49 protein-coding genes and 1 pseudogene (1 of these 50 running past the window's edge) are annotated in these 57,671 nt (G+C 65.8%); 36 read left to right on the top strand and 14 right to left on the bottom strand.

All coding sequences use genetic code 11. The annotated features are described in order from the left end of the window. From ASF60_RS19845 to gor, 10 genes are all read left to right on the top strand, one after another. Window positions 1–330 carry the end of a DUF898 family protein gene (locus ASF60_RS19845; protein ID WP_156634323.1) on the top strand. 951 nt of this gene lie to the left of the window's left edge, so 330 of the gene's 1,281 nt are visible here — the last part of the coding sequence; its start codon lies off the left edge, out of view; the stop codon is at window positions 328–330. Continuing rightward, entirely contained in the window at window positions 330–1,466 is a 1,137-nt protein-coding gene (locus tag ASF60_RS19840) for a M48 family metallopeptidase (protein WP_056189164.1), read from the top strand. The genes ASF60_RS19845 and ASF60_RS19840 overlap by 1 nt, the downstream gene beginning before the upstream one ends. A gap of 172 nt (window positions 1,467–1,638) precedes the next feature. Continuing rightward, entirely contained in the window at window positions 1,639–4,863 is a 3,225-nt protein-coding gene (locus tag ASF60_RS19835; protein ID WP_056189162.1) for an efflux RND transporter permease subunit, read from the top strand. 61 nt (window positions 4,864–4,924) lie between these two features. Beyond that, window positions 4,925–6,202: an efflux RND transporter periplasmic adaptor subunit gene (locus ASF60_RS19830; RefSeq protein WP_056189160.1), complete on the top strand. Its 1,278-nt coding sequence runs from the start codon at window positions 4,925–4,927 to the stop codon at window positions 6,200–6,202. A 369-nt stretch (window positions 6,203–6,571) separates the two neighbouring features. Continuing rightward, a complete protein-coding gene (locus ASF60_RS19825) occupies window positions 6,572–7,177 on the top strand; it encodes a DUF2975 domain-containing protein (protein ID WP_056189157.1) in 606 nt (201 codons plus the stop codon). Further along, window positions 7,177–7,410 (top strand): helix-turn-helix domain-containing protein, encoded by a 234-nt coding sequence (locus tag ASF60_RS19820; protein WP_056189154.1) that lies wholly within the window; start codon window positions 7,177–7,179, stop codon window positions 7,408–7,410. Before ASF60_RS19825 ends, ASF60_RS19820 begins: the two co-directional genes overlap by 1 nt. A 338-nt stretch (window positions 7,411–7,748) precedes the next feature. Next, complete coding sequence (locus tag ASF60_RS19815; RefSeq protein WP_156634321.1) at window positions 7,749–8,741, top strand: peptide-binding protein; 993 nt, start codon at window positions 7,749–7,751, stop codon at window positions 8,739–8,741. Between the two features lie 267 nt (window positions 8,742–9,008). Continuing rightward, window positions 9,009–10,190 (top strand): MFS transporter, encoded by a 1,182-nt coding sequence (locus tag ASF60_RS19810; RefSeq protein WP_056189148.1) that lies wholly within the window; start codon window positions 9,009–9,011, stop codon window positions 10,188–10,190. A gap of 107 nt (window positions 10,191–10,297) precedes the next feature. Continuing rightward, window positions 10,298–10,465, top strand: coding sequence for a 50S ribosomal protein L33 (rpmG, locus tag ASF60_RS19805; protein WP_018044575.1), 168 nt, complete (start codon window positions 10,298–10,300; stop codon window positions 10,463–10,465). Between the two features lie 165 nt (window positions 10,466–10,630). Further along, the gene (gene gor / locus ASF60_RS19800; protein ID WP_056189145.1) at window positions 10,631–12,028 is read left to right on the top strand and encodes a glutathione-disulfide reductase; all 1,398 of its coding nucleotides are present in this window, start codon (window positions 10,631–10,633) and stop codon (window positions 12,026–12,028) included. A gap of 9 nt (window positions 12,029–12,037) precedes the next feature. Here the strand turns inward: gor and ASF60_RS19795 are convergent, their stop codons facing one another. The 3 genes from ASF60_RS19795 to galE all read right to left on the bottom strand — a co-directional run bounded on the left by ASF60_RS19795 (window position 12,038) and on the right by galE (window position 15,717). After that, window positions 12,038–13,444, bottom strand: coding sequence for an SGNH/GDSL hydrolase family protein (locus ASF60_RS19795; protein WP_056189141.1), 1,407 nt, complete (start codon window positions 13,442–13,444; stop codon window positions 12,038–12,040). 69 nt (window positions 13,445–13,513) lie between these two features. Further along, window positions 13,514–14,659: a lytic murein transglycosylase gene (locus ASF60_RS19790; protein ID WP_244478516.1), complete on the bottom strand. Its 1,146-nt coding sequence runs from the start codon at window positions 14,657–14,659 to the stop codon at window positions 13,514–13,516. A 68-nt stretch (window positions 14,660–14,727) separates the two neighbouring features. Further along, window positions 14,728–15,717 (bottom strand): UDP-glucose 4-epimerase GalE, encoded by a 990-nt coding sequence (galE, locus tag ASF60_RS19785; protein ID WP_056189138.1) that lies wholly within the window; start codon window positions 15,715–15,717, stop codon window positions 14,728–14,730. A gap of 167 nt (window positions 15,718–15,884) precedes the next feature. Between galE and galU the strand changes: the two genes are divergently transcribed. Continuing rightward, window positions 15,885–16,751 carry a UTP--glucose-1-phosphate uridylyltransferase GalU gene (galU, locus tag ASF60_RS19780; RefSeq protein WP_056189657.1) on the top strand — a complete coding sequence of 289 codons (867 nt, stop codon included), beginning with the start codon at window positions 15,885–15,887 and terminating at the stop codon, window positions 16,749–16,751. Between the two features lie 240 nt (window positions 16,752–16,991). Then, window positions 16,992–17,930: a DUF817 domain-containing protein gene (locus tag ASF60_RS19775; protein ID WP_056189136.1), complete on the top strand. Its 939-nt coding sequence runs from the start codon at window positions 16,992–16,994 to the stop codon at window positions 17,928–17,930. On the opposite strand, the gene ASF60_RS19770 is transcribed toward ASF60_RS19775, so the two are convergent. Next, on the bottom strand, window positions 17,918–18,133 hold the full coding sequence (locus ASF60_RS19770; RefSeq protein WP_055953370.1) for a hypothetical protein: 216 nt from the start codon (window positions 18,131–18,133) through the stop codon (window positions 17,918–17,920). The genes ASF60_RS19775 and ASF60_RS19770 overlap by 13 nt on opposite strands. A 436-nt stretch (window positions 18,134–18,569) precedes the next feature. Between ASF60_RS19770 and ASF60_RS19765 the strand changes: the two genes are divergently transcribed. The 3 genes from ASF60_RS19765 to ASF60_RS19755 all read left to right on the top strand — a co-directional run bounded on the left by ASF60_RS19765 (window position 18,570) and on the right by ASF60_RS19755 (window position 20,726). Continuing rightward, window positions 18,570–19,730 carry a S1C family serine protease gene (locus tag ASF60_RS19765; protein ID WP_056189133.1) on the top strand — a complete coding sequence of 387 codons (1,161 nt, stop codon included), beginning with the start codon at window positions 18,570–18,572 and terminating at the stop codon, window positions 19,728–19,730. A gap of 85 nt (window positions 19,731–19,815) precedes the next feature. Continuing rightward, window positions 19,816–20,052: a hypothetical protein gene (locus ASF60_RS19760; protein WP_056479321.1), complete on the top strand. Its 237-nt coding sequence runs from the start codon at window positions 19,816–19,818 to the stop codon at window positions 20,050–20,052. Continuing rightward, window positions 20,049–20,726, top strand: coding sequence for a J domain-containing protein (locus ASF60_RS19755; protein WP_056189125.1), 678 nt, complete (start codon window positions 20,049–20,051; stop codon window positions 20,724–20,726). The genes ASF60_RS19760 and ASF60_RS19755 overlap by 4 nt, the downstream gene beginning before the upstream one ends. 130 nt (window positions 20,727–20,856) lie before the next feature. Here the strand turns inward: ASF60_RS19755 and ASF60_RS19750 are convergent, their stop codons facing one another. Then, window positions 20,857–22,347 carry a D-alanyl-D-alanine carboxypeptidase gene (locus ASF60_RS19750; protein WP_056189120.1) on the bottom strand — a complete coding sequence of 497 codons (1,491 nt, stop codon included), beginning with the start codon at window positions 22,345–22,347 and terminating at the stop codon, window positions 20,857–20,859. Window positions 22,348–22,649: 302 nt separating this feature from the next. Between ASF60_RS19750 and ASF60_RS19745 the strand changes: the two genes are divergently transcribed. The 4 genes from ASF60_RS19745 (at window position 22,650) to ASF60_RS19730 (ending at window position 26,805) form a co-directional block, all read left to right on the top strand. Next, a complete protein-coding gene (locus tag ASF60_RS19745) occupies window positions 22,650–23,105 on the top strand; it encodes a phasin family protein (protein WP_082508093.1) in 456 nt (151 codons plus the stop codon). A gap of 311 nt (window positions 23,106–23,416) precedes the next feature. After that, entirely contained in the window at window positions 23,417–23,845 is a 429-nt protein-coding gene (clpS, locus tag ASF60_RS19740; protein WP_244476771.1) for an ATP-dependent Clp protease adapter ClpS, read from the top strand. A gap of 23 nt (window positions 23,846–23,868) precedes the next feature. After that, a complete protein-coding gene (gene clpA / locus ASF60_RS19735) occupies window positions 23,869–26,343 on the top strand; it encodes an ATP-dependent Clp protease ATP-binding subunit ClpA (RefSeq protein WP_056189116.1) in 2,475 nt (824 codons plus the stop codon). Between the two features lie 198 nt (window positions 26,344–26,541). Beyond that, window positions 26,542–26,805, top strand: coding sequence for a hypothetical protein (locus ASF60_RS19730; RefSeq protein WP_056189114.1), 264 nt, complete (start codon window positions 26,542–26,544; stop codon window positions 26,803–26,805). 3 nt (window positions 26,806–26,808) lie between these two features. Here the strand turns inward: ASF60_RS19730 and egtD are convergent, their stop codons facing one another. Together egtD and egtB are read right to left on the bottom strand one after the other, a co-directional pair. After that, the gene (egtD, locus tag ASF60_RS19725; RefSeq protein ID WP_056189111.1) at window positions 26,809–27,783 is read right to left on the bottom strand and encodes an L-histidine N(alpha)-methyltransferase; all 975 of its coding nucleotides are present in this window, start codon (window positions 27,781–27,783) and stop codon (window positions 26,809–26,811) included. Between the two features lie 38 nt (window positions 27,784–27,821). Continuing rightward, complete coding sequence (gene egtB / locus ASF60_RS19720; protein ID WP_056189652.1) at window positions 27,822–29,123, bottom strand: ergothioneine biosynthesis protein EgtB; 1,302 nt, start codon at window positions 29,121–29,123, stop codon at window positions 27,822–27,824. 203 nt (window positions 29,124–29,326) lie between these two features. Here egtB and murI point away from each other — a divergent pair, with 203 nt between their 5' ends. The 3 genes from murI to rpsD all read left to right on the top strand — a co-directional run bounded on the left by murI (window position 29,327) and on the right by rpsD (window position 31,589). Then, entirely contained in the window at window positions 29,327–30,202 is an 876-nt protein-coding gene (gene murI / locus ASF60_RS19715) for a glutamate racemase (RefSeq protein ID WP_056189108.1), read from the top strand. A gap of 96 nt (window positions 30,203–30,298) precedes the next feature. After that, window positions 30,299–30,775, top strand: a complete 477-nt coding sequence (locus ASF60_RS19710) for a DUF3291 domain-containing protein (protein ID WP_056189648.1) — start codon at window positions 30,299–30,301, stop codon at window positions 30,773–30,775. Between the two features lie 196 nt (window positions 30,776–30,971). Next, window positions 30,972–31,589, top strand: a complete 618-nt coding sequence (gene rpsD / locus ASF60_RS19705; protein WP_056189104.1) for a 30S ribosomal protein S4 — start codon at window positions 30,972–30,974, stop codon at window positions 31,587–31,589. Window positions 31,590–31,689: 100 nt separating this feature from the next. On the opposite strand, the gene ASF60_RS19700 is transcribed toward rpsD, so the two are convergent. Both ASF60_RS19700 and ASF60_RS26050 read right to left on the bottom strand, forming a co-directional pair. Then, window positions 31,690–31,956 carry a hypothetical protein gene (locus tag ASF60_RS19700; protein ID WP_338011514.1) on the bottom strand — a complete coding sequence of 89 codons (267 nt, stop codon included), beginning with the start codon at window positions 31,954–31,956 and terminating at the stop codon, window positions 31,690–31,692. A gap of 122 nt (window positions 31,957–32,078) precedes the next feature. Beyond that, the gene (locus ASF60_RS26050; protein WP_056189096.1) at window positions 32,079–32,843 is read right to left on the bottom strand and encodes a cold-shock protein; all 765 of its coding nucleotides are present in this window, start codon (window positions 32,841–32,843) and stop codon (window positions 32,079–32,081) included. Window positions 32,844–33,223: 380 nt separating this feature from the next. Between ASF60_RS26050 and ASF60_RS19690 the strand changes: the two genes are divergently transcribed. From ASF60_RS19690 to ASF60_RS19675, 4 genes are all read left to right on the top strand, one after another. Further along, window positions 33,224–33,694, top strand: a complete 471-nt coding sequence (locus tag ASF60_RS19690; protein WP_056189093.1) for a response regulator — start codon at window positions 33,224–33,226, stop codon at window positions 33,692–33,694. A 157-nt stretch (window positions 33,695–33,851) separates the two neighbouring features. Further along, entirely contained in the window at window positions 33,852–34,982 is a 1,131-nt protein-coding gene (locus tag ASF60_RS19685) for a Ppx/GppA phosphatase family protein (RefSeq protein WP_056189090.1), read from the top strand. Then, window positions 34,979–35,695, top strand: a complete 717-nt coding sequence (locus ASF60_RS19680; RefSeq protein ID WP_056189087.1) for an RlmE family RNA methyltransferase — start codon at window positions 34,979–34,981, stop codon at window positions 35,693–35,695. Before ASF60_RS19685 ends, ASF60_RS19680 begins: the two co-directional genes overlap by 4 nt. Before the next feature lie 341 nt (window positions 35,696–36,036). After that, entirely contained in the window at window positions 36,037–37,257 is a 1,221-nt protein-coding gene (locus ASF60_RS19675; RefSeq protein ID WP_244478515.1) for an alpha-hydroxy acid oxidase, read from the top strand. A gap of 55 nt (window positions 37,258–37,312) precedes the next feature. Here ASF60_RS19675 and ASF60_RS19670 read toward each other — a convergent pair whose 3' ends face one another. From ASF60_RS19670 to ASF60_RS19660, 3 genes are all read right to left on the bottom strand, one after another. Further along, on the bottom strand, window positions 37,313–37,738 hold the full coding sequence (locus tag ASF60_RS19670) for a DUF779 domain-containing protein (protein ID WP_056189080.1): 426 nt from the start codon (window positions 37,736–37,738) through the stop codon (window positions 37,313–37,315). Window positions 37,739–37,862: 124 nt separating this feature from the next. After that, entirely contained in the window at window positions 37,863–39,383 is a 1,521-nt protein-coding gene (gene adh, locus ASF60_RS19665; protein ID WP_056189077.1) for an aldehyde dehydrogenase, read from the bottom strand. Window positions 39,384–39,582: 199 nt separating this feature from the next. Then, on the bottom strand, window positions 39,583–40,986 hold the full coding sequence (locus ASF60_RS19660; protein WP_082508092.1) for a serine hydrolase domain-containing protein: 1,404 nt from the start codon (window positions 40,984–40,986) through the stop codon (window positions 39,583–39,585). A 390-nt stretch (window positions 40,987–41,376) separates the two neighbouring features. Between ASF60_RS19660 and ASF60_RS19655 the strand changes: the two genes are divergently transcribed. Both ASF60_RS19655 and ASF60_RS19650 read left to right on the top strand, forming a co-directional pair. After that, a complete protein-coding gene (locus tag ASF60_RS19655) occupies window positions 41,377–42,546 on the top strand; it encodes a multidrug effflux MFS transporter (protein WP_156375942.1) in 1,170 nt (389 codons plus the stop codon). A 78-nt stretch (window positions 42,547–42,624) separates the two neighbouring features. Further along, window positions 42,625–43,152 (top strand): DoxX family protein, encoded by a 528-nt coding sequence (locus ASF60_RS19650; protein ID WP_056189071.1) that lies wholly within the window; start codon window positions 42,625–42,627, stop codon window positions 43,150–43,152. Between the two features lie 3 nt (window positions 43,153–43,155). Here the strand turns inward: ASF60_RS19650 and ASF60_RS19645 are convergent, their stop codons facing one another. Further along, complete coding sequence (locus ASF60_RS19645; RefSeq protein ID WP_056189068.1) at window positions 43,156–44,571, bottom strand: MFS transporter; 1,416 nt, start codon at window positions 44,569–44,571, stop codon at window positions 43,156–43,158. A gap of 305 nt (window positions 44,572–44,876) precedes the next feature. Here ASF60_RS19645 and ASF60_RS19640 point away from each other — a divergent pair, with 305 nt between their 5' ends. From ASF60_RS19640 to ASF60_RS19605, 8 genes are all read left to right on the top strand, one after another. After that, window positions 44,877–45,779, top strand: a complete 903-nt coding sequence (locus tag ASF60_RS19640; protein WP_056189065.1) for a DUF3313 domain-containing protein — start codon at window positions 44,877–44,879, stop codon at window positions 45,777–45,779. Between the two features lie 164 nt (window positions 45,780–45,943). Further along, the gene (gene guaB, locus ASF60_RS19635; RefSeq protein WP_056189062.1) at window positions 45,944–47,437 is read left to right on the top strand and encodes an IMP dehydrogenase; all 1,494 of its coding nucleotides are present in this window, start codon (window positions 45,944–45,946) and stop codon (window positions 47,435–47,437) included. A gap of 145 nt (window positions 47,438–47,582) precedes the next feature. After that, a complete protein-coding gene (locus ASF60_RS19630) occupies window positions 47,583–48,014 on the top strand; it encodes an MAPEG family protein (protein WP_056189059.1) in 432 nt (143 codons plus the stop codon). A 76-nt stretch (window positions 48,015–48,090) separates the two neighbouring features. Then, a complete protein-coding gene (gene panE / locus ASF60_RS19625) occupies window positions 48,091–49,041 on the top strand; it encodes a 2-dehydropantoate 2-reductase (protein ID WP_056189056.1) in 951 nt (316 codons plus the stop codon). Between the two features lie 317 nt (window positions 49,042–49,358). Beyond that, window positions 49,359–50,660, top strand: coding sequence for an RsmB/NOP family class I SAM-dependent RNA methyltransferase (locus tag ASF60_RS19620; protein WP_056189053.1), 1,302 nt, complete (start codon window positions 49,359–49,361; stop codon window positions 50,658–50,660). A gap of 444 nt (window positions 50,661–51,104) precedes the next feature. Further along, complete coding sequence (gene guaA, locus ASF60_RS19615; protein ID WP_056189050.1) at window positions 51,105–52,661, top strand: glutamine-hydrolyzing GMP synthase; 1,557 nt, start codon at window positions 51,105–51,107, stop codon at window positions 52,659–52,661. A 432-nt stretch (window positions 52,662–53,093) separates the two neighbouring features. After that, window positions 53,094–54,368 carry an efflux RND transporter periplasmic adaptor subunit gene (locus ASF60_RS19610; RefSeq protein WP_244476773.1) on the top strand — a complete coding sequence of 425 codons (1,275 nt, stop codon included), beginning with the start codon at window positions 53,094–53,096 and terminating at the stop codon, window positions 54,366–54,368. A 33-nt stretch (window positions 54,369–54,401) separates the two neighbouring features. Next, on the top strand, window positions 54,402–57,569 hold the full coding sequence (locus ASF60_RS19605; protein WP_056189047.1) for an efflux RND transporter permease subunit: 3,168 nt from the start codon (window positions 54,402–54,404) through the stop codon (window positions 57,567–57,569). A 13-nt stretch (window positions 57,570–57,582) separates the two neighbouring features. Here ASF60_RS19605 and ASF60_RS24795 read toward each other — a convergent pair. Beyond that, a pseudogene (locus tag ASF60_RS24795) lies at window positions 57,583–57,671 on the bottom strand (IS5/IS1182 family transposase); the annotation flags it as partial.

The raw sequence follows: 57,671 nt of genomic DNA, 5'->3' as shown, positions 1-57,671 counted from the left end.
CTGTCGATCGTCGGCTTCATCACCGTGGTCGGCGTCGTGATCGGAGCCGGCGCCGTCTCGATCCAGACCGGCGGAGCCCTCAATGGCGCCCAGTGGGTGATCATGCTCGGGCTGGTCCTGGCCTATCTCGGCGGTGCCCTGTTCTTCGCCGTGCTCTACGTCCGGGTCATCACCGCGCGCCTCTGGGCCGCCGTCGCCACGACCACCCGGGTGGAGAACGCGGACGGTCTCGACGCGATCCTGGCATCCGGTCGACGGGTCGGCAGCGGGCTCAACGAGGGCCTCGCCGACGCCCTCGATGTCGGCGTCGCCCTCGAGATCGGGTTCTAGTGCAGCCGCACGGTTCGGACCGAACGGGCGCCGGGCAGGGAGCGACGCTCCACGCCGAAGGGCGCTATTTCGACGGGCTCAGCGCCCGAATCCATCCCGTGACGCTGAGGCTCGATCAGCGCCTGTGGATCGCGGGGCCGAAGATCGCCGTCGACTGGGATCTGTTCGACCTCGTGGCCGGCGACACGGTGGCACCGTTGATGCGGATCGGCCCGCGCGGCCAACCGGCTCGCGTGGAGGTCAGCGACAGCGCCTTCGCCGACGCCCTCACGGCCCGATGCCCCGATCTGCATCGGTCGGATGACAAGGGGTCCGGCGGCAATCTGCGGCTCGTCGTCTGGTCGATCGCCGCCGGGCTCTCGGTGATCCTGCTGGCGATCTACGGAGTGCCTGCCATCGCCACGCGGCTCGCCCCCGTGATCCCGATATCGGTCGAAGCACGCCTCGGCAGCGCCGTCGCGGATCAGGTCGACCGGATGCTCGGGCATCCCCCCGTCTGCGACGACGGTCCGGCCCGCGCCGTTCTCGACCGGCTGGTGGCACGGATGGCGGGGGAGCGCGGCCTGCCGGGCGAGCCCCGGATCGCCGTGCACCGCCACGCCGTCGCCAACGCGCTGACCCTGCCGGGCGGCCGCGTCATCGTCCTGTCCAGCCTGATCGACCGATCCGCGACCGCGGACGAGTTCGCCGGCATTCTCGCGCATGAGTTCGGCCACATCGCCGCCCGCGATCCGATGCGCGCCCTGCTGGCGGCCAGTGGCAGTTCGTTCCTCCTCAGCCTCGTCCTCGGCGATCTCACGGGCTCGACGCTCATCGTCGCCACCGGGCAGATGGCCCTCTCGGCCGGCTATTCACGGGATGCCGAGACCGCGGCGGATGCCTACGCGGTCGAAACCCTACGGCGCTCCGGCGGCGATGCCGGCGCACTCGCCACCATCCTCGAGCGCATCGCCCGGGATGAAGAACCGGACGGGGTCGCGAGCCTTCTGCGTAGCCATCCCTTCACACGGGAGCGCGCGCATCGCATCCGCGCCTTAGCCGGCAACGATACAGTCGGGCGCCACATCCTGACCGACGCGGACTGGCTCACGCTGAAGCGTATCTGCCGCAGCGTCGCGACGGCAGCACCCCGATAGGTCCGGCGTCGGTTCCGCACGCTTTCGTACAGTCTTGATCCGCGGATTTACACCCGGAAACAAAAATTCCGGCCTGGAACCACAATTGCGTCGCGGCGTCACGGCTACACATGGCCCCGTGGCATGCGACGAGCGTGGTACACCAGCCTGAACGCGACCACCTGGAAACCCGATGGGCCTCGTCCAGTATGCTCTGAAGTTCCGCATCACGATCTACGTGCTGGCCGTGCTGATGATGCTCGGCGGCGCGGCGGCGGTCGTGGTGGCGCCCAAGGACGTGCTTCCCACCGTCGACATTCCGGTGGTGGTGGTGGTGTGGACCTATAACGGCCTGTCGACCTCCGAGATGGAGCGTCGCATCACCACCTACGCGGAGTTTTCACTCTCCAACAACGTCAACAACATCGCCCGGATGGAATCGACCACCCTCCAGGGCACGGCGATCCAGAAGATCTACTTCGACGGCGCCGTGAGCATCAATCTGGCCATCGCGCAGGTCGTCTCGGCCATGAACTCGATCCGCGCGACGATGCCGCCGGGCGTGCAGCCGCCCATCGTCCTGCGCTTCTCGGCCTCCTCCGTGCCGGTGATCCAGCTCGCTCTCTCCTCCGACCGGGAGAGCCTGACCAAGGTCTTCGACTACGCCCAGTACCGCATCCGCCAGCGCCTGACCCAGGTCCCCGGCTCGACCCTGCCGTCGCCCTTCGGCGGCACCCCGCGCCAGATCATGGTCGACCTCGACCTGCACGCGCTCCAGGCCCTCGGGCTCACCGCCCTCGACGTCACCAACGCGGTGACGGCGCAGAACCTCACCATCCCGTCCGGCCTCGCCAAGATCGGCGAGCAGCAATACCCGGTGCAGCTCAACGCCTCGCCGGAGGCGATCGACGCCCTGAATCAGATCCCCATCAAGGTCGTGGGGGGACAGCCGATCCTGGTGCGCGACGTCGCCCATGTCCGCGACGGCGGTCCGCCGCAGGTCAATATCGTGCGGGCTGACGGTCTGCACTCGGTGCTGATGCGGATCTTCAAGAACGGCACCGCCTCGACCCTCGACGTGGTCAACAACGTCAAGAAGGCCCTGCCGGACATTCAGGCCGCCGCTCCCGAGGGCATGAGCCTCAAGCCCCTGTTCGACCAGTCGGTCTTCGTCTCGGCGGCGATCGAGGGCGTCATCCACGAGGCGATCATCGCGGCGGCCCTCACGGGCCTCACCATCCTGCTGTTCCTCGGCTCATGGCGCTCCACCATCGTGGTGCTGGTCTCGATCCCGCTCTCGATCCTGACCTCGCTGGCGATCCTGACGGCGCTCGGCGAGACCATCAACGTGATGACGTTGGGCGGGCTGGCCCTGGCGGTCGGCATCCTGGTCGACGACGCCACGGTGGCGATCGAGAACACCTATCGGCTGTTCGAGGAGGGCGAGCCCTTCCGCAAGTCGGTGGTGGAGGGCGCCGCCGGCATCGCCAAGCCGGCGCTGATCTCGACCCTGTCAATCTGCGCCGCCTTCGTGTCGGTCTTCGCCCTGACCGACACCCCGAAATACCTGTTCACCCCACAGGCGCTCGCGGTCGTGTTCGCGATGCTGACCTCGTACGTCCTGTCGCGCACCCTGGTGCCGGTCCTGATCGACGTGCTGGTGGCGCGAGAATACGACGCCAAGCACGGGGAGGACGCCGCGCCGCAGCAGGGCCGTATCGCTCGGGCGCTCAGCGGGATCGTCGGCCCGGTGTTCCGCCTCGCCGGCTGGTTCCGGCACGGCTTCGAAGCGCGGTTCGCGCGCTTCCATCGCGGCTATCTCGGTCTGCTCCACGTCGTCATCGCCCGCCGGATCGCGACGCTGACCGTGGTCGCAATCGTCTTCGCCGCCACGGCGGGGCTCTTCGTCTTCGTGGGCCAAGACTACTTCCCGCAGGTCGCTTCGAGCCAGATGACCCTGCACCTGCGTACCCGCCCCGGCATGCGGATCGAGACGGCCGAGCAGGTTTTCGCCCAGGTCGAGACCGTGGTCCGCGAAGTCATTCCCGAAGGGGAGATCGACCAGATCCTCGACAATATCGGCCTGCCGGCGAACAACTACAACTTCGCCTTCTCGGATGGTTCGTTCGTCGCCTACAACGACGGTCAGATGCTGATCAACTTGAAGGAAGGCCATGGCTCGGCGGCCGACTATACCAAACAACTGCGCGAGGTTCTGCGCGAGCGCTTTCCCGATGTGGTCTTTTACTTCCAGCCCTCGGACATCATCACCCAGATTCTCAACTTCGGCACCCTGGCGCAGATCGACATCCAGGTTTCAGGCCGCAACACCGCCAAGGATCTGGAGGTGGCGCAGACCATCGTCCGACGCCTCAAGGCCACGCGCGGCGCCGTCGACGTCCACCTGCACCAGATCGTCGGCACGCCGCAGTTCTTCGTCGATGTCGACCGGCGACTCGCCTCGGAACTCGGGCTGACGCAACAGCAGATCGCGCAAGGGCTGAACGTCTCGCTCTCGGGCTCCTTCCAGGTGACGCCGAACTTCTGGACCGATCCGAAGACCGGCATCCCCTATCAGCTCTGGGTGCAGACGCCGGAATACCGCAACGCGTCCCTCACCGACCTGCAGAACACGCCGCTTCTGGTCAACGGCAACGCGGATGCGCCGGGCGTCCTGACGCTCCTGTCCAGCGTCTCGACCATGCGGCGCGAGGGTTCGCAAACGGTGATCAACCACGTCAACACGCAGCCGACCTTCAACATCTACGCTGCCGTACAGGACAGCGACCTCGGTTCGGTCGCCAAGGAGATCCGCCGCATCGTCGCCGAGGAGCAGAAAACCCTGCCGGCCCCCGACAAGATCACCGTCCGGGGCCAGATCGAGAACATGGAATCGGCCTTCTTCCGGCTTCAGGTCGGCCTCGCGATCGCCCTGGTGGCGGTCTACCTGCTGATGGCGGTGAACTTCCAGAGCTGGGGCGACCCGTTCGTGGTGCTGGCGGCCCTGCCGCTGGCCTTCTGCGGCATCGTCGCGAGCCTGTTCATCACCGGGACCACGTTCTCGATTCCCTCGCTCTTCGGCGCGATCATGTCGGTGGGCATCGCCTCCGCAAACTCGATCCTGCTGGTGACCTTTGCCAAGGAGCATCGCGAGGCCACCGGCTGCGGAGCCGTCGAGGCGGCGCTGCTCGCTGGCGAGACCCGTCTGCGACCGGTGCTGATGACCGCGAGCGCGATGTTCCTCGGGCTGATCCCGATGGCGCTCGGCACGGGGGAGGGCGGCGAGCAGAACGCCGCCCTAGCCCGTGCCGTGATGGGCGGCATCGCGGTCGGTACGCCCGCGACCCTGCTGTTCGTGCCGTTCCTTTACGCCTGCCTCCGTCGGGGCGAGGTCAAGCCGCTGGAGGACTACGCGTGAGCCGGTGGCAGGTCGAAATACGGGATGGCAGGATGATGTCCGGTTCGGGGATGGGACAGTCGTGAAGCATCCGGAGCACGGTCCGTCCGAAATCCCGCCGCCTCCCGGGAAGGTGCCCTTCGTGCTCGTGGCGCTCGGCGCCATCGGGCTGCTCGCCTGGGGCGGCTACGGCCAGATGGAGCGCCGCGCGGCGGCGGCCGAGACGCAGCGCAAGGTCAACAGCTTCGTGCCGAAGCTACGCACGGCCACGGCCGAGCGCGCCGACAAGCCGATCGAGATCACCCTGCCGGGCCAGACCGACGCCTTCGCCAAGGCCGCGCTGTATGCCCGCGCCACCGGCTACATCGCCGAGCGCCGGGTCGATATCGGCAGCCGCGTGCGCCAGGGTGACATCCTGATGCGGATCGCGGCGCCCGACCTCGATCAGCAACTGGCCCAGGCCGAGGCGCAGACGGGCCAGCTCGAAGCCGCCCTGCTGCAGGCGCGATCCATGGTCGATCAGGCCAAGGCCAACGTGAACCTCGCCAACGTCACCAACACCCGCACCTCGACCCTGGCGGGGCAGGGCTGGGCCTCGAAGCAGAACGCCGACAATTCGCAGGCCAGCGTCCTCAGCCAGGCCGCGACCCTCGCCTCGGCCGAGGCAGGCGTGAAGGTGGCTCAGGCCAACATCAAGGCGCAGGCCGCGACGGTCGAGCGCCTGAGGGCGCTGACCGGATTCAAGGACATCATCGCGCCCTTCGACGGCGTGGTCATCCAGCGCGGCGTCGATGTCGGGGACCTCGTCCAGGCCGACGGAACCGGAACCGCCCTCCTGTCCGTCGATCGCGATGACATCCTGCGCGTCTCGGTCAACGTGCCCCAGAACCTCGCGGTCGGGGTGACGCCGGGAGTCGAAGCGGCGATCAAGGTGCCGCAGATCCCGAACCGGATGTTTTCCGGGAAGGTGGAGCGCAGCTCGGTGGCGCTGCTGACCGCGTCACGCACCCTGACGACGCAGGTCGACGTGCCGAACCAGGACGGTGCCCTGCGCGCCGGCCTCTACGTCTACGTCACCTTGAAGGTGCCTCGCATCGAAGCGAACGTGGTGATCCCGGCCGAAAGCCTCGTCTTCAATCAGCGCGGCACACAGGTCGCCCTGGCCCGCGAGGATGGCACGGCGCAGTGGCGTACGGTCCGAATCCGGCGCGATCTCGGCACCACGATCGAGGTCGACCAGGGCCTGGAGGGCGGCGAAGAGATCGTCCTCAGCCCCCCCGCCGACCTCCGCGACGGCCAGACGATCGAGCGCCAGCCGCCCTCCACCGACAGCAAGCCGCTGAAATCGGCCGCGCGCTGACAAGAGGGATCAGGCTGCGTCCGTTGCCTCCTGGTGGGGAGAGGTCAGGGGTGGGAATGGGTCCGCCAGCCTCCGCACCATGACGTTTCTCCGAACACCACCTTGAACACACAGGCTCGGCGACTTTCGCGCTGGCTGGAGATCCGCTGAGCAGGCAAGCGGCGCATCCCGTTATACGCTGTGAAGCCGGGACTCTTTCCGAAAACGTCTGGTCCGACACTCTGCCGATCCTGTGGCTGGCGCGCAGACCTGTCCGACGCACGCACGCGTCCTGGCATCGCTCCACCTGCCAAAGACGATACCCCCAGCAAAAGATTATTGTTTTGCAGAAATTATTTTCCGTGATATCTCATCCGTCAAGGAGCGGGAATGTCGAACGTATCGGTCATGCCGAAGCGGAATCAGGTGCCGCAGCTTCAGACTGAGGAGCATCTCACGCTTCGGCGCTGTGCCCGTTTTGCCGCACGGCTTGTCGCCACGGTCCTGGCGGCAACCCTGGTCTTCACCGTGGCCGTGCTCACGCTCGGCCTGGTTTTCAAAGGCTCGTGGCTCTGGCTTGCTCCGGGTGCGGCCTTCATCGGCGCCCGTCCCGCGGACGTTGTGGGCGTTGTGCCGTTCGAGGCTCTCCCTTGGCCGACCCGGTGGGCCTACGGAGCGAATTTCACTTTGACCCAGATGCCCGTCGCGGCCGTGCTCTTCGATCTCCACGCGCTGCTGCGCCAGTTGGCGGTCGGGACGGTCTTTGCGGCCGGACAGGTTCTACGCCTGCGTCGCATGGCGATCTGCCTCCTGGCTTATGCCGTCGCTCCGATCGGCGGACAGGCTCTGATCCGGCTCGCCGGGGGTGGAGTCGATCTCGCGTGGTTCCGCACCTCCTCGATGCACGCTCTGCTGCTCGCCGTCCTTCTGATCGTTCTGGCCGAACTCATACGGGCCGGTCAGGCGATCCAGGACGACCGGGACGGGTTCGTCTGATGCCGATCGTGATGCGCCTCGATGTGATGCTCGCGCGACGCAAGCGGAAGTCGAAGGATCTCGCCCGCGCCGTCGGAATCACGGAGGCGAACCTGTCGCTTCTGAAATCCGGCAAGGTTCAGGGTGTGCGCTTCGCGACCCTGGAAGCGATCTGCCGTGAACTCGGCTGTCAGCCGGGCGATCTGCTCGAATATGTGAACGACAGCGAAAACGCCCAGAGCCGCACCGGCTGACGATCCGATCCTCGATCTCGAACCGACCTGCCTTCACGGTGCAGGAGCGGAGACCTGTGACCATGTGCAAATTCTCAGGTGTTCGGCGCGCGCTCGTGATCGGTCTCGCCGCGGGGCTGCTCACTGCCTGTCTCCCGCCGCCGTCGCAGGTCAGTCGGGTTGCGGTGGTCTGGCCGGACGGCGGCGGGACCTCGGTCACGCTGCAGATGGAGCGGGCGTCCGGACGCTGGCTCGTACCGGTCGCCTTTCGGAGACCGGATGGGAGCGAACGGCGCTTGCTCGCTTGGCTCAACATGGGTGCGGCCGCTCCGATCCTGTCGAAGGATCTCTATCGCGCGTTGGGCCTCGCCGAGGGCCACGATCTTCTGATAGACATCGGTGGCGTCAGCGTCACGGTCGAGGCAGGGTCGGTGAAAGATGGCCCGGGCAGCGTCGACGGACAGGATCTCTTCGGTCTCCTGTTCGCACCTCGCACCGTCGAGGCCGTTCTGCCGGCTGGAGTGCTTCAGCACTTTGCCGTCACCATCGATCCAAAGACCGCATCCCTGACGCTGGCGCCATCCGGTGCATCGCGGAGCCGCGGCGTACCGGTTCCAGTCCGGACCAATCCCACGACGGGGATCACCGTGGTGGATGCGCAGGTCGGCGACCAACGCATTCCGCTCGTTCTCGATGTCGGCGCGCCCTATACATGGCTGCGTGGACGGACCGTTGCCGGGTGGCTTCTCCAGCATCCGGAGTGGCGCCGTGCCGACGGCGCGGTCGGGCGCGCCAACCTGGCGATGGCGGATCTGGCTCTCGAACGCGCTGGCACAATCATTCGCCTGCCGGGCATCGACGTCGGGGGATTGATGTTCCGGGATGTCGGGGCTTTGGGCACGGGCCCGCTCGGTGGCGCCATCGGCGACGCTGCCCTCGGCGAAATCTTCTGGGACACTTGGCAAGTGGATGCGGGCGAGCCGGTGACCGGCTGGCTGGGCAACAACGTTCTCGACACCGTGCGGCTGACGCTCGACTACGCAGCCGGCACAAGCTTCTGGGAGCGGCTGGGCAGCGACGATCCGGGCGATCTCGACGGTGTTGGCCTGACGCTGGTGCGACGCGATGCAGGCTACGCCATCGCGGCCGTCGCGACGAGGGACGGGTATCCCCTCGTATCCGGCGTCGAAGTGGGAGACCGATTGCTGCAGGTCGACGGGTATCCGCTCGATGGCCTCGCACCTGATGCCGTGCGGGCGAAACTGTCGGCGCGTCCGGGCGAGCGACGCCGCCTGCAGCTTGACCGTGCCGGAACATCCGTCACCGTCGCGACGGAAGGAACGCGCTTCTGACGATGGCGCACTTGCCGGTGCGGAGCGCGTTGGACCGCGTACGCCCTCAAGCCGGGCATCGTTCGATGCCCCCCGTCCGGGCCTCTTCATCGTTAAGTTCGCACGGAAGACGCGAGGCATCGACGAACAGACAGGACAAGGATCGGCGTGAACAGCCCGGCCCAGGCTTCAGCCATCCGCAGCCAGCCAGGGCGCCGGTTGCGTCGGCAAGCCCCGGCGTAGACAAGGCGGTCCCGGTGTCGCGCGCGACCCGCAACGGACCCCTTCATGCCGGCCCCACGCCCCGCCGATTTCCCCGATGGCTCGCGCTTCGCCTCGATTGCCGCCGCCATCACCTGCGTGGCGGTGGTGGGCATCGGGCTCAGCCTGACGATTCCGTTGCTTTCCCTCGAGATGGAGCGCATGGGCGCCTCCGGCACCCTGATCGGAATCAACACCGCCGTGGCGGGGCTCGCCGCCATCGTCACCGTGCCGTTCGTGCCGCGCCTGGCGGCCCGGCTCGGAGTTCTGCGCCTCCTCGTCGGCGCCATCGTGCTCGGCGCGCTCTGCCTCGTCGCCTTCAAGCTGCTCCAGGGCATCGGCTGGTGGTTTGTGTTGCGCTTCGTGTTCTCGATGAGTCTCGGCGCCCTGTTCGTGCTCTCCGAGTTCTGGATCAATGCGGCGGCGCCGCCGGAGCGGCGTGGGCTGGTGATGGGCATCTACGCCACGGTTCTGGCCCTCGGCTTCGCGGTCGGGCCGATCCTGCTGACACTCCTCGGCACACAAGGATACGCGCCTTACTTCGGGGGCGCCTTGCTGTTCCTCGTCGCCCTGGTCCCGCTCCTGCTGGCGCGGGGGCTGTCGCCGGTGATCGGGCACGGAGCATCGCGACCGTTCCTCGCCTATCTGCGCCTCGCCCCCGCCGCCACCGTCGCGGCCCTCGTCTACGGAGCGGTTGAGACCGGTGGATTCGCGATCCTGCCGCTCTACGGCCTGCGCCTCGGCTACGAGGCCGAGACCGCGGCCGGACTGGTCAGCGCGCTCGCCCTGGGCAACGTGCTGTTCCAGATCCCCTTCGGCTGGCTTGCCGACCGGGTCGACCGCCGCCTCGTCCTCCTCATGGCCGGGCTCGGCGGAGCCCTCGGGTCGATGCTGATTCCCCTCGCGTCGACCTGGTTTCCGGGCCTGCTCGTGCTGCTGTTCCTGTGGGGCGGCATCGCCGGAACGCTCTATACGGTTGGCCTCGCCCATCTCGGGGCCACCGTGCAGGGGCCCGAACTGGCAGGCGCCAACGCCGCCTTCGTCGTCCTGTACAATGTCGGCCTGATGCTCGGTCCGCCGCTCATCGGCGGAGGCATGGACCTGATCCCGCCCCAGGGCTTCGCCTACAGCCTCTGTCTGCTGTTCCTCGGCTACGCGGTGGTCGTCGCCCTGCGCATCGTCCAGCATCCGACGCACGAGGCGCCTTGACGAATCCCGGCCGATGAGGCAATCACCCGCCGGTATTCAGCCGGCCACCGCCGGCCCTTTTGCGTTTCGCTGATGCGGAATGCCGCGATCACAGGAGCGCCGCGTCCATGGCCAAGGCCGTCACCGTTAAAGTCAAGCTGATCTCGACCGCCGACACGGGTTACTTCTACGTCACCAAGAAGAACTCCCGCACGCAGACCGAGAAGCTGTCGATGAAGAAGTACGACCCCGTCGTGCGCAAGCACGTCGACTTCAAGGAAACCAAGATCAAGTAAGCCCGCCGGCGCCTCGCGCCGCGCTGGGGTTCGGAAGGCCGCTTTTCCGCGAGGGGAGGCGGCCTTTTTCGTTCGGCGGTGGGAACGGCAAGACGCGCCGGTTGATGTACCGCGCGGTTCGGGCGATGGAGAGCCCTCGGTGCTCCCACCCGCAGGATGACTTCCATGGCTGACGATCTGGCCCGCACCTTCGATGTCGACCTGTTCGTCATCGGCGGAGGCTCCGGCGGCGTCCGGGCGGCACGGATCGCGGCCGGATACGGCGCCCGGGTCCAGCTCGCCGAGGAATACCGGGTCGGCGGCACCTGCGTGATCCGCGGCTGCGTGCCGAAGAAGCTCATGGTCTATGCCGGGCGTTTCGCCGACGAGTTCGAGGATGCCGCCGGCTTCGGCTGGTCGGTGTCCGAGCCGTGCTTCGACTGGTCGGTGCTGAAAGTACGCCGCGACGCGGAGGTGGCGCGGCTGGAGAGCATCTACGACGCCAATCTCGGTCGGGCCGGCGTCACCATCATCCCCGAACGGGCGGTGATCGAGGACGCCCACACCGTGCGGCTGGTCGGCTCGGACCGGCGCGTCACCGCCCGTTTCATCCTCGTCGCGGTCGGCGCGCATCCGGTCAGGGAGCCGCTGATTCCGGGTGCCGAACTCGCCATCACTTCCAACGAGGTCTTCGAGTTGGATTCCCTGCCCGAGCGCATCCTGGTGGTGGGCGGCGGCTACATCGCGGTCGAGTTCGCCGGTGTCTTCGCCCATCTCGGTGCACGCACGACCCTGCTGCATCGGGGCGACAAGCTCCTGAGGGGCTTCGACGAAGAGGTCCGCGACGCGCTCGGCGAGGCCTATGCCCGGCGCATGGACCTGCGCCTGAACCGGACCGTGGAGCGACTCGATCGAACCGAGACCGGCATCCGGGCCACCCTCGACGACGGCACGACCCTGGAGGTCGATCAGGTCCTGACCGCCACGGGACGGCGCCCGAACACCGCCGGCCTCGGTCTCGAGGCGGTCGGGATCCAGCCCGATGCGCGCGGTGCGATCCCGGTCGACGCCTTCTCGCAGACCTCCATTCCCTCGATCTATGCCGTCGGCGACGTCACCGACCGTGCGGCGCTGACACCCATCGCCATCCGCGAAGGCCACGCTTTCGCCGATACGGTGTTCGGCAACACGCCGTGGTGTGTCGACCACGGCCTCATCCCCACCGCCGTGTTCTCGACTCCGGAGATCGGAGTCGTCGGCCATAACGAGGATGTGGCGCGCGACCTCTACGGCACCGTCGATGTATACCGTTCGCGTTTTCGCCCGATGAAGGCGACCCTGTCCGGCCGCGATGAGCGCGTGCTGATGAAGGTGGTGGTCGATTGTGCCAGCGATCGGGTCGTCGGCGTCCACGTCCTCGGCCACGATGCCGGCGAGATCATCCAGGCCGTGGGCATCGCCGTCACCATGGGCGCCACCAAGGCGGATTTCGACCGCACCGTCGCGGTGCATCCGACCCTCGGCGAGGAACTCGTCACCATGCGCAGCCCCGCGGTGACCAAGCACCCGGTCGGCGTCGGCTAGATCCCGCCCTCAGCCCGGCGGCCACTTGAAATCGTCGGCCCGCCCCGGTTGCGCCAGGGGCGCCGCCCCGCGCACCAGGCTGCGCTCCACTGTTCCAGACGGGTCCCCGTCGCGTGGGCGGCCGCTGATCAGGGTTCCGCCCGGCGTCACCTCGGCGCGTCCGAGGGGCACCACCGGCCCCGCAAGGGGCTTCACCGGCAGAGCGGGAATGCCCGGCGGTTCGGGCAGGCTCGGCAGCATCGCGGTGATCTGGCGGTCGATGGCTCCGGCATCGTCGAGCTTGACCGCCTCTCCTTCCAGGGGTGTCTGAGGCGCGGTCGCCACGGGCGCGGCGAGGGCGGGCGGCGGCGTGGCCGCGCCCGTCCCCATCATGCGCTTGAGCTCAACGTCGGCGAAATGCGCCATCTTGCGCGCGCCGGCTTTGGTGAAATGCACGCCGTCGGCGGTACGCAGCTTTGCCTCCTGGCCCTCGAGGTCGGGACCGGTGGCCGTGTAACGGTTGCGATCATCGACGAAGCCCGGCCAGATATCGACATAGGTCTGACCCGCCTTGGCGATGCGCTCACGGTAGATATCGTTGATCTCGGCGATGTCCTTCGTCAGTGCCTCGCTGCGCATGGGGGGCGCCCCGACCCAGATCAGCGGAATCCTTGCGTCGGTGAACACCTTGATCAGGGCATCGACGCGTTCGGAATAAACGGTCCGCCACCGGTCGTTCAGGGGATCGAGGGTCTGATCGCCCTCGCGGATCGGCTGGCGGTCGTTCGATCCCAGCATGACCACGGCATAGTTGGTCTTGGGATTGGCCTTGACGAAGTCCTCGGCCGCCTTCGGCCAATCCACCACATCCTTGCGCACCAAGCCGCTATCGGGTTTCGAGCGGTCGACCACGCCGATCTCCGTATTGTCCTCGAACACGTTCGAGAGCCCGCTGCCGAGGTGGCTCGCCAGCGTGTCACCGAAAACGGCGATCCGGGTCGTCGGCTCGACCTTCGGCACGACCGGCTTCGGCTGTGCGACGACGGGGGCTGGGCGCGGTCGACGCCGAATCGCCCGTCCGTCGTCGCGACCGCCGCGCGGATCGTCCGCATAGCTGCGCCCGCGTGTTGGAGCCGGTCGGGCGCTCGGCACCGGGGGCGCGGCCTGGGCCGGCGCCGGGCGATCCTCCCAAGGCCAGTAGAACTGCCGCGGTGCTTCCTGCGGCGGCGGTGCGTAACGGCGGCTGGCCTGGCGCGCCCCGTAGCCGCTGTCGTCGCGATAATAGTCGCGCGGCCGCCGGCGCGGCGGCTCGTAGTCGCCACCACGCGGCGCATCATAGGAATCACCCCACTGGGCCTGCGCCGGCACAGGTCCGGCGAGAAACAGGGACAATCCCGAGAGGAAACACCAGGCCGTGCGGGAAGCCGGCAAGGTCATGGGGCGCCTCGAAATGCTGATCGGCGGAGCGATCGGTCCCGCTACCTTAGCGGAGGATGCCGGCGAGGTCTAAGGCCGGCCCGCGAGATGAGCGAGGAGCTTCGGCGTCGCATAGCCATCGGCCGGCAGACCTTCGGCGATCTGAGCCTGCCGCACCGCCTCGCGCAATTTCGGTCCGGCGCGCCCGTCAGCGTCGCCCGCATAGAGGCCGCGCTTGGCCAGGGCGGCCTGCAGGGCCTGCAGCCCCGCTTTGTCGAGGCGCCCCTCCTTCGTCGGCCACGCCCGCGCCAGGGCCGGCCCGCCCGACAGCCGATCGGCGAAGTGTCCCACCGCCAGAGCGTAGGAATCCGAAGTGTTGTAGGCGCGAATGACCTCGAAGTTGTCGGTGATCAGGAAAGCCGGTCCGGAAAGCCCCCCGGGGAGGAACAGGCTCGCCGGGCCGCCGCTCGGGAGAGGCTTTCCGTCCGTGCGCCGTATGCCCCGCCGGGCGAAATCCGAGAGGTCGCCGCGATAGCGCGCGAGATCGAAATCGGCGGGCAGGATGACCTCGTAACCCCAGGAGAGCGATGGATTCCAGCCCAGCGTCTTCAGATAGGCCGCGATCGAGGCGAGTGAGTCGCTTTCCGATGTCCAGATGTCGCGGCGGCCGTCGCCGTCGAAATCGACCGCGTGTGCGAGGAAGCTCGTCGGCAGGAACTGCACCTGGCCCATTGCACCGGCCCAGGATCCCTTCATGCGATCCGGGGTGATGTCGCCACGCTCGAGGATCGTCAGGGCGGCAAGCAATTCATCGCGGAACAGGCTGCCGCGGAATTTGACCTCCGCCAAGGTCGACAAGGCACGGATGGTCGACATCGTGCCGGCAGTGGCGCCGAAATCCGACTCCACCCCCCAGAATGCAAGAACGATGGCGCGCGGTACGCCGTATCGGGTCTCGATTTCCGCGAGCACGCGCGCCAGATTGGCGGCCTGCGCCTGCCCACGCGCAATCCGACTGGCCGACACGGCACCGACGAGATAGTCCCAGACTGGACGGCTGAACTCACCCTGCCGGCGCGTCCGAGCGACGACGTCCGGGTCCGGCCCCGAGATCCCGGCAAACGCTGCCGTGAAGGTCGCGGCGGAAATGCCCCGTGCCTCCGCGTCCGGCCGCAATGCGGCGATGAAGCTGCCGAATCCACCGGTGATCTCGCGAGCGGCGACGGGCGGAGACACGCCTGCTCCCGTGGCGAGCACCGGACCTGCGCCGATCAGGCTTGCAAGGACGAGGGCTGACCAGCGCGTCACGTGCGATTGCGGCGGGTGAGGGCTTCTTCCCAAGCGAAGGCCTGACCGACGATCTCGTCGAGATCGTCGTATCGCGGCGTCCATCCGAGAGCCCGGATGCGCTCGGCCTCCGCCACGATCTGCGCCGGATCGCCGGGCCGGCGCGGCGACAGGCGGACCTCGAAGTCCCGCCCGGAAACGCGTTTGACCACCTCGATCACCTCGAGAACCGAGTAGCCCTGGCCATAGCCGCAATTCAAGGTCAGGCTCTCGCCGCCGGAGCGGAGGTGATCCAGGGCGACCCGATGCGCCTCGGCGAGGTCGGAGACCTGAATGTAGTCGCGGAGGCAGGAGCCGTCCCGCGTTGGGTAGTCGGTCCCGTAGACATCAAGATGCGGGCGTTGCCCAAGGGCGGCCTGCGTGGCCACCTTGATCAGGTGCGTCGCGTTCGGAGTCGATTGCCCGGTCCGGCCGCGCGGGTCGGCGCCCGCGACGTTGAAGTAGCGGAGGATGACGTAGGAAAACCCATGCGCCTTGGCCGCATCGGCAATCATCCACTCGCTCATCAGCTTGGAGCGACCATAGGGATTGATCGGTGCCGGTACCAGGCTCTCCGGCACCGGGACGGTCTCCGGTTCGCCATAGACGGCGGCTGTCGACGAGAAGATCACATGCTTGACGCCGCAACGGACAGCCGTCTCGATCAGCGCCCGGGTCTTCACCGTGTTCGCCAGATAATAGTGGAGCGGATCAGCAACCGAATCCGGCACTACGATCCGCGCAGCGAAGTGAGCGATGGCATCGATGCGATGCTGAAGGATGACCTCGGTGACAAGCGATTGATCGGCAATGTCGCCGACGACAAGCTTTACTTCAGGCGGAAGTGACCAATCGAAACCAGTCGACAGGTCGTCGAGAACCACAACCTCGTCGTGGCCGGCATCGAGCAGAGCCAGCACCATGTGACTGCCGATATATCCCGCACCGCCTGTCACCAGAACCGCCATCACATCCTCTCCCCAATCATTTCACCGACGATATATCCGAAATCGAGCTTGTCGGTTATGTCCATTACGCCGGTTGCCCGATGACCTCCGTTAACAGAGGTTGTATTGCGCCATCGTCAAACCCTTCGAGGTTTTCCTCATCCTCCCTTGTTATCGGGTCCCGCTTGATGAAACCGATTCGCAAAGCCGTCCTGCCTGTTGCCGGCTTGGGCACCCGCTTCCTCCCGGCCACCAAGGCCGTCCCGAAGGAGATGCTCACCGTCGTCGATCGCCCGGTGGTCCAGCACGTCGTCGACGAGGCCCGCGAAGCGGGGATCGAGCACTTCATCTTCGTGACGGGGCGCGGCAAGGCGGTGATCGAGGACCATTTCGATGTGGCCTTCGAACTCGACCGGATGCTGCAGGAGCGCGGCAAGACGGAGGCCTACGAGTCTCTGAAGCGCGACCTGCCGGCCGCCGGCCAGACCAGCTTCACGCGCCAGCAGGCTCCCCTCGGCCTGGGCCATGCCGTCTGGTGCGCCCGTGAGATCGTGGGTGACGAGCCCTTCGCCGTTCTGCTGCCTGATATGCTGAGCCGAGGCTGCATGCAGCAGATGCTCTCCGCCTACGAGCGTCACGGCGGCAACGTCATCGCCGTCGAGGAGGTGAAGCCGGAGGAGACGCATCAGTACGGCATCGTGGGAGTCGGCCAGACCTTCGGTCAGACGTTCGAGATCAACGGGATGGTGGAGAAGCCGAAGGCCGGCACGGCCCCTTCGAACTTCATCATCTCCGGACGCTACATCCTTCAGCCCGAGATCTTCGATATCCTCTCCCATGGCGAGAAGGGCGCAGGCGGCGAGATCCAGCTGACCGACGCGATGATCAAGCTGGCACAGGATCAGGCCTTCTTCGGCATGCACTATCAGGGCAGGACGTACGACACCGGTTCGAAGCTCGGTTTCCTGACGGCGAACATCGCCTACGCACTGGAGCGGCCCGACCTTGCCGATGCTTTGAAGGTCGAGATCGCGCAGCTTCTCAGCGAGCACTGAACGCCCCGCAGGGGGCTCGGCGAGCGCCTATGCGGCCGTAGCGCGCGGACGAAAATCTGCGTTGAACGCCGTACAATCTTCTTGCTATTTGTGCGGCGCACTTTAGATTGTGCGTTGCGGGACCGCGATGGCGTCGCGGTTCGGCAGCCCTTCTTGGGCGTTTCCTCCCTAGACTTCGGGCCGCTCTTCGGAGCGGCCTTTTTTTGTCCTATGCCGTTACTGCCGGGAACAGGGACAGACATGAAGCACGGGACGGGGGCAGAGAGCGCAGCCAGATTCTGGCCGCATCTCGCACGTTTCATATCTCTGGATGTACGCGTTGGGACCTGGGCACAGGCGAAAGGGCCTTGGGTCGCCGGAGCCTACGAATTTCTAAGGTTTGGCATCAAGCAGGGCTGGGCCTGCCTGTTTGGTGGCCTGCTCTGCGCCGCCGTGATCGGGAGCTATCTGTTCTATCCGCCCGATGCCGCCCTGAGCCGCTACGATGCGCTGACCCTCGCGGCCATCGCCATCCAGGCTAGCCTGCTCGCCTTGAAGATGGAGACCTGGGAAGAGGCGAAGATCATCGCCCTCTATCACGTCGTCGGCACGGTGATGGAGGTGTTCAAGACCAGCGTCGGATCTTGGATCTATCCCGAAGCAAGCGTCCTGCGGATCGCCGGTGTCCCGCTCTTCACGGGCTTCATGTATGCCAGTGTCGGGTCCTACATCGCGCGGGTCTGGCGCCTGTTCGACTTCCGCTTCGCCCATCATCCGCGTCTGTCCCTGACGCTACCCCTGGCCGGGGGGATCTATGTGAACTTCTTCAGCCACCATGTGATCTGGGACATGCGGATTGCGCTATTCTTGGCCACGGTGCTGCTTTTTGGACGGACGTGGGTGTATTTCAAGGTCTGGCAGGTCCACCGCCGGATGCCGCTGCTTCTAGGCTTCGGCCTTGTGGCAGTGTTCATCTGGATTGCGGAGAATATCGGCACCTACACCCGGGTCTGGCTCTATCCGAAGCAGGTGACCGGCTGGTCGCCCGTATCCTGGCAAAAGTTCGGGTCCTGGTTCCTGCTGATGATCGTCTCGTACGTCCTCGTGACACTCGTGAGCCGACCGCGGCCATTTCGACAGCCGGCTCGCGCAGAGTGCGGCGCCGATCCGGCGCCGACGAACGAACGTCAGTTCAAGTAGGTGCGGATCCAGTTCGGCGAGAGAACCTCACCATCCTCGGTGATGATCCAGGGCTGCTTGGCCGGGTCGGACAGGGCACCGGCGGCGGCTTCGATCGCTTCGCGCAGGGTGCGGTAGCGGGCCGGCTGGGCGAGGGGAGCCGGAACCGGAGCCGTACGCCAGATCGTCAGATCGGCGGGACGTTCCAGGGCTTGGGTTTCCATTTTCGTATTCCTTCAATCGTGAGGGTTGTTCCCCGCGATACCGGATGACCGGGTCAAGACCTTTACGGCCTCGAACCTGAACATTCGCTGCGGGACGTTCATCGGTATGAATGGAAGCATCTCTGAGGCGGCTTCGAGGCTATTTCAGACCACAATGAAATGTTCATTTCAGCCTGAACCCTGTCTCCCTCATACAATGCGCTTGCGCGGTGCAATTAGCGCAGAATATGGCCGCTTTTGGACGCCTTCTCGTTCGGTTTGTCACCAAGCCTGACAATGTCGGGCCGATGTTTATCTTTGGCAGCCGCCAGAATCGGTGTGCTGTCACACCCACGCCGGCGGTGGTACCGCATCAGTTGAAGGGCGATGCGTCACTGACCAGTTAATGGAAATGACGTGCGACGCGATTTTCGCCGCATGGTGAAGAGGATGACACATGCGCGATCGGTCTTCGCCGCAGCCTCCGGCGGATCGTTTCCTGCGATGGGTCGCCGGTGCGGCGATCGTCCTGCTCACACTCTTCGTCGCGCAACCCTACCTGACCGGTCTTGCGTTCTCCGAGCGGACGTCCCGCGCCATTACCGCCCGGGGCGACCTCGCGCCGGCCGAGGCGACGACGGTCGAGTTGTTCGCCCGGGCGAGTCCGTCCGTGGTTCACGTCTTCGTTCAGGCTGCTGCTCAAGGCCGAGCCCTGATGGGCGTCGACGCGGACGATGGCGACCAGAACAACGGCGCGCAGACCGGCACCGGCTTCGTCTGGGACGCGGCCGGACATATCGTCACCAACAATCACGTGGTTGCAGCGGCTGCGCAGGGCGGCAGCTCCGTCGCCGTCCGCCTCTCCTCCGGCGCGGTGGTGTCGGCAAGTTTGGTCGGTGCGGCACCGAGCTATGATCTTGCCGTGCTCCGCCTCGGCCGCACGACCGCCGCACCGCAACCCCTGGCGATCGGCACTTCGGCCGACCTGAAAGTCGGACAGGCGGCTTATGCCATCGGCAATCCCTTCGGTCTGGATCATACGCTGACCACGGGCGTGATCAGTGCACTCCAGCGGCGTCTACCCACGAGCGCGGGCCGCGAATTGTCGGGCGTGATCCAGACCGATGCCGCGATCAATCCCGGAAATTCGGGTGGTCCGCTTCTCGATTCCGCCGGGCGCCTCATCGGCGTGAACACGGCAATCTTTTCGCCGTCAGGAGCCAGCGCGGGCATCGGCTTTGCAATCCCCGTCGATGTGGTGAACCGGGTCGTTCCCGAACTCATCCGAAACGGCCGGACCCGCAATCCCGGCATCGGGATTATCGCCGGTCAAGAGGCCACGGCAGCGCGCCTCGGCATCGATGGCGTCGTCGTTCTGCGCGTCCTCCGCGGGTCGCCGGCCGCGGCGGCCGGCCTGCGCGGTGTCGATCCCCAGACCGGCGACATCGGCGACATCATCGTCGGCGCCGGCAACCAACCCGTGCATCGCCTCGCCGATCTCACCGCCGTGATGGAGGCGGCCGGCCTGGGTGCGCCGATCGAACTGACCGTCGAGCGCGACGGGCGCACACGCCGTGTCCGTGTCACGACGTCCGACGTTGCGGAAAGACGTCTTTGACTCTCGACCTCTCGTCAGGTGGGGCGCCGACCGGTAAAGCGGCTCCGGCGATCAGCGAAAGCGACTCATGGTCTGTCACCGTCCCGTGCCGATTCTCCTGCTCTGGTTCGCCGGCATGGTCGCCGCCGATGCCGGAGAGCAGATGCCGCCCCGTCTCTGCCCGGAGAACGCGCCGGAAGGCGTGCGGCTGCCCTCGCGGCGCGGGTGCGGTAGCGAACGCGCGCCGGACCGATCGGCTCGGGATCAGGGCTTGCGTGACATCGACGGGGTGAAACTTCGAGTCGGCGGGCGGATCACCGCTGAGTACGGCGTCAGCCGGTGACGTTCATCGCCGGCATCGTCGCGCTCCTGATCCTGTGGTGGTTCGCATCCCATGCGCGCCGGCGGTATCCGGCGCTGAGCACGCGCCTGCTGCGGCAGGTGGGTGGCTATCTTGCCCTCGCGGCGGCGGGGCTTTTCCTGTTCCGCGGCCGGCTCGAGTTCGCGCTCCTGCTGGGCGCGGGTGGGACCTGGCTGCTGGAGGGTTCCACCGGATTGAAAACCCGCTTGAACGGCATCGCTTCCCGGTTCGATCCGAGACAATTCGGCGGCGGCAGCATCCGGTTCGATCAAAGCGGCGACGGGATCGCGCTGATTGGTCCCTATGCGGGGCAACCCCTGTCGGCGATCCCCGTGCCCGGTCTTCTCGCCCTGTTCGGACGCGATGCCGTCACCACCCGCCGACTAGAGGCGTATCTCGACCGCCGGCATCCCGGCTGGCGTGTAGACGCTCAGGGAGATGCCGACACGGGGCCGCGCCGTGCGGCGTACCCAGGGGCGATGACGGAGCAGGAGGCCTATGAGATCCTGGGGCTTGAGCGCGGGGCGTCCCTGGAGCAGGTCCGCACGGCCCATCGGACGTTGATGAAGCGGCTGCACCCCGACCAGGGGGGAACGGCCGAGCAGGCGGCGCGCGTCAACGCGGCCCGTGACAGGCTTAACAACCGACATCGCTGATACTCCACGCGCGTTGCCAGACAGGGAATGTCGAACGTACCGCCGACCGGTGGAACGAACCGGGCATGCGTATCCTGTGCCGGACGCGCGATGAGGCGTCCGGGCCGATCGAAGGTCGCCGACGGGGACCTTAGCTACGGGTGGCGAAGCAACTGAAACCGCTGCGCTTCAGCGCGTTGCAGGCGTCCTGGGCGGTATCCTGCTCGGCGAAGCCGGAGAACCGGGCCCGGAACAGAGTCGCGCCGCCATGCTCGACCTTCACTGTGTAGGGCGAGGCCTTGGAGAGCGTCCCACCGGCACGGCTGCGGGCCTCGGCGAGCATCGACTTCGCCTTGTCCTCGTCATCCATGGCGCCGAGCTGGATCACCCAGGCGGTCGGCGTGATCTTCGCGCCGGCCACCGGCTTCGGCGCCTCGGCGCGCGGACCATCGATGGAGGCGAGGCGGGCATCGCTCTTGCCGCCCGACGGGAAGGCCGCAGGACCGCTCGTGGCCGCATAGGCCTGCGCAGAATTCGGAAGGGCACCGGACCGCCACTTCGCACCGGCGCTCCCGGGGGTCGTGGTGGCGCTCCGGTTGGGTGTGATGTCGAGCGGCTGGCCGGCACGGAGCGTCGACGCGGTGGTCTCGACATCCTCCTCGTCGTCCGCCGAAGCAACCTGCGTCCGCGTCCGCGAAGCGCCGTCCGCCACCACGGCCGGACGCGCGCGCTCGGCGACCTCGATGGTCGAGGGCGTCTGTCGCGAACCCGCATAGGCGCGCGGCAAGGATTGGCGCACGAGGTCGGCCATGATGCGATCACGGCTGGCGCCCGACTTGCCACCCAGCACGATCGCCACGATCTGGCGATCGTCCAGCTTGGCCGCCGTCATCAGGTTGAAGCCGGAATCACGAGTGTAGCCGGTCTTGATTCCGTCCACCCCCTGCACGTTGCCGAGGAGGCGGTTGTGGTTGCCGATGACCCGGCCGCGAAAGGCGAAGGAGCGGGTCTGGAAGTACTTGTAATAGCGCGGGAAGCGGTCCTGAATCGCCCGCGCCAGGATCGTGAGGTCACGGGCCGTGGTGATCTGGTCGGCGTCCGGCAGCCCGGAGGCGTTGGCGTAGTGGGTCCGGCTCATGCCGAGGGCCTTGGCCTTCTGCGTCATCATGTCCGCAAAGCGCGATTCCGAGCCGGCAATATTCTCGCCGATGGCGCAGGCGACGTCGTTGGCCGACTTGGTCACGATCGCCTTGATCGCCTCCTCGACCTCGATGGTCGAGCCAGGGCGCAGACCGAGCTTCGAGGGAGCCTGCGAGGCCGCAAAGGACGAGATCGTCAAAGGCGACTCGAGGGTGTAGCGGCCACGCTCAAGCTGTTCGAACAGCATGTAGAGCGTCATGACCTTCGTGATCGAGGCCGGGTGACGCAGCGAGTCTTCGTTGATCGCATGCAACGTCTTGCCGGTCTTCACGTCCACCACCATGGCGGCGTAGGGCGGGTTGTAGCCACCTCCGCCGCCACCGCGGTGATGGTGACCGCGACGGGCCTCCGCAGGAGAGGCGAGGGCGGCCAGAACGGCGGCCGCCGCGATCGCGGCCGGCAGGGCAGGCACCCGGCCGACGCGGGGAGTATGGCTACGCATCACGACTCACTGCCTCGACATGCACAGCCCGCAGGCCGGCTTGCACCGCAACATCTCGGCGGAGCGGGCGGTCGGTCCGCCCAAACCCCGCAACATCTGTCAATCAGGCTAGGTGGACGCAGTTACGGCCCGGTTAATGCCTGGACGTCAATTCGCCGGGAAAACATCCCGTGTTGCATCGCAATATAAATCTTGACGTTCGATGGTGCATCGCACACATCAGGTCACAGGCCGCTCGCAGTCGACCGGGCCTCCACCCGAGACGTCAGGGACTGGCCTGAAAAAGCCGAGAGGATCGCCAGATGACCCAAATGTTCGACAAAGCTTCCACGATGAGCAAGACGGGCCTGTCCGACGCGCTGAGAAGCGTGTCCCTGGTGGCCAAGACCAACCAGACGGCCGGGATCGAGATGGTGGACTTTGCCAAGGACTCCTACGCAGCCAGTTCGGAAGCCATCAAGAAGCTGGCCGGCGCGCGTACGATGCAGTCCGCGCTCGAGATCCAGACCGCGTATCTGATGGCCTCTTACGAGCGGCTTCAGGCGCAAGCGAACACGATGACGGAACTCTACCGAGGGCTGGCGAAGGAAATCGGCGCGCCCCTCCAGGACAAGACCGGGTTCGGCATGCCGGCCTTTTTCGATCCCAAAACTTTCTTCGATCCGAAAGCCTTCTTCGATCCCAAAGCTTTCCTAGATCCGAAAAATTTTCCGAAACTTCCGGGCTTTCCGGGCGCGCCCAAGACGCTGGCCGCCTGAGCGCAGACCCGGCGGGGGGGCATCGGCCTCCCTTCGCGAGACCCGGAACACCCCCCTTCGACCCTGCGCGAGTCTTCGCGCGGGGTCGTTTGCGTTCGAGCGCCACGCGGCGGCGATGCGGCGGACAGAACCGCTGTCCGGGCCCCACCGATGCCTTGCTGAAAGCGGTATCGGACAAGTGCGCGCATCCGACTGGCGAAGCGGCCGATCGCTCTATAGATTACTCCCGATGCGAGCGCGCCTCGCCGGCGTGACCCGCGGACCAGCAGCCTACGAGCAGCATGCCGCACTATGGGGTCGATGCGATTCAGATGACCGACGTCCTGATACGGGGCAGCGAATCCTCACGCGCGAACGGCCCCGACACCCCGACGCAGCTTCGCCGTGTCGCCGAAGTGCGCGCGGTCGACGAACCCCACGAGCCGGGTGGTACCGATGACGGGCGGTCCGGAACCGCCATCATCACCCGAACGAAGCCTAAGACGAAGCGACCGAGCCTTTATCGGGTTCTCTTGCTGAACGACGACTACACGCCGCAAGAATTCGTCGTGCACGTCGTCGAGAAATTCTTCAACAAGTCGCAGGAAGCCGCCTTTCAAATCATGATGCACGTACACCACAACGGTGTCGGCGAGTGCGGGATCTTCACCTACGAAGTTGCGGAGACCAAGGTGACGCAGGTCATGGACTTCGCCCGCAAACACCAACATCCTCTCCAGTGCGTTATGGAAAAGAAATAGGCACCCCACACAGAGGCCACGCTTTGCCCAGCTTCTCTCGCAGCCTAGAACAAGCTCTCCACCGCGCCTTGGCGCTCGCCGGTGAGCGCCGGCACGAATACGCGACGCTGGAGCATCTCCTGCTCGCCCTCGTCGACGATCAGGACGCGGCCGCCGTCATGCGCGCCTGCAACGTCGAGGTCGACACCCTCAAGCGCAGCCTGGTCGAATACGTCGACACCGAATTGGCGAACCTGATCGGGGACGGCCGGCAGGATGCCAAACCGACAGCGGGGTTCCAGCGCGTGATCCAGCGCGCGGTGATCCACGTGCAATCCTCCGGGCGCGAGGAGGTCACAGGTGCGAATGTGCTGGTGGCGATCTTCGCCGAGCGCGAGAGCCACGCCGCCTATTTCCTGCAGGAGCAGGACATGACGCGCTACGATGCCGTCAATTACATCAGCCACGGCATTGCCAAGCGGCCGGGAGCCTCCGAGTCGAAGCCTGTGCGCGGAGCCGACGAGGAAGCGGCCTCGGAGCGTCCCAGCGGTGATGAGGGCGAGGGTCGCGCGAAGAAGAAGGGCGATGCCCTCGAGGCCTATTGCGTCAACCTCAACAAGAAGGCCCGTGACGGTCGCATCGATCCGCTGATCGGACGCGAGAGCGAGGTGCAGCGCACCATCCAGATCCTCTGCCGCCGGCAGAAAAACAACCCTCTGCTGGTGGGCGAGCCGGGCGTCGGCAAGACCGCCATCGCCGAGGGTCTGGCCCGCAAGATCATCAACAAGGAGGTGCCCGAAGTCCTCATCGAGGCCACGGTGTTCTCCCTCGACATGGGTACCCTGCTGGCCGGTACCCGCTATCGCGGTGACTTCGAGGAGCGCCTCAAGCAGGTGATGAAGGAGATCGAGGCGCACCCAAACGCGGTGCTCTTCATCGACGAGATCCACACCGTCATCGGCGCCGGTGCGACCTCGGGCGGTGCCATGGATGCCTCGAACCTCTTGAAGCCCGCCCTGGCGAACGGCTCGCTCCGCTGCATTGGTTCGACCACCTACAAGGAGTACCGCCAGTACTTCGAGAAGGATCGCGCCCTGGTGCGCCGCTTCCAGAAGATCGACGTCAATGAACCGTCGATCCCCGATGCGATCGAGATCGTGAAGGGCCTGAAGCCGTACTTCGAGGAATTCCACAAGCTCAAGTACACCACCGAGGCCGTGAAGGCGGCGGTGGAACTCTCGGCCCGGTACATCAACGACCGCAAGCTGCCCGACAAGGCGATCGACGTCATCGACGAGACCGGCGCATCGCAGATGCTGGTCCCGGAGGCACGCCGCAAGCGCACCATCGGCGTTAAGGAGATCGAGGCGACCATCGCCACGATGGCCCGCATCCCGCCCAAGACCGTGTCGAAGGATGACGCGGTGGTTCTCAAGAACCTGACCGAGAACCTCAAGCGCGTGGTCTACGGCCAGCCGAACGCCATCGATGCGCTCACATCCGCGATCAAGTTGGCTCGCGCCGGTTTGCGCGACCCGGACAAGCCGATCGGTTCGTACCTGTTCGCGGGTCCGACCGGCGTCGGTAAGACCGAAGCCGCCAAGCAGCTCGCGGCGTCCCTCGGTGTCGAGATGCTTCGCTTCGACATGTCCGAGTACATGGAGCGCCACACGGTCAGCCGCCTGATCGGCGCGCCTCCCGGTTACGTCGGCTTCGACCAGGGTGGCCTGCTGACCGACGGCATCGATCAGCACCCGCATTGCGTCCTGCTGCTCGACGAGATCGAGAAGGCGCATCCGGACCTCTTCAACATCCTGTTGCAGGTCATGGATCACGGCAAGCTGACAGATCACAACGGCAAGCAGGTCGATTTCCGGAACGTCATCATCATCATGACGACGAATGCGGGCGCGTCCGACCTGGCCAAGTCCGCCTACGGCTTCACGCAGGCGAAGCGCACGGGCGACGACGTCGAGGCCATCAACAAGCTGTTCGCACCGGAATTCCGCAACAGGCTCGATGCGATCATCTCGTTCGGGCACCTGCCAAAGGAAGTCGTGGCGAAGGTGGTGGACAAGTTCGTCCTCCAGCTCGAGGCGCAGCTGGCCGATCGCAATGTCACCATCGAGCTTTCGGACGAGGCGCGCGAGTGGCTGACCGAGAACGGCTACGACGATGCCATGGGCGCCCGGCCTATGGCCCGGCTGATCCAGTCGACCATCAAGACTCCGCTGGCCGACGAGGTTCTGTTCGGACGGCTTAAGGATGGCGGCGCGGTCCGAGTCGTGGTCCGCAAGCCCGAAGGCGAGGGCAAGGAGGCACTCGGTTTCGAATTCCCGGCCGGCCCGGTGACGCCGAAGCCCGAGAAGGATGTCACCAACGCCGCCAAGAAGCACAAGCGGACCCGGGCCAAAGCGTCGACGCGCAAGCCGACCGACAAGCGTGATGACAAGGGTGGGTCCGGTGGCGGCGGCTCGGGCGTTCGTACCGTCCCAAAAGTGCCGTTGGTCAAGGCCTGATCGCGTAACCAGCCGGTCTCTCCGTTCATCGGAGGGGCCGGTTTCATGGTCTTGAACGTTGAGAAAACCAGACCCGCCGGTCGACATGAGATCGCCGGGTGGTTAGCAAGCGCGGGAACGGAGAGCGGGCGCTGCAACGACAGATGGGCCGGAAACGCCTCCCTATCGCTGAGAACGATTGAGGAGGGCGCCCCCCGGATGAGTGACTTACACGAAGGTCCCCTCACGCCGATTTCGCAGACCCACCAGCCCGTGCCGAAGCTGACGGCCCGCGAACAGCGTCGGCTGCGTCGCAAGCGCCGGCGTCAGGGCGAGGAAATCCTGGGCTGGATCCTCGTTCCTGTCATCGTCGTCGGGATTTACTGGGGTGTGACGGCCGGACTCGACGTTCTCGGTACCTCGCCGGGCCAACTCTGGGATCAGCTAATGCAGGTCAAGGCTATGCTGGAGAAACGCAGCTGACGCCTACGGCCGCTTCAGAGCGTGAATCGAAAACAGGGCGGCCGGGTCGGTCCAGACAGACCCCGCCTCCCAGCCGGCCTCATAAGCCAAGGCACGGAAGCGATCGATCGTATACTTGTAGCTGTTCTCGGTATGGATGGTTTCGCCTTCCGCGAAAGAGATGCGCCGATCGGCGATCTGGATCGTCTGCGCTGTCCGGCTGACCAGATGCATCTCGATGCGAGAGGCGTCCGCATTGAAGAAGGCACGGTGCGTGAAGGCATCGCGGTCGATATCGGCACCGAGCTCTTGTTTCATGCGGACAAGAAGATTGCGGTTGAAGGCCGCCGTTACTCCCGCCACATCGTCATAGGCCGCTTCGAGGACCGCCCTGTCCTTCACGAGATCGACCCCGATGATCAACGTTGCGCCGGAGCCCAGAACCTGTCCGAAGTGTTCGAGCAGACGGGCTGCTTGGGGCGGCTCGAAATTACCGATGGTCGAGCCGGGAAAGAAGCCGGCCACAGGTCCCTCCGCGAGTCCCGACGGCAGGGAGAAGGCCCGGGTGAAGTCGGCGGCGACGGGGGTGATCGCGAGATGGGGGAAATCCTGCGCCAAGGCCTCGGCCTCGCTGCGCAGGAAGCTTTCCGAAACGTCGACCGGAACGTATCCGGCAAGGTCCGGCCGATGCACCAAGAGGCGCCGTACCTTGACGGTCGAGCCGCTGCCGAATTCTACGAGCGTCGCCCGCTCCGGAAGGGCCGCGGCAATCGCCGAACCCTGCGCGTCGAGGATGCCGAGTTCGGTTCGCGTCGGATAATATTCAGGCTGGCGGGTGATCGCCTCGAACAGGTCTGAACCGGCAGCATCGTAGAAGTACTTCGCCGAGAGGAACTTCTGGGGTGCCGACAGGCCGGTGAGGACATCGTCGAGGAATTGCCGTTCGGCGTCGAGGGCCGTGATCGGCGTCGCATCCGTGAAGACGGGATTGATGGTCAAGGGATCTCTCCGGATACGCGACAGGTCGAGGGGAGCAGTCAGATGCGGGTGTCGGACAGGCGCAGGCCCGTGAATTGCCAGCGCTGATGCGGGTAGAAGAAATTTCGGTATTCAACGCGCGCATGGCCTTGCGCCGTGGCGACCGATGAGCCGCGCAGCACGAACTGGTTCGACATGAACTTGCCGTTGTATTCGCCGAGCGCTCCGTCGACCGGGCGATAGCCCGGATAGGCGGTGTAGGCGCTGCGGGTCCATTGCCAGACGAGGCCGAAGGCGTCCGAAAGTTTGTCCTCGCGGGCAGCGACCTCCCACTCGAACTCGGTCGGCAGATCCCGTCCGGCCCATCGGGCATAAGCGTCAGCCTCGAAGTAGCTGATATGGGTCACCGGGAGAGTTGGGTCGATCGGCTGGATGCCGGCCAGGGTCATGCTTGCCCACGCTTGGCGGCCACTGATCTCTTCGGCCTCCGAGACGCCGTCACGGCGCCAGTAACCCGGCGCCTCCCAGCCCTCAGCCTGGGCGGCGATCCAGCCATCCGAAAGCCAGAGTTCGGGGCGCGTGTAGCCACCATCGGCCATGAAGGCGAGCCATTGTGCGTTCGTCACGAGGGCTCTGTCGATGGTACCGCCCTGGATCAGAACCTCGTGGCGCGGCGATTCGTTGTCGAACGAGAAGCCCTCACCCGTATGCCCGATCGGGACGATGCCGCGCGCGATATCCGAACGCCCCTCTGCGCCAACCGGTCGAGGGAAGCGCCACCCGGCGTCATAGGCTGGTCCGAGGGGGTTCTGCGCAAAGGCATGCAGGATATCGGTGATCAGCAACTCCTGGTGCTGTTGCTCATGGTACAGCCCGATCTCCAGAACCGGCAGGATCGCATCCAAGGCGCTGGCGGAAGCTTGGCTCAGAAGAGCGTCCACGGCCCGATCCACATGCGCCCGGTAGCCCGCCACGTCGTCGGCGGTCGGCCGCGTGATCAGCCCGCGCAGAATGCGGGGCTGACGGGGGCCGGCGGCGACGTAGTAGGAATTGAAGAGGTAGTGCAGCCGCTCATCATAGATGGCGTAGCCCGGCAGATGCTCGCGCAGCAGGAACTGTTCGAAGAACCACGTCGTATGGGCTCGGTGCCATTTCGTCGGGCTCGCATCGGCCATCGACTGGACCTGCTGGTCCTCGGGAGAGAGCGGGCCGGCTCGCCGCTCTGTCTCGTCGCGGACATGATGAAAAGCGGCGATCCAGGCCGAGCGATCGACAGGCTTGGCATTTCGAGACGGAGGCGGGAAGACCGCCCGGTCCGTCGCCACGTCCTGGATCTCGCGAAACGCTGCCGTCGCTGCCATGACGAACATCCTCTCTGACACTATCGTCAGGTGAGATATGTCCGATGGTGGATTCGGCAATCTCCGCAAAGCTGGGCCGTTCGTCGCGGCAACGGTCCCGCACCCTACGGAACGCGTCGCCTTTTTCAGGCCATGGTGACATCCCCTTAACCGTCGCCGGCCGACACTTCGCCGTTGAAGCGAGACAGTCGGACCGAACTCGGATGCGGATCGATCTCATGGCTGGAGCGACCACCAGCGCGGCGGCCCGGAACGTGGTCCCGACGCCCACCATCCTGGTGTTCGATTCCGGGCTCGGCGGCTTGTCCGTGCTGGATCAGGTTCGGCGGGCACGGCCCGATGCCAGCTATGTGTATGCGGCCGACGACGCAGCCTTTCCCTATGGGCGCCTCGCGGAGCCCGTCCTGGTCGACCGGGTGCTCGCCGTGATGGAGCGTTTGGTTGCCGTGCACCGCCCAGACCTCGTGGTGGTCGCGTGCAACACCGCATCCACCCTGGTTCTGCCGGCCCTGCGCCAGCATTTCACCACACCGTTCGTCGGCGTCGTGCCGCCGATCAAACCGGCGGCGGAGGCAACGCGCTCGCGTGTCGTCACCCTTCTGGCGACGCCTGGTACGGTGGCGCGGGCCTACACGCATGATCTCATCGAGACCTACGCGTCCACCTGCGCGGTGACCCTGGTGGGTGCTCCGAACCTCGCGGGCTATGCCGAGGCCGAACTGGCCGGACGGCCCATCGACGATTTAGAGCTCGCCCGCGAGATCGCTCCCTGCTTCGTGACCCTGGAGGATGGCCGGCGCACCGATGTGGTCTGCCTTGCCTGTACGCACTACCCCCTGCTGCTCACACGCTTCCAGGTCCTCGCACCATGGCCGGTGACGTGGATCGATCCCGCACCGGCCATCGCCCGCCGCGTGACCCAGTTGCTCGGACCGGTGGATCGCACCGCCCGCGCGGCTGCCCCCATGCTGGGTGCCTTCACGGCTGGAGGGGGCCTGACCCAACCGCTTCGACATTCGCTGATGCTGCGCGGCATCGGCTCCATCGCCGTCGAGCCGATGCCGCTCGGACGCCAATAGCAGGACGAAGCCACGCTCGTCGGCGAACGCGCGCTGTGGGCGCAATCGGGCGTCTCCTCCATCGCTCTCGGCCGAATGAGGGTGACCGGTAACATCATGACCTTCATCAGTGTCACCCGCCTGCACCTCCGCGCGATCCGATTTCTGCCGGGATTTGCCATGCACGCGATCCGGACTCGCAATCAGGTTCGCCAGGCCACCGGATTCAAGACCGGTGCCCTGCTACAGGATCACGACTGGACCTTCTGGACCATGACGGCCTGGACGGATGAGGCGAGCATGCGCCGGTACGTGATGGGGGGTGCCCATCGCAGCGCGATGCCCAGCCTGGTCCGCTGGTGCGATGAGGCCTCGGTGGTCCATTGGACCCAAGCGGACACTGTCCTGACCTCCGGGAGCAACCTCCCGCCTTGGGAGGACGCGGACCGCCGCATGCGTGCGGATGGCCACCCCTCGAAAGTCAGGCACCCAAGTCCGCGGCATCTGACGATGACGTACCGGCCCCCGCGCCTCACCCGCTCCGGTCCGATCCGTGCCGCCGCGGCCGGTAGCGAAGAGCCGGCTCGGCATTGACCTTGCCGCGCTCCTGCTCTAACGAAGCGCCGGTGACGGGGCTCCGACGAGGGGCCCCGAAGCATTTTCGTACACACTCGTTCTAACGCACCCGTGGGCGGCAATGTCCGCTCTGTCGTTCCGTCATCGGCCCTGTGCCACGGCGGAAAGAGGAGGGCGCGTTCCTCGATAGATCTCCATTGCGAGAGGAACCGCGATGTCAAAACGCATTCAGGCGAAGCACAAGCTCGATCGCCGCATGGGCCAGAACATCTGGGGCCGCCCGAAGAGCCCCGTCAATCGCCGCGAGTACGGCCCCGGCCAGCATGGTCAGCGCCGCAAGGGCAAGATGTCCGACTTCGGCACGCAGCTGCGCGCCAAGCAGAAGCTCAAGGGCTACTACGCCAACATCACCGAGAAGCAGTTCCGCCGCTACTACGCCGAGGCGATCCGCCTGCGTGGCGATTCCGGCGAGAACCTGATCGGCCTGCTCGAGCGTCGCCTCGACGCCGTGGTCTACCGCGCGAAGTTCGTGCCGACCCCGTTCGCGGCGCGCCAGTTCGTCAACCACGGCCACGTCAAGGTCAACGGTCAGCGCGTCAACATCGCCAGCTACCTGGTGAAGCCGGGCGACCTGATCGAGGTCAAGGATTCGTCGAAGCAGCTCGAGATCGTCGTCGTGGCGGCGCAGCTCCCCGAGCGCGACGTGCCGGACTACATCGAGGTGGATCACTCCAAGATGACCGCCCGCGTGACCCGCGTGCCGAACCTCGGCGAAGTTCCCTACCCGGTCCAGATGGAACCGAACCTCGTCATCGAGTTCTATTCGCGCTGATCCCAGTGGATCGCGCCGAACACCGGAAGGGCCGCCCCCACAAGGGCGGCCCTTTCTCGTTGACACGGTCCTGGCGTGGAACGCTCACCCATGGCGACGATCAGCGGGGGAGGGGGTTCGCCGAACCCGGCTGCGGTGTGCGGTTCCGTGCCTGAAGCGCTCGGGATGCCTCCATCGCACTCGGCGGCATGCCATTCCCTGCCGTCGCACCCGCGACCTCGCTCGCGGCATCCGGCCTAGCGCCCCGTGCGTCGCGCTCCCCCGCCCCGAACGCATAGCCCGCGTTCACGCCGGCGTAGAATCCGGTGAAATCCTCCGCCGCGGCCGACCCGGCGGTGATCATGGCCACCAGGGTAACCGTCGACATCACGGCGATCCGCATCCGTTCGTCCTCAGCCTGTCATATCCCCAACGCGAAACGGCGGCCCAAGGGGCCGCCGCTTCAGTCAAGCTCTCAAAGGTGGCCGCAACGCGACCCCGGGACGACGATCAATCGTCGACGTTGATGCTCTGGGCCTCGCGGCCCTTCTGGCCCTCGACGACACCGAGGACGACCTGCTGGCCCTCGGCGAGCGAGTCGAGACCGGCCCGCGAGAGCGCGGAGCGATGCACGAACACGTCCTTGCCGCCATCGTTGACGGAGACGAAGCCGAAGCCCTTGGCCGGATCGTACCACTTCACCGTGCCGGTCATCTCGGTCGACGGGCCGCTGGCGAAGCGGCCACCGCCACGATCGCCGCCGCCGGCGCGATCGCCGTAGCCACCACCACCACCGCCGTAACCGCCACCACCGCCGAAGCGGTCGCCGCCGCCGAACCCTCCGGTGCGGGGCGGACGCGCATCGCGCATGGGCGCAGCCTCAGCCGTCGAGGTATCCACGCTGGTGACGTCGGTCACCTGCGGACCCTTCTGGCCCTGGGCGGTGTGAACCGTCAGGCGCGTGCCGGGCAGGAGATCGGCATGACCGGCAGCTTCGACGGCGCGGATGTGGAGGAAGGCATCGCCCGAACCGTCAGCCAGCTCGACGAAACCGAAGCCCTTCTCCTTGTTGAACCACTTGACCGTCGCATCGCGCTCCGGCCCCGAGGGAGCTGCGGCAGCCCTGGCCGGGCCACGGTCGAAACCGCCGCCACCGCCGAAACCACCACCGTAGCCACCGCCGCTCGGAGGAGCCTGATCCGGCCAACGCGGCTCGGCTCCACCCTCATCGAAGCCGCGCTTCTGCGGCCCCCGAAAATCACGACCACGTCCCATAGAAAGCTCGCAAAAACCGTCCGCCGACCATCAGTTTCGATAACCGCGTGCGCGCCATCCCAGACAGCCCACGCTCCGCACTATCATTACTCCCAGCAGCGGTGACCAAGAATAACGCCTTAGTCCTGACTGAAAGCTGCCTTGATCGCAAGATGCTTCTGCCCGGGTTCGTCAGGGTTCCGTAACTTTCCTGCGGCAAAATGCGTAGCTTTTTAGCGCACCGGCGAGCTGCTGGCGCCGATGCCTCGCGTTTGGGCAATTTTCAGGCGCCTGTGCGATCGTTGCAATTTGTCGTCGCGCGTTAGCAAAGCGCAAAGGCCGGTCCGGCTAAGCTGTTGCCGGAGCACGCCTGCGCCAGCCGACCGGTCCGACCCTCACACATGATCGCCACACCGAGCTTCCCGGATCTCTCGGCCCTCGTCGTCGACGAAAGCCTCTACATCCGTCGCATCGTGCGCGACATGCTCATGCGCGTCGGGATCAAGCGCGTGCTCGAGGCGCCGGACGGAGCCGAGGCCCTCGGCGTCCTGGCCGAAAGCAAGCCCGACCTGACCATCATCGACTGGGATCTGGCAATTCTCTCCGGGGAGGAGTTCATCCGCCTCGCACGGACGCCGACGACCTCTCCGTCGCCGACCGTGCCGATCATTCTCATGCTCGCCCAGCCACGCCGGAACGTGGTGGATCGGGCGATCTCGCTGGGGGTCAACGAGATCATCGCGAAGCCGTTCTCGCCGAAGACGCTCTGGTCGCGCCTCGATGAAGTCATCAACCGCCCGCGTCCGTTCTCGCAGGTGAAGAGCCTGCTGCGCCCCGTCCCGCGCATGGCGGCGGCCGGCAAACTCGGTTAGATTTCCCCTCGCTCCGTTCGGGCCGCCGGAATCATCCGCCATCCACGCGCCTTTGTTATCGAGGCTTTGCAGTTTGTCGGGGAGACCTGTAGCGTCCTTGCGGAATGTTGGTCCGGCTCTCCGCCTGGGGCCATGATCGAGGATTTCGGCTCGGCCGATGAGGGAAGAGAGCGCCGCGACCCTGCCGGCCCGCCCGAATGGCGGGAAGAAGCCGTCGCCGGCTCCGCTCGCGCGTGTCGAGGCTCCCCGTGTGGAGTCGGCCCGCGTCGAGGCACAGGGTCCGGCCGGTCGCCCGCAGCGCCGCAACGCCTACGCGGCCCTCGATCTTGGCACCAACAATTGCCGCCTGCTGGTCGCCGAGCCGGCCTCGCACGGCTTTCGCGTCATCGATGCGTTCTCGCGCATCGTGCGCCTTGGCGAGGGGCTCGGCAGCTCCGACAGGCTGAGCGAGCCGGCGATCGAGCGGACTCTCGAGGCGCTTCGCGTCTGCCGCGCCAAGATGCAAGCGCGCGGCGTGCTGCGCGCCAAGATCATCGCCACAGAAGCCTGTCGCCTCGCAGTCAACGGCGCCGAATTCGTCGAGCGCGTGCGCAGTGAAGTCGGGCTCGACCTGGAGATCGTCGACCGTCAGACCGAGGCCTATCTGGCGGTGACGGGCTGTGCGGCCCTGGCCGACCCCTATTCGGAGTCGGTCGTTATCTTCGATATCGGCGGCGGCTCGACGGAGATCGCCTGGCTCGACGGGGCAGCCACCAACCCCTCTGCCGACCCCACCCTGCGCATCCGCGCCTGGGATTCGCTTCCCGTCGGGGTCGTGACGCTGGCCGAGCGGCACGGTGGCAGCGACGTCACCCGCCTGACCTTCGAGGGCATGGTCGAGGAGGTCGCAGACCTGCTCGCGCGCTTCGCCATCCGGGCGGCGCCGGCGGCGAATGCGCGGCACTTCCACCTGCTCGGCACCTCCGGTACGGTGACCACGTTGGCAGCGATGCACCTGCGCCTCGCCCGCTACGAGCGTCGGCGCGTGGACGGCCTCTGGATGAGTGATGCGGAAGTCGGCGATGCCATCGACGATCTTCTCGACACCCGCCTCGACCAGCGCGCGGACAATCCGTGCATCGGTCGCGACCGAGCGGATCTCGTGCTGGCCGGCTGTGCCATCCTGGAGGCCATTCGCCGGGCCTTTCCGTCCGACCGCCTCCGGATCGCCGATCGCGGCCTGCGCGAGGGCTTGCTGATGAACATGATGCGTGAGGACGGCGTCTGGCGCCGTGGGAGCTACCGGTGAGTGACAGGCGTGGTGCCAGCGGGGGTTTGCGCGGCGAACTCAAGCAGCGGGTCAAGACGGGGCGGGGCCGCACGGCCTCGCAGAAGCGCTGGCTCGAGCGGCAGCTGAACGATCCCTACGTGGCTCGTGCCCGACGCGAAGGCTATCGCTCGCGTGCGGCCTTCAAGCTGATTGAAATCGATGAGCGCTTCAAGCTGCTCAAGCCCGGGCAGCGCATCGTCGATCTCGGCGCCGCGCCCGGTGGCTGGTCGCAGGTCGCGGCCAAGATCGTCGGGGATACCGGCCGGATCGTCGGCATCGATCTCCTGGAGATCGAGCCGATGGTCGGCGTCGAATTCATCACCCTCGACTTCCTGGCGCCGGAAGCGCCGGCGCTGCTGACCGACCTGCTCGGCGGCCGCGCCGATCTGGTTCTGTCGGACATGGCGGCCAACACCACCGGTCACAAACAGACCGACCACCTGCGGATCATCGGGCTTGCCGAAACGGCCGCCGAGTTCGCGCGCGAGATCCTCGCACCCGGCGGATCGTATCTCGCCAAGGTGTTTCAGGGCGGCACCGAGGGAACTCTGCTGGCCGACCTGAAGCGCGACTTCGCCACCGTGCGCCACGTCAAGCCGAACGCCAGCCGGGCCGATTCCAGCGAACTCTACGTCCTCGCCTCGGGGTATCGGGGCCCGACCGGCGAAACCGCTGATCGGGATGACGCCTGACGGCGCCGCGACCCGACCGGTCGAAGCTTAGCCACGATGCGTTTAATGCAATGCAGCACGAATGTGAGTGCAGACCTTTAGACTGCCGAGATCTACGCCTGCGGTCTTACCGTCGGTTTATTATCATTCCAAAGACTACAGCTGCAATATAACGTCGCAATCCCGGGCCGAGAGATTGACATATAACGCATAGAGCCTGTGTTGCGCATCGCAACAGGGATGGTGCAGGACGGCATCTCCGCGAGATCGCTGTGTGAGCCCATTGAATGACCGAGACGTTTCAAATTCAGCCTCATTCCGAGACTGAAAAACTGCTCCACCGCCGCAAGTTCTTGGAGTTCTTGTCTGCAAGTCCGGTCGTCGCGCCCGGTCTCGTCACGGCCCTGGCAGGCCTCTCGGCCCTCGGCACCGATGCAGCCATGGCCCAGAGCTACGATGTCCTGCGTCAGTCGCCGGGCAATGTCGGCGACATCATCGATTCCCCGACCCAAGCCCTCAACGTGTTCGACTTCGAGCCGGCCGCCAAGAAGGCGCTCCCGCCGGCGCATTACGGATACCTCGCCAGCGGCGTCGACGGCGACGAGACGCTCAAGGCGAATCGTGACGGCTTCGAGAAGATCCGCATCCGTGCCCGTCGCCTGGTCGATGTGCGCAAGATCGACACAACCGTGAAGATCTTCGACGAGACCTGGGCGAGCCCGATCGTGCTGGCCCCGGTCAGCAGCCAGGCCGCCTTCCATCCGGAGGCGGAATCCGCCGTGGCCCGCGGCGCCAAGGTCAAGGGTCACCAGATGATCCTGTCGACCGTGGGCAGCACGTCGATCGAGGACGTGATCAAGGAGCGTGGCGCGCCGGTCTGGTACATGCTTTACCCGACCGACGACTGGGCCGTAACCGAGGCCCTGGTGAAGCGAGCCGAGAAGGCCGGTGCCCCCGCCATCGTCCTCACCGTGGATCGCCAGGGTGGCCGTAACACCGAGACGCTGTTCCGAGAGCGCCGCCTCGACACCCGCAACTGCTCGGATTGCCACACGCCCGGCTTCAAGAACGAAGTCAGCCGCAAGCCGATGTTCGACGGCATCGACGTGTCAAAGGTGACGAACCTCTACGGCACCGGCATGACCTGGGATTACGTCAAGCGCCTGCGCGGCATCGTGAAGGGTAAGCTGGTCCTCAAGGGCATCGTCACGCACGAGGATGCCAAGAAGGCCCTCGATTATGGCGTCGATGCCCTGATCGTATCGAATCACGGCGGACGCGCCGAGGAGAGCCTGGAGGCGACGATCGACGCGTTGCCGGAAGTGGTCAAGGCGGTGAACGGCAAGGTCCCGGTCCTGATCGACGGCGGCTTCCGCCGTGGCACCGACGTGATCAAGGCCCTGGCGCTGGGCGCCAACGCGGTCTGTATCGGCCGGCCCTACGTCTGGGGTCTGGCCGCCTTCGGAGAGCCGGGCGTCACCACCGTTCTGGCGATCATGCAGCGCGAGTTCGAGACGATCATGCGCCAGGTTGGAGCCACCAAGCTCTCCGAGATCTCCCCCGTCAGCGTCAGCCGCGCCTGATCCAATACCTTCCCGGACCGCTGTCGTCCGGGAAGGTGACGTTCGTCGATCGACTTTAGATCCGACAGGCGCCCGCCAACGCCGTATTCTCGGCCTCGGTGAACAGCCGTGAGCGAATGAGGAAGCGCTTGTCGCGTCCGTTCTCCAGGGAGAACATGCCGCCGCGCCCCGGCACCACATCGAGGATGAGGTGCGTGTGCTTCCAGACCGCGAACTGGGGCCGGCTGATCCAGAAATCGGCCCCCGCCACCGTGCCGAGATGGACGTCGCTGTCGCCGGTCAGGAAATCGCCCACCGGGTAGCACATCGGCGACGAGCCATCGCAGCACCCACCCGATTGGTGGAACATCACCGGCCCATGGTCGGCCCGCAATTCCTCGATCAGCGCGACCGCCGCCGGTGTTGCGGTGACGCGCAGGGGCGTACCGTCCGCGCCGGCCTGATCGGCGGAATTCGGATCGAGGGATGCGGTCGCGGTCATCGCGGGGTCTCCGTGAACAGGTCTGTCCGGACAGATAGGGCAGGGGACGAGCACGGGAACGAAAAAGCCCCGGCCGTTGCCGGCCGGGGCAAGTCTCATTCGGGTCCCGAACGGTTCGCCGGTCTCAGAAGAAGCCGAGCTTCTTGGCCGAGTAGCTGACCAGCATGTTCTTGGTCTGCTGGTAGTGGTCGAGCATCATCTTATGGTTCTCGCGGCCGATGCCGGACTGCTTGTAGCCGCCGAAGGCCGCGTGGGCCGGATAGGCGTGGTAGCAGTTCGTCCACACGCGGCCGGCCTGGATGGCGCGGCCGAAGCGGTAGGCACGGGTTCCGTCGCGGGTCCAGACGCCGGCGCCGAGGCCGTAGAGGGTATCGTTGGCGATCGAGAGCGCGTCGGCGTCGTCCTTGAAGGTCGTCACCGAGAGCACCGGGCCGAAGATCTCTTCCTGGAAGATCCGCATCTTGTTGTGGCCGCGGAACACCGTCGGCTTCATGTAGTAGCCTTCCGCGAACTCACCGTCCTTCACGTTGCGCTCGCCGCCGGTCAGGCACTCGGCTCCCTCCTGCCGGCCGATATCCACGTAGCTGAGGATCTTCTCCAACTGCTCGGACGAGGCCTGGGCGCCGATCATCGTGGCGGGGTCGAGGGGTGAGCCCTGCGTGATCGCCTCGACGCGCTTGATCGCCCGCTCCATGAAGCGGTCGTAGATCGACTCGTGCACGAGCGCGCGGCTCGGGCAGGTACAGACCTCGCCCTGGTTGAGGGCGAACATCGTGAAGCCTTCGAGCGCCTTGTCGAAGAAGTCGTCATCCTCGTTGGCGACGTCCGAGAAGAAGATGTTCGGCGACTTGCCGCCGAGTTCCAGCGTCACCGGGATCAGGTTCTGGGAGGCGTACTGCATGATCAGCCGGCCTGTCGTCGTCTCGCCCGTGAAGGCGATCTTGGCGATACGTGGCGACGAGGCCAGCGGCTTGCCGCATTCGAGGCCGAAGCCGTTGACGATGTTGAGCACGCCCGGCGGCAGCAGATCGGCGATGAGCTCGGCCACCACGAGGATCGAGGCGGGCGTCTGCTCGGCCGGCTTCAGCACGACGCAGTTGCCGGCCGCGAGCGCCGGCGCCAGCTTCCACACCGCCATCAGGATGGGGAAGTTCCACGGGATGATCTGCCCGACGACGCCCAGCGGCTCGTGGAAGTGATAAGCGACGGTGTCGTGGTCGATCTCGGAGATCGAGCCTTCCTGCGCGCGGACGCAGCCGGCGAAGTAGCGGAAGTGGTCGATGGCCAGCGGGATGTCGGCGTGGGTCGTTTCGCGGATCGGCTTGCCGTTGTCCCAGGTCTCGGCCAGCGCGATGAGGTCGACATTGTCCTCCATCCGGTCGGCGATCTTGTTCAGGATTCGGGCGCGCTCGCCCGGCGCGGTGCGACCCCAGGCCTCCTTGGCGGCATGGGCGGCATCCAGCGCCTTGTCGACGTCGGCGGCATCCGAGCGGGCGACCTCGCAGATCACCCGGCCGGTGATCGGCGAGGTGTTCTCGAAGTAGCGGCCGGCGACGGGCGAGACCCACTGGCCGCCGATGAAGTTCTCGTACCGGGCCGAGAACGGGGACCTGGTGCCCTGATTCAGAAATTCCGGCTTGTTCATCGCGTATCCTCCTGGTTTGTTTTTATGAACCGCAGCCAAGGCCAGGCGGCGCGTCAAATCAAGATGGACTTTTGGCCAACAGATCGACCGCGCGGCGGAGCCCGCAGGCTGGAACGCACCCGTGTCCGGGATGGCGTCCCGGCCGGCATCCGGATGCTAGTCCGGTTTCGACAAGTTGGCGACCCGGAGGGTGGGTCGCTCAGGGCTGGATCGCCCGGGCGAGACGCCGCGTCGAGATCCGGCGGGCCGTGCGGGAATCGATGCGCGGCCCGGCCCGGGTTTGGCCCGGTGCGTCGAGCAGAAGGCCGGTCGCCCGCCCGTCGGGCTCGATGTCGAGGGCGATGCGGGTCCCGTCCCCGCCCACGAACACCCGGTCGCTCTCGGGAGCCAGAACCAGCCGGGGCAGATCGGTCCCCTGCGCCACCAGTCCGTCGCCCGCACGCGTCAGCCGGAGGATGGACCGCCGGCCGGTGCGATACGATCCGGCGTAGCGTTCGAGCACGTTCGGCGGCACCACGATGCCGGTTGCCTCCGGCTGCCCCAGAACGAGTGCCCCGAGGCGTCGCGACAGCGTCTGGGCCGGTGTCGTCTCGGTGTTTCCGAGCACCACGATCGTCAGGCCAAGATCCGGATAGGTGTCCTTGATCGCCGAGAAGCCGTGCAGAAACCCGCCATGCGACCACAGCCGCGCCCCATAGGCTAGCCCGAGATACAGGCCGAGCCCGTAGCCGTACCCCTCGTCCTTGACCAGCTCCGCCATCGCGGCGGGTCCGAGGACGCGGCCCCCGAGCATAGCCCGATCCCACGCCGCGAGGTCGTCGACGGTCGAGACCAGGCCCCCGGCGCCGAGCGCCGCCGCGGCCGTGACGGGCGTCGCGTTTCGCCACTGCCCGGCCACGCGATGATAGCCGACGGCCCGGCGAGGAACGATCCGTTCGGGATCGGCGTCGCCCGTCCGCGACAGTCCGGCGGGGCCGAGGACGAGGCCGTGCAGCGCCTCCGCAAACGATTCGCCGGTCAGGCGCTCGATCACGGCGCCGAGGAGGATGTATCCGGTGTTGCTGTATTCCTGTGCCGAGCCCGCCGGAAACAGCAGCGCCTCGCCGAACAGCCGGCCGACCACCTCCATTGGCTGGCGCGCCACGCGGGCGATCGTACTGTCGTAATCGGCGAGCGCCGTCACGTTGGGCAAGCCCGAGCGGTGATCGAGCAGCATCCGCACGGTGATCGGCGCCCAGCCCGCCGGCAGACCCGGCATATGGCGGGAGACCGGATCGTCGAGGCCGGTCTGCCCCGCCTCCTGCAGCTTCAGGATCGCCGCGGCCGTGAACTGCTTGCTCAGGGACGCGATGCGGAAACGGGTGTCGGGCGTGTTGGCGACGTCCCACTCGCGATTCGCGGCGCCGTACGCCTGCCGGAACAGCACGACACCGTCCCGGGCCACGATGACGGCGCCGGAGAACAAGCCCGCGCGCGCATACGGCCGCACCAGCGCGTCGGCCTCGTCTGCCAAGGAGCGGCGCGATCCGGCCAAAGCCGTCCGGATCGGGACGAGACCGGCCAGGAGCGCGAGCTGAACGATGCGGCGACGGGTCTCGGGCATGGGCTGGCGGCCTTACCTCTCGCATCGGGCCGATGAAATCGATGTCCGGCGACCCCATTCCACACCTTCCCGCCGGTAACGCGAAAAGGTCGAGGCACGCTTCGCGACGATTGTGGCGCGAGCGCGCCCATCCGTCCGCGAGGCTGGCATGCGGCGGCCCCGATGGCGCCGGCGCGCGGAAGGCACCAACAGCCGGGGCGAGCGTTCTGGCTCGATGACGATCGGGCCGGACCGCCCATCCCCCCGGCCCGCCCATCCTCGAAGGACCGTTTTCAGGTGACCAGTCCCCCGGCCACGACCCTCCACGCCCCTGCTGGACCGACCGGCGCCGCAGCGCCCCAGCCCTGGAAGGGACCGGGCTTCGGCGAGTTCGTGGGCATCGTCGCTCTGATGATGGCGGTGACCGCCATTTCCATCGACAACCTGCTGCCGGCCTTCCCGGCCATCCAGGCGCGATTCGGCGTTGTCGATCCGAACAGCCTGCAACTGCTGATCTACGTCTACATGATCGGATTCGGCACGGCACAGATCGTCTACGGACCGCTCTCCGACACCTACGGCCGCCGCTCCGTCCTGCTCGCTGGCCTCGCGATCTACGTCGTCGGCACCGGACTCGCGATGGTGGCACCGTCGTTCGGCTGGCTGCTGGCGGCCCGCATCATCCAGGGCATCGGCGCCGCGAGCGGTCGCGTACTGTCCACCGCCATCGTGCGCGACCGCTTCGCCGGTCGCGAGATGGCGAGCGTGATGTCGCTGATCATGATGGTGTTCCTGATCGTGCCGATGATCGCCCCGGCCGTGGGCGGCGCGATGCTGCTGTTCGGCTCCTGGGTCTACGTCTTCGTCTCGATGCTGGCGCTGGCCGGAATCCTGGTGGTCTGGTTCGCCTGGCGGATGCCCGAGACACTGCATCCGCAGTACCGGAGGCCATTCTCGCTGGCAGCCGTCGCCCAGGCAGTCGGGATCACGTTCCGGAACCGGATCGCGGTTGGCTATGCCACGGCGCTCGGCCTGCTCACCGGCTGCATCATGGGCTATGTCGGCTCGGCCCAGCAGGTCTTCGACACGGGGCTCTACCAGCTCGGCGCCTTGTTCCCCCTGGCCTTCGGCCTCGTCGCGGGCGCGATGGGAGCCGCGACCCTGGTCAATGCCCGCCTCGTGCGCCGCCTCGGCATGCGTCCGCTGTCGCATGCGGGCCTGAGCCTGTTCGTCGTGGTGGCGGTGGTGCAGGTGGGCGCGGGCCTCGCCTATCAGGGCCACCCGCCTCTGGCGCTGTTTCTCTCGATCCTGGCGGCCAACCAATTTCTGATCAGCTTCGCCATGCCCAATTTCAACGCCCTGGCGCTTCAGCCCCTGGGCGAGATCGCCGGCACCGCCTCGTCCTTCCTCGGCTTCTACACCACGATTCTGGGCGCCTTCTGCGGCTTCCTGATCGGACATGCCTTCGACGGCTCGGTCCTGCCGATCGGCATCGGCTACGCCGTCCTCGGCGCAGGTGCTTTGGCGGTGGTGGCCTGGACCGAGCGCGGCCGCCTGTTCCGGGGCGGCGTTTCGGGTTGAGCACCGCCGACGCTTAACGTCGTCTTCAGCCGGTCCCGACAAAGCTCCGCATCTCGGATGTCAGACGGAGCCCGATACGTGACCGGCCGTGCCCAAGACGGACTGCTCTTCCTCGCACGGCTGCTGCTCGCCGCCGCGCTCCTGCCCACCGGCATCGCCCGAGCCCTCAACGTCTCGGGTTTCGCCCTTACGCTAGCGGCGACCGGTCTGCCGTCACCGAACGCCTTCGCCACCGCGGCGGTGATCGTTCAGGTGTTCGGGCCAGCGGCCCTGCTGCTCGGCGTACTCCCGCGACTCAGCGGATCGGCCCTTGCGATCTTCGTCGGCGTCATGGCCGTCCTGCTGCATCCGTTCTGGCAGTTTTCCGGGCCGAGCGCCGTCGCCGAACGCACCCTCCTGCTGGCTGATTTCGGCTTGGCGGGCGGCTTCCTGATGTACGCACTGACCGGGCCGGGGCGCTGGAGCTGGCAGGGCTGGCGCGAAGCCGGCCGCTCCGGCGGCACGGCGGCCCGGTCGGCCGGGTCCACCAAATCCGTGGCGTCTCGGGCCGGGACCAAGCCGAAGCGTGCCGCCGCCGGGCGAGCCCCGGCACGCGCCGCCGCCTGAGGTCTACGGCATCGCGTTGCGGGGCTCGGCGGCGACGATCCGGTGCCCCGACACTTCCGCACCGGCGTCCGGCCTGAGCCGGCGGAAGGAGAAGAACGACAGGGCGGAGATCAGTGCGACCGCGAAGAAGGCAGGTCCGAAATCGCCCGCCACGATGTCGGAGCGGCCGTGATAGGCGGCCGTCGCCTCCAGGGCCATGGCCCCGAGGGACACGCCGAGACTGAGCGAGAGCTGCTGCGCCACGCTGGCGAGGCTGGTGGCCGCGCTCATGTCGGGCGTCTCCAGATCGGCATACGCGATGGCATTCACGCAGGTGAATTGCAGCGAGCGAACGCAGCCGCCGATCAGCAGCACGCAGATGATCACGGCGTGCGGGGTTTCGGCCGTGAACAGACCGTTCACCGCCAGAAAGCCAGAGGCCACCAGCGCATTCAGGACCATCACGCGACGGAAGCCGTAGGTACGCAGGATGCGTGGGCCGATGAGCTTGATCAGCAGGGCGCCGGCCGCCGCCGCGAAGGTGATGAGCCCCGAACGCAGGGGGTCGAGACCGAAGCCGATCTGCAGCATCAGCGGCAGCAGGAAGGGGATCGCCCCGGTGCCGATGCGGAACAGGCTGCCGCCCGTCACCGCCGCCCGGAAGGTCGGGTAGCGCAGCAGGTCGAGGCGGATCACCGGGTGGGCGATGCCCCGGGAGTGCCGGCGGTACAGCACCAGCAGCACGATACCGCCCACGAGGCAGCCCCAGGATAGGAAGGCGGGCAGAAGATGTCGCCCGATCGAGGCGAGCCCGAGCATCACCGTGGCAAGGCCCAGGCCCGAGAGCAGAAAGCCGACGACGTCCAGGGGCGGGCGCTCCGCCTCGCGGATGTTCTCGAAGTAGAACGTCGCCAGCACGATCCCGGCGATCCCGATCGGGATGTTGATGAAGAAGATCCACCGCCAGTCGAAGTAGGTCGTGATGAAACCGCCGATCGGCGGCCCCAGGATCGGACCGACCAACGCCGGAATCGTCAGATAGGCGAGGGCGCTGACGAGCTCGCTCTTCGGCACGCTGCGCAGGATCACGAGGCGGCCGACCGGCACCATCATGGCGCCTCCGATGCCCTGGAAGAATCGTGCGGCGACGAAGCCAGCCAGCGAATCCGAGGCCGCACAGGCCAGCGAGCCGGCCATGAAGACCGCCAGCGCCGCCCGAAAGACGGTTCGGGCCCCGAGCCGGTCGGCCATCCAGCCACTGATCGGGATGAAGATCGCGAGACTGACCAGGTAGGCGGTCAGCGCGAGCTTCAGGGCGATCGGATCCTCACCCAGGCTCTGGGCGATGGCCGGAAGGGCCGTGGCGATGACGGTCGAGTCCGTGTTCTCCATGAACAGGGCCGTGGCGACCACGAGCGGGACGATCTGGGACGTGCGCATTCGAGCCATCTATGTCGCGGCGAGCGGTTCGGACGCTTCTTAGCTGGGGTCTCGTCGCCGATCGCAAGGGATCGGCCGGTGACGGATCCGGCTGGATGAAAATGCCATGCCGTCCGTGCAGGGTTCGAGGCTCCGACGAGCGTGGCCCTGCGGCCACATCCCGTCAGCATTGGCCCTCCCGAGGGGCGCGCGGCTTTCCACATTGTTGCTGAAGTCGCTAAGCTCGACGGCATGATAGGGCGCCGCGCGACTCCGCCTCGGAGCCGTGCCGGGCGCTCTCCTCCGCGTCCTCAAGAAAGTCACCGATGCTCCCGAGGTTCGAACATCGACGCAGGCTGGCGGGCTTCGTCTCCTGCTTTGCTCTGGCGGCCGCGGTTGCCGGATGCGGTACCGTGATCCTGACCGAGGCCGGATCGCTGACCCGCTACGATCGTCTGGTCTCCAGCGACGAAACGGCCAGCTCGTCGCGAATCTTCGTCGATCAGGCAGCTCTGGCCCAGACCCGGACCGTGCGGATCGTGCCCACGACGTTCCCGGAGGCGGTCGCCCCCGGTCTGACGCCGGCGGAACGCAAGCTCGTTGCCAACGCCGCCGATCGCGCCCTCTGCTACGAGTTGTCCCTGCGCTACGACGTGGTGTCCGGGCGGAAGGCCGACCTGACGGTCCGCTCGGCCGTCACCCGCATCGACCTCACCAACGTGCCGGCCGCTGGCGCCACGATCGCCACCTCGGCCGGCATCACCGTCGCGTCACAGCTCGGCGCCGGGTTCGCGACGGCCGTCGGGCGCATCCCGATCCCGCGCATCCCGATCGGGCTCGGAAGCCTGACCGTCGAGGCCGAGGCCCTCGACAGCCGCAACACGCAGCGCGCCGCCATGGTGTGGGGCGGTGCCACCAACGCCTTCACCAATCAGGCGCGATTTTCGCCGGCCAGCGACGCTTATGACCTCGCCGGGGAGTTCGGGCAGGATTTCGGCTTCTATCTCGCGACCGGCCAGGACCCGTTCAAGGCACCGCTCACGTTGCCGACCTACGACCGCGTCCGCGTGACGACTTTAGGCGAAGCGCCCCTCGATCCGGATTGCGAAGCCTTTGGCCGCGCCCCCGGTTTCGATGGAATCCTCGGCGATTACGTCGGTGCGCCCCCGGAATGGACCGACAAGGGACCGGCGGAAGGCCTGCCGGGCGCCCCCTATAGCCTGCGCTAGGCGCAACCCTTACCGGAGAACGGCGCCCAGAGCGCCTTTTTCTGTGGCGCAGGCTGACCGGCGGCTTTGCGCCGGTTCCCCCCGCGTGATACTGGCCCGTGCCAACCCACTGACGCCGGACGGCCCGCAAGGCCCGGCGCAGGCACCCGTTCCGGAGTTGGTTCATGGCCCGCATCACCGCAGATTCCATCATCGAGGGCCTGACCTTCGACGACGTCCTCCTGCGTCCCGCCGCTTCCTCGGTGATGCCTTCGGACGTGAAGATCGCGAGCCGGCTCACCCGGTCCATCCATCTCAACCTGCCGATCCTGGCCTCGGCCATGGACACCGTCACCGAGGCGCCGATGGCCATCGCCATGGCGCAGAACGGCGGCATGGGCGTCATTCACCGTAACCTTGAGCCGGCCGAGCAGGCCGAGCAGGTCCGCCTGGTCAAGAAATACGAGTCCGGCATGGTGCTGAATCCCATCACCATCCACCCGGACGAGACCCTGGCCGACGCGTTCTCGCTGATGAAGCAGAACCGCATTTCCGGAATCCCGGTGGTCGAGCGCGGCCCCAACGGCTCGCGCGGCAAGCTCGTCGGCATCCTGACCAACCGTGACGTGCGCTTCGCCACCAACTCGTCGGAGACCGTGGCCGACCTGATGACCCGCGACCGGCTCATCACGGTGCGGGAGGGCGTGAGCCAGGACGAGGCCAAGCGCCTCCTGCACCAGTTCCGCATCGAGAAGCTGCTCGTCGTCGACGACCACTATCGTTGCATCGGTCTCATCACCGTCAAGGACATCGAGAAGCAGGTCGCTTATCCGAGCGCCGTCAAGGACGAGCAGGGCCGCCTGCGGGTGGCGGCCGCCACGACCACCGGCGACAGCGGATTCGAACGGGCCGAGCGCCTCATCGATGCCGGCTGTGACGTGATCGTGGTCGACACCGCCCACGGCCACTCGATCAAGGTTCTCGACGCCGTGCGCCGGGTGAAGCAGCTCTCCAACACCGTCCAGATCGTCGCCGGAAACGTCGCCACCCGCGATGGCGCCCAGGCGCTGATCGATGCCGGCGCGGACGCGATCAAGGTCGGCATCGGGCCGGGCTCGATCTGCACCACCCGCATCGTCGCCGGCGTCGGGGTGCCGCAGCTCACCGCCCTGATGGAGGCGGTCGAGGCGGCCCAGAGCGCCGACGTGCCCGTCATCGCCGATGGCGGCATCAAATACTCCGGCGATCTTGCCAAGGCGATCGCGGCCGGGGCCTCGGTCGCCATGCTGGGCTCGCTGCTGGCCGGCACCGACGAGGCGCCCGGCGAGGTGTTCCTGCACCAGGGCCGCTCCTACAAGAGCTACCGCGGCATGGGTTCGGTGGGCGCCATGGCGCGCGGCTCCGCCGACCGCTACTTCCAGGCCGAGGTCAGCGACACCCACAAGCTCGTCCCCGAGGGGATTGAGGGGCAGGTGCCCTACAAGGGGCCCGTGGCGGCGGTGCTGCACCAGCTCGCGGGCGGCCTGCGGGCCGCCATGGGCTATGTCGGTGCCCCGACCATCCCCGACTTCCAGGAGAAGGCGCAGTTCATCCGCATCACCAATGCGGGTCTGCGTGAGAGCCACGTCCACGACGTGACCATCACCCGTGAGAGCCCGAACTACCCGGGTCGCGCCTGAGCCGCCATCCTCGTCCGGTCTCGGTCGTCGCCGCTCCGCGCAGGCGATGATCGGGATCGGGGCCTACCCTCTCCAGATGACCACTGCCCAGGTGACCGCTGCCTAGGTGACGCTGCCTGGGTCACCACCGCGCGAAAGGTCCGGCGTGACCGTCCAAGCCATCCTGGCGCCCGTCTTCGCGCAGGTGTTCCTCACCTTCGCCCTGCTGTTCTGGCTCGGTCGAGCCCGTCTCGACGCCGTACAAGGCGGCGCGGCGAAGGGCCGGGACTTGGCGATGGGCCAGCGCAACTGGCCCGCTCCGGCGCAGCAGGCGGCCAACACCTTCTCGCACCAGTTCGAGATCCCGGTGCTGTTCTACGTCCTCGTCGGATTTGCCCTGGCGACGCGCAAGGCGGACCTGCTCTTCGTCGTTCTGGCCTGGGTCTTCGTCGCGAGCCGGTTCGTTCACGCCGGAATCTACCTCACCAGCAACCATGTGCCCTATCGCTTCCAAGCCTACACGGCAGGGACGCTGGTGCTTCTGGCGATGTGGATCGTCTTCGCCGTCCGCATCTTCGCCAGCCCGATCGTCCCCTGAACCCGGGCGAGGGCACCGGAGCGCCACCGCCCATTTCGGCTCAGACTCACCCAACGAACAGGGAAGGAATTCGACCATGCGCGTGCTCGTCGTCGGGGCCGGAGCCACCGGTGGGTACTTTGGCGCACGCCTGGCCGAGGCCGGGCGCGACGTGACCTTCCTGGTCCGACCGGCCCGGGCCGAGAAGCTCGCCGCCACCGGCTTGGTGGTCGAAAGCCCGGTCGGCCATTTCCAGCTTCCCGCGCCGCAGACCGTCACGGCGCGCGAACTGGCGGCCGGCCAGGGTGGCGCCTTCGATCTCGTGCTGTTCTCGTGCAAGGCCTATGATCTCGACAGCGCCATCGCGGATGTCGCACCGGCCATCGGACCCGGCACCGCGATCCTCCCCGTGCTCAACGGCATGCGCCACCTCGACGCGTTGGACTTGGTATACGGCGCCGACCGCGTGCTCGGCGGTTCCTGCGCGATCGTGGCGACGCTCGGGCCATCCGGCGAGATCCGCCAGATGAATCCGCTGCATACGTTGACCTATGGCGAGCGTTCCGGCGGCCGATCCGCTCGCGTCGATGCCATCGAGATCCTGATGCAGGGCGTCACGTTCCAGCCCCGGCTCAGCGAGTGTATGGTATTGGAAATGTGGGAGAAATGGAGCTTCCTGGCCACGCTCGCCGGGTCCACATGCCTGATGCGTGCCACCATTGGCGACATCGTTGCCGCCCCGGGCGGCCTCCCGTTCATCGAAGCGCTGATGGAGGAGTGCCGCGCCATCGCCGAGAGTGCGGGCTATGCGCCGCGCCGGAGTGCACTCGACAACACCCGCAAGACACTGACCGCTGCGGGATCCGCCTTCACAGCCTCAATGCTGCGCGACATCGAGGGCGGAGCCCGCATCGAGGCGGATCACATCATCGGCGATCTGATCACGCGCGCGTCCGGCGCGGTCGCGCATCCGATGCTCGACCGCGTCTATACGCATCTCAAGGCTTACGAGAACCGGCGCGCCCGCGAAACCGCGGCACGATCCTAGTAGCGATGCCCTGGCGGCGGAGGCGGCGGCGCGCCGTACTCGAGCTGGGTCTTGGCATCCAGCCGGCGCGGCGGGGGCGGTGACAGATCGGGGGCGGCTGGGGCCGTGGAACAGGCGGCCACGGCAATCGCGAGAAGGCTGGCAAGGCCGAGATGGATGACGGGGGACATGCAGTTCTCTAAAGCTCCGAGTGCGTTCGACGCGGCACCGTCGCTCAAGCTGAGCCGTGAACCCGCCGGAAGCTCGACCGCACTGTGACCGACCGCCGTCCGAAGCGTGGCCATATCGCGGCGCTATTTCAATATCGAGGACCCTGCTTGACCCCGCCCGCCCGCCTCTCCGCTGCGATCGAAGTCCTGACCGATCTGTCTTCGCGCCGTCGCCCTGCCGCCGATGCCCTGAAGGATTGGGGACTGGCCCACCGTTTTGCCGGATCGGGCGATCGCGCCGCCATCGCCAGTCTGGTCTACGATACCTTGCGCCGCCGCGCCTCCGCCGCCTGGATCATGGGCGACGAGAGCCCGCGCAGTCTGGTCATCGGCATGCTGCGCCTCCAGCACGGGCTCGCTGCGCCCACAATCGCCACGATGTTCTCCGGTGATCGCTTTGCCCCGGAGCTATTGACGGTTGCTGAGCGAGCCTGCTTGACCGACGGGACGCTCGCGGACGCTCCGGCGCACGTCGCCGGCGATGTCCCCGAATGGGTTCTGCCCTCCCTGGCGGTGACATTCGGAGAGGCGACCCATGAGGAACTACGAGCCCTCGGTCGCCGAGCCCCCCTTGATATCCGGATCAACACGCTGAAGCGCAGTCGCGATGATGCCATGACCGGCTTGGCTCATCTCGCGCCGATGCCGACACCGCACTCCCCGAACGGCCTGCGCATCCCCATCGGCGAAGATGGACGCGGCCCCGCTCTTCACGTCGAACGGGAGTTCATCGACGGGTGGTACGAAATTCAGGATGAGGGCTCGCAACTCGCGAGTATCCTAAGCGGAGCGCGACCGGGCGAGACGGTGATCGACCTCTGCGCAGGCGGCGGCGGGAAGACGTTGAGTTTGGCGGCCATGATGCAGAAGACCGGCCGTCTCGTGGCAAGCGATGACGATCCGCGTCGCCTCGCACCGATCCACGAGCGTCTGCGCCGCGCCGGCGCAGACGCAGAAATCCGCACGCCCCGCTCCGGTAGGGCTCGCGCCGACGTCCTTGGCGACCTCGACGAGATGGCAGACCGGGTGCTGGTCGATGCGCCCTGTACAGGCTCGGGCACGTGGCGGCGCAACCCTGACGCCAAGTGGCGGTTGCGCCCCAATGCGCTGACATCGCGGGTCGCGGATCAGGCCACTGTCCTCGACCGAGCGAGTCGGCTGGTCCGCCTTGGCGGCCGCATCACCTACATCACCTGTTCGATGCTCCCCGAGGAAAACGATACGGCTATCGCCAGCTTCATCAGCCGACGACCGGACGACTTCGCTGTAGTTCCTGCAAAGGAGGTCCTGGCGGAGCGGGCCCCCCGTTTGGCTGAAGCCGTTCGCTTGACCAACCACGGTCTCCAGATGAGTCCGGCCCTCACAGGCACCGACGGTTTCTACGTCGCGACCCTGGAACGCCTCCGCTGAAGTAAGAAATGGCCCCATGGGGGGCCATTCCGAAGCGTTTGATGAGTGGGTGATCAGAAGCAGCGACGCTTGCGCACCACTACGACGCGACCGAATGGGCCACGACGCTTGGTGACTACCGTCTTGCAACGTGGCCCGCGGACAATCGTCCGTTCAACGACACGCGCCTGCTCGACGTTGGAGCCAGGCGAAAGGCCGGCGGCGAAAGGCAATGCTGAAGCCGACGTCGCTCCGAACCCGGTCAGGGCGAAGGCGGCAATCCCGAAGATGGTGGCTCTCACAGCGGAGGCTCCTGTTCGTTTCTGGGGAGCAGGGTTTCGACCGCTGACGGTGAACAGCCGCTTAACGCGGCGGCACGCGCATCCCCAGTCCGATACCGGTCGCGGGGCCGCTCTGCAGGTTCGTCCGTTGCACGGGATCGAGGCCTCGTCTAACTCCGGTTCCATGACGACAGAACACGACAAAATCCTCATCGTGGATTTCGGTAGCCAAGTGACGCAGCTCATCGCGCGCCGCGTGCGCGAAGAGGGCGTCTACTGCGAGATCGTGCCGTTCACCAAGGCTGCGGAGGCGTTTGCGGAGACTAAGCCAAAGGGTGTGATCCTGTCCGGCGGCCCCGAATCGGTGACCACCGAGGCATCGCCCCGCACGCCTCAGGTGGTGTTCGAATCCGGTGTTCCCGTCTTCGGCATCTGCTACGGGCAGCAGACGATGGCGGCGCAACTCGGCGGTGAGGTCGAAGGCGGTCACCATGCGGAATTTGGCAGGGCAGAGATCGAGATCCTGTCGGACTGCGCTCTCTTCAAGGGCGTTTGGCATGTCGGTGAGCATTATCCCGTCTGGATGAGCCACGGCGACCGCGTAACCAAGCTCCCGGACGGTTTCACCACCGTCGCCATGTCAAAGAATGCCCCCTTCGCGGCGGTGGCCGATGAAGCGCGGAACTACTACGCCGTCCAGTTCCATCCGGAGGTGGCCCACACCCCGCATGGCGCACTGCTGATCCGCAATTTCGTGCGCGATATTGCGGGCTGCTCCGGCGACTGGACCATGGGCGCGTACCGCGAAGAGGCAATCGAGAAAATTCGCGCCCAGGTCGGAAATGAGCGGGTCATCTGTGGCCTGTCTGGTGGCGTCGATTCCGCAGTGGCAGCAGTCCTGATCCACGAGGCGATCGGCGAACAACTTACCTGCGTTTTCGTGGACCACGGCCTTTTGCGCATGGGTGAAGCTGAAGAGGTCGTCCGCCTGTTCCGCGACCACTACAATATTCCCCTGGTCCACGTAGAGGCACAGGCGCTCTTCCTTGGTGAACTCGACGGAGTCAGCGATCCCGAGCAGAAGCGCAAAACCATCGGCCGCTTGTTCATCGACGTGTTCGAAGCCGAGTCGAAAAAGATTGGCGGCGCAGCCTTCCTCGCTCAAGGTACGCTCTATCCGGACGTCATTGAGAGCGTTTCGTTCACGGGTGGACCCTCGGTCACCATCAAGTCCCACCACAACGTCGGCGGACTGCCTGAGCGCATGAATATGCAGCTCGTTGAGCCCCTGCGCGAGTTGTTCAAGGACGAGGTCCGCGTCCTCGGCAAGGAACTTGGTCTGCCCGATGCCTTCGTGGGGCGACACCCCTTCCCGGGCCCGGGTCTTGCCATCCGCTGTCCGGGAACGATTACGCCGGAGAAGCTCGAAGCCCTCCGGAAAGCAGACGCAATCTACCTTAACGAAATTCGGAAGGCCGGCCTCTACGACACGATCTGGCAAGCCTTCGCTGTGATCCTGCCGGTGAAGACGGTTGGTGTGATGGGCGATGGCCGGACCTACGACCATGTCTGCGCCCTGCGCGCAGTAACCTCCGTCGACGGGATGACAGCGGATTTCTATCCTTTCGACATGGCTTTCCTCGGACGCGTTGCGACTCGGATCATCAACGAGGTCAAGGGGATCAACCGGGTGACCTATGACATCACCTCGAAGCCACCCGGTACGATCGAGTGGGAATGACGATCCTGAGCTTCCACAAGGTTGCAAAATTTATCAGGAATTCCCGCTTTTCATAGGCAGAATAGCTCTGGAGCCTCAGCATTGGTCTTGTCGTTTGCGACATGGCATGTAGTATACCAGCTGTCCCTCCCAGGGACCCATGTGACGCAACTTCACCCCGCAGCCCCTCGGTATGCGGGGTTTTGTTGTCAAAGGCTACTGGCGCGCGATGACGGGCGCTACGGAACGGAATGGATAACGCGGCGCAGGCCGAGGAGCCAAGGAGCCGAGGAACAGTCCGCTCATTTCCAGAGCTGACGCGAAGACCACACCTGCGAAGCAAAAGGCGATCTCTAGCCAAAGTGATCCGGACTCGCTTGTGCCCCGGGAAGCCGACCTCTAGAGACCGATCCGCGATCCAATATGGCTTTGGATACGTGCGCGAACGCGAAGTTGCCCGAGATCGAAATGATGAGCGAACCACAGGGCTCCTTCGCTCCACTTTCCGGATTGCAGCGCCGTACTCAAATCCTGCTTTTGTTCGTTGTTGCTGTGATTTGTATCGGACCCCTTTTGTGGTTCTCCGGGACATTCGCTGGGGCTGCGATAGCACCGGCGCCGTCAGCTGTACCCTCTCCATCTATTGGAAATAAGAGTTTCGTCCTCTCTGCTGATCAACTCGCCGCCATTGAGGTTGAGACGGTGGAACAGCGTCTCTTCTACGAAGAGATCACCACTGAGGGTAAGATTGGTGTCGATGAGTATCAGGCGACACCGGTTTTCTCACCTTATCCGGGCCGAGTCATTGCCATCTTCGCTCGGACCGGAGAGCAGGTGCAAAAGGGTGAGCGCCTTTTTTCAATTCAAGCCAACGAAATGGTCCAGGCACAGAACGATTATCTGGCCGCTTTGAATGTATTGGCAAAGACACGATCGCAACTAGGCTACGCGCAGGCTGCCGAGAAGCGGCTCCATGACCTCTACGACTCCCGCGTCACAACGTTGCGCGAACTGCAATCTGCACAGAACGATCTGAACACTGCGACCAACGACGCGCGGACCGCAGAAGTAGGTCTTGAGGCTGTACGAAATCGCCTCCGCATCCTCGGCCTGCGCGATGACGATGTCGCCAATCTTCAAAAGGGATCGATCAATCCCGAGACAGCGATCAACGCGCCCTTGAAGGGTACCATTATCCAGCGAAAGATCGGACCGGGACAGTATATCGGTACCGCGGGTGGCGACCCGTCCTACATTATTGGCGACCTTTCCAAGGTCTGGCTCATCGCACAATTGCGGGAGCCCGATGCAGCCAAGGTCGACCTTGGGGAGCGCCTCAAATTCCGCGTGCTGGCTTATCCAGAGAAGATTTTCGAAGGCCGAATCAACTTCATCGGGGCTTCGGTTGATCCGGCTACAAGACGCATCACTGTTCGAGCCGACATCGAAAACATACATAATCTTCTCAAACCTGAGATGTACGCTACGGTTCGGATTATCAATGAACGCGAGAGCCTTTCGCAGTCCGTTCCGCGTGCGGCGGTGGTGCTTGAAGGCAGCAAGGCAAGCGTTTGGGTGCTGAAGCCGGATAACTCGGTCGAGAGCCGAATCGTCAAACCTGGAATCATCGACGGTAGCAACATCGAGATTCTGGAAGGTCTGGTATCCGGCGAGCGCGTCATCTCACGCGGCTCCTTGTTCATCGATCGGATGCTGACCCGAGGCTGATTCGTCAGCGCTCGCCCGCAGGAACCACCGCAAATGACTGGACTCGTCCAACTCGCGCTTCGTCAGCGTGCCCTGGTGGTGCTGGCGTTTGTCCTGCTGCTGGCGTGCGGGCTCGTAGCCTTTCGGACTCTTAACATCGAGGCTTACCCCGATCCGACTCCGCCCATGATCGATGTGATCACGCAGGCATCAGGTCTGTCGGGCGAGGAAATCGAGCGATACGTGACCGTTCCGATCGAGGTGATCACCTCCGGATTGCCAAACCTGAAGCAGGTTCGTTCGGTTTCACTCTACGGCCTCTCGGACGTCAAGCTACAGTTCGGATTTGAATTCACGTATCGTGAGGCCGAGCAGCAGGTTCTCAATCGACTGGCCCAACTCGACGCGCTGCCCAACGGTGCCAAGCCAACCATCTCACCGGTGAGCCCCATCGGCGAAATTTTTCGCTATAAGCTGACTGCTCCGGCCGGTTACAGCGTCCTTGATCTGAAATCTCTGCAAGATTGGGTTTTGCGCCGTCGTTTCCGTGCCGTGCCCGGCGTTATCGACGTCATCGGCTGGGGTGGTAAGACGAAGACCTTCGACATCGCCATCGATCTCGACAGACTCACCGCCTACGGACTGACCCTGTCGGGCGTCGTCAAGACGCTCAACGATAGCAACCTCAATGTCGGTGGGAACCGGATCAACCTTGGGACGCAATCCGCGGTGGTGCGCGGCGTCGGTTTGATCCGTTCGACCGACGACATCGCCGACACCGTCCTGACCCAATCCGGTGGCGCACCGGTCCTCGTTCGCGATGTCGCCACGGTGACGATCGGACATCAACCACGCCTCGGCATCGCCGGCATGAACGATGACGACGACATCGTCCAGGGCATCATCCTGATGCGCCGCGGAGAGGAGAGCACGCCGACGATCCAGGCTGTACAGGCGGAAGTCTCGCGCATCGCGGCGATGGAACTGCTGCCACCGGGCGTGAAGATCGAGCGGATCTACGATCGAGCCGATCTAATCGCCGTCACGACGCACACCGTCCTGCACAACATGCTCGTTGGCATCGTGCTCATCCTGATCGTCCAGTGGCTATTCCTCGGCAATTTGCGCAGTGCGCTCATCGTGGTTGCAACGATCCCGTTCGCGCTGTTCTTCGCCGTGATCATCCTTGTGCTGCGTGGCGAATCGGCGAACCTGTTATCCGTCGGCGCCCTGGACTTCGGCCTGATCGTCGACGGAACCGTGATTATGGTTGAGGCCATCTTCCGGCGGCTATCGGGTCACGGTGACCCGACAGGAACCATCATCCAGTCTGGCCTAGCCGGCAAGCTTGGGCGCATTCGTCAGGCCTCCGCCGACGTGAGCCGCTCGATTGTCTTCGCCGCCATCATCATCGTGACCGGTTTTCTTCCGCTTTTTACCCTCACGGGTGTCGAGGGCCATATCTTCGGACCAATGGCGCAGACCTATGCGTACGCGCTCCTGGGGGGGCTCATCGCCACCTTCACGGTCACACCCGTCCTCTCCGCCTACCTGCTCCCAAACCACGTGGAAGAGGTTGAGACGCTCCTGGTCCGCAGCCTTGATCGACTCTACCGGCCAGCAATCCACGCCGCGTTGAGCAACCGCATCCTGACTCTCGGCCTAGCGGTTTTGCTCTTGGCGGGAGTCGGCGTGGCAGGACGTCAACTCGGTCTGGAATTCCTGCCGAAACTCGAGGAGGGCAACCTCTGGCTACGCGCCACCATGCCGGCGACGATCTCGCTCGAAGAGGGCAATCTCTACGTCAATCGGATTCGCCGCATCATCGCGGCCGTACCGGAGGTAGAAAGCGTCGTCTCACAACACGGCCGACCAGATGACGGAACGGACGCAGCAGGATTTTTCAATGGCGAATTCTTCGCGCCGCTGAAGTCCGCAGAGGCTTGGCGTCCGGGGGTGACAAAGGACAGGATGGTCAGCGACCTCCTCGAAAAATTGCGCGTTGAGTTCCCCGGTATCGAGTTCAATGTCTCGCAATACCTGCAGGACAACGTCGCGGAAGCTGTGTCCGGCATCAAGGGAGAGAACTCTTTCAAGGTCTTCGGCCCAGATCTGGAGACCCTTACGAAGGTCGCCAATCGCGTCGAAGCAGTTCTTCATCAAGTGCCAGGCGTAACCGATCTCGGTGTCTTCACATCCCTGGGCCAACCAACGGTACAGATCGACGTCGATCGCGTCCGGGCGGCCCGCTATGGGCTGACGCCTGGCGACATCAACGCAACCGTCCGCACAGCCATCGGCGGTGACAGCGCTGGAGATCTCTACGACAGCGGTTCAGATCGCCACTATCCAATCGTGATCCGCCTTGCCGAGCAATTCAGGCAGAGTGTGGCTTCGATCCGTGCCCTTCGCATTTCGGGACAGGGCCCAAATGGCACATTGATGCAGGTGCCCCTTAGCGAGGTTGCTCAGGTCGCTCTCGTTTCAGGACCGGCCTATATCTACCGTGAGGGTCAGGAACGATACCTGCCGGTGAAGTTCAGTGTCCGCGACCGCGATCTCGGTAGCGCAATCCTGGAAGCACGCGAGCGTGTGAACACCGAGGTCTCTCTGCCGCGCGGCTATCGTCTTGAGCTGGTCGGCGAATTCAACAACATGCAAGGCGCCCTCGCGCGCCTTTCCATCACAGTTCCGATTGCCATTGGCCTGATTGCGATCCTGCTGTTCATGAACTTCGGATCCGCCATCGACATGCTGCTGGCGCTCAGTGTCATCCCAATGGCTGCGGCCGGAGGAGTCCTGGCGCTTGTCATCACGGAGACACCGTTCAGTGTATCCGCCGCAATCGGCTTCATCGCACTCCTCGGCATTGCCGTCATGGACGGCATCATCGTGCTTTCACACTACAATGCACTGATCGCGGAGGGCGAAGAGCGTGTAAGGGCCATGTTGCGCACTTGCCGAACGCAACTCCGGCCGGTGGTCATGACCTGCGTCGTGGCTGGCGTCGGCCTCCTGCCGGCTGCCTTCTCCAACGGAGTCGGCTCCCAGGTTCAGAAACCTCTGGCGCTGGTAGTCGTCGGCGGCATGAGTCTGGCGCCGCTCCTCATCCTGTTGATCCTGCCAGCGCTCATTCTCGCGCTCTCGCGGCGAAACCCTGAACAAACCGAAAGCGAGGAAATAGAGATAAGCGCCGCGAAGCCAGCATCCGGTTTGACCTAGGGTCTGGACTCGATCAGCACCAGAAGGCGATGACGGCAGCGAGTGCGACGGCCGAGGCGTAGTTTCGGGCCAGCTTGTCGTAGCGGGTGGCGATGCGACGGA

It is taken from the genome of Methylobacterium sp. Leaf113, from assembly GCF_001423325.1.
In the GTDB taxonomy this organism is placed as follows: domain Bacteria; phylum Pseudomonadota; class Alphaproteobacteria; order Rhizobiales; family Beijerinckiaceae; genus Methylobacterium.
This window is presented reverse-complemented; position numbering and strand designations above follow the sequence as displayed.

Coding starts and splice junctions, on each gene's coding strand:
- ASF60_RS19645 (WP_056189068.1), bottom strand. CDS start 44,571: ATGCGCACGTCCCAGATCGTCCCGCTCGTGGTCGCCACGGCCCTGTTC.
- ASF60_RS19750 (WP_056189120.1), bottom strand. CDS start 22,347: ATGCGTAGCCATACTCCCCGCGTCGGCCGGGTGCCTGCCCTGCCGGCC.
- ASF60_RS19820 (WP_056189154.1), top strand. CDS start 7,177: ATGCCGATCGTGATGCGCCTCGATGTGATGCTCGCGCGACGCAAGCGG.
- ASF60_RS19770 (WP_055953370.1), bottom strand. CDS start 18,133: ATGGAAACCCAAGCCCTGGAACGTCCCGCCGATCTGACGATCTGGCGT.
- guaB (WP_056189062.1), top strand. CDS start 45,944: ATGGCCCGCATCACCGCAGATTCCATCATCGAGGGCCTGACCTTCGAC.
- ASF60_RS19700 (WP_338011514.1), bottom strand. CDS start 31,956: ATGTCGACGGTTACCCTGGTGGCCATGATCACCGCCGGGTCGGCCGCG.
- gor (WP_056189145.1), top strand. CDS start 10,631: ATGGCTGACGATCTGGCCCGCACCTTCGATGTCGACCTGTTCGTCATC.
- ASF60_RS19745 (WP_082508093.1), top strand. CDS start 22,650: ATGACCCAAATGTTCGACAAAGCTTCCACGATGAGCAAGACGGGCCTG.
- clpS (WP_244476771.1), top strand. CDS start 23,417: ATGACCGACGTCCTGATACGGGGCAGCGAATCCTCACGCGCGAACGGC.
- adh (WP_056189077.1), bottom strand. CDS start 39,383: ATGAACAAGCCGGAATTTCTGAATCAGGGCACCAGGTCCCCGTTCTCG.
- ASF60_RS19640 (WP_056189065.1), top strand. CDS start 44,877: ATGCTCCCGAGGTTCGAACATCGACGCAGGCTGGCGGGCTTCGTCTCC.
- ASF60_RS19775 (WP_056189136.1), top strand. CDS start 16,992: ATGAAGCACGGGACGGGGGCAGAGAGCGCAGCCAGATTCTGGCCGCAT.
- ASF60_RS19810 (WP_056189148.1), top strand. CDS start 9,009: ATGCCGGCCCCACGCCCCGCCGATTTCCCCGATGGCTCGCGCTTCGCC.
- panE (WP_056189056.1), top strand. CDS start 48,091: ATGCGCGTGCTCGTCGTCGGGGCCGGAGCCACCGGTGGGTACTTTGGC.
- ASF60_RS19660 (WP_082508092.1), bottom strand. CDS start 40,986: ATGCCCGAGACCCGTCGCCGCATCGTTCAGCTCGCGCTCCTGGCCGGT.
- ASF60_RS19685 (WP_056189090.1), top strand. CDS start 33,852: ATGAGGGAAGAGAGCGCCGCGACCCTGCCGGCCCGCCCGAATGGCGGG.
- rpmG (WP_018044575.1), top strand. CDS start 10,298: ATGGCCAAGGCCGTCACCGTTAAAGTCAAGCTGATCTCGACCGCCGAC.
- ASF60_RS19825 (WP_056189157.1), top strand. CDS start 6,572: ATGTCGAACGTATCGGTCATGCCGAAGCGGAATCAGGTGCCGCAGCTT.
- galE (WP_056189138.1), bottom strand. CDS start 15,717: ATGGCGGTTCTGGTGACAGGCGGTGCGGGATATATCGGCAGTCACATG.
- ASF60_RS19710 (WP_056189648.1), top strand. CDS start 30,299: ATGACCTTCATCAGTGTCACCCGCCTGCACCTCCGCGCGATCCGATTT.
- ASF60_RS19795 (WP_056189141.1), bottom strand. CDS start 13,444: ATGACCTTGCCGGCTTCCCGCACGGCCTGGTGTTTCCTCTCGGGATTG.
- ASF60_RS19670 (WP_056189080.1), bottom strand. CDS start 37,738: ATGACCGCGACCGCATCCCTCGATCCGAATTCCGCCGATCAGGCCGGC.
- murI (WP_056189108.1), top strand. CDS start 29,327: ATGCGGATCGATCTCATGGCTGGAGCGACCACCAGCGCGGCGGCCCGG.
- ASF60_RS19835 (WP_056189162.1), top strand. CDS start 1,639: ATGGGCCTCGTCCAGTATGCTCTGAAGTTCCGCATCACGATCTACGTG.
- ASF60_RS19605 (WP_056189047.1), top strand. CDS start 54,402: ATGACTGGACTCGTCCAACTCGCGCTTCGTCAGCGTGCCCTGGTGGTG.
- ASF60_RS26050 (WP_056189096.1), bottom strand. CDS start 32,843: ATGGGACGTGGTCGTGATTTTCGGGGGCCGCAGAAGCGCGGCTTCGAT.
- galU (WP_056189657.1), top strand. CDS start 15,885: ATGAAACCGATTCGCAAAGCCGTCCTGCCTGTTGCCGGCTTGGGCACC.
- guaA (WP_056189050.1), top strand. CDS start 51,105: ATGACGACAGAACACGACAAAATCCTCATCGTGGATTTCGGTAGCCAA.
- ASF60_RS19765 (WP_056189133.1), top strand. CDS start 18,570: ATGCGCGATCGGTCTTCGCCGCAGCCTCCGGCGGATCGTTTCCTGCGA.
- rpsD (WP_056189104.1), top strand. CDS start 30,972: ATGTCAAAACGCATTCAGGCGAAGCACAAGCTCGATCGCCGCATGGGC.
- ASF60_RS19690 (WP_056189093.1), top strand. CDS start 33,224: ATGATCGCCACACCGAGCTTCCCGGATCTCTCGGCCCTCGTCGTCGAC.
- ASF60_RS19730 (WP_056189114.1), top strand. CDS start 26,542: ATGAGTGACTTACACGAAGGTCCCCTCACGCCGATTTCGCAGACCCAC.
- egtB (WP_056189652.1), bottom strand. CDS start 29,123: ATGGCAGCGACGGCAGCGTTTCGCGAGATCCAGGACGTGGCGACGGAC.
- ASF60_RS19655 (WP_156375942.1), top strand. CDS start 41,377: ATGATGGCGGTGACCGCCATTTCCATCGACAACCTGCTGCCGGCCTTC.